The sequence below is a fragment of the Pseudoalteromonas sp. CR1 genome (genome assembly GCF_019392235.1).
Classification (GTDB): Bacteria; Pseudomonadota; Gammaproteobacteria; order Enterobacterales; family Alteromonadaceae; genus Pseudoalteromonas.
This window is the reverse complement of the sequence record NZ_JAHXRM010000007.1, coordinates 115,343-173,013: the sequence shown is the minus strand read 5'-3', so window position 1 is coordinate 173,013 and position 57,671 is coordinate 115,343. Positions and strand designations below refer to the sequence as shown.

Genomic DNA, 57,671 nt, shown 5'->3' with positions numbered 1-57,671 from the left:
CTATTTGCTTTTTTACGCAAAAACATAACAATACCAAAAATAATCAATAAGCCAGGAATAAACATTAATAGCCCAAGAACTATGGGATTAGATAAAAGCGCAAGCAGGTCAAAATCGCTTTCAGGTTCTACCTCTTTTGCTTTTTGCTGAGCAATTATTTCGTTTTGTTTAAGTATTAATTCTTTTAACTGCAGCTGTATTTCACTGTCTTGACCTAATTGTTGGCGAACATTTTCGAGCTCTTTAGAAATTCCAGTTAGTTGTTTTTTTAGGTTATTATTTTCAACTAAAATCTCTTCAACATTTGTTACTGAACTTTTAAATTGCTGCTGTAACTCAACTAACTTATTAGTTTGGTCTGTTTTGATCTCTTTTATTTCTTGTTGTAATTCTTTTTTTGCGTCGTCTACATCAACTTTACGCGCTTGTGTAACTTGTGTTTGAGCCGTCGTTATTTCAGTCTGTGTAAGTGTTCCGTTTTTTTTCTTTTCCCACAACTCGTCGTCTTGCTCAGAACGCTGCCTAGCAAGTTGAGTATTCACACGTCTAATTTCAGATAAAGTAGGTATTTTTAAGTAAGCCCCACTTCGCATATGATTAAGGTTTTGATCTAAAAATGAGTCGGGGTTTTTGTTATACAAGGCCTGCATAACTTGATAAATACTTACTGAATTATCTGGGCGTACTTTTACAGCTATACGCCAAAGTGTATCGGTAGGTTTAATCGGACCAATAGATCGCCCTTGAGCACCATAGTCAACGCCTTTAGGCCCCTTTAATTGGGTACTATCTTGTGTATATACAGGCGTTACTACTAGTGCAGACGCTAATATTAAAAGTATAGCCAAACCGCGCATGCTGATCCTTTAATGTCAAAATGTTACAAAGCACTCTAAACTAAGTGTGTAAACATTGATTACTCTTGCCTTATCAGTCTAATGACTGACTCACATTTGTTATTACAATCTATTTTTGCTGCAAGCTCTATTCCAATTACAAACTATAAACCACTTAAGGCACAATATCCATTGCAACACATTGAAAAGAAATGCCTTAACAACACATTATTAATATTAATTTATTGAGTATTATCAGTAACTTTATTAAATATTACAAAAAGCGGCAAAAAAGTGACGCTCCTCTTAAACAAAAAACGGCAAACACATTGTGCTTACCGCTTTTAAAGAGTATTTAACATTCAAAAATGTTACATGTAGTTTGCTATTAATTCTTCAGCTATTTGAACGCTATTAGTTGCCGCGCCTTTGCGAGTATTATCACTAACAACCCACATATTTAAGCCATGAGGGTGTGAAATATCAGCACGTAAACGCCCTACATATACAGTATCGTTACCACTGGCATCTGATACTGCGGTTGGGTAATCACCTTCGTCATCAATTAGCTCAACACCAGGCGCATCATTTAGCAGCTGTTTAACGTGTTCAAAGTCATATTGCATACGTGTTTCAATATTAATAGATTCAGAATGGCCAAAAAACACTGGAACACGCACACATGTTGGGTTTATGGCAATTGTTGTGTCACCCAATATTTTGTGCGTTTCGTTTACCATTTTCATCTCTTCGCGGGTATAGCCATTATCTTCAAAACTATCTATTTGAGGAATAACATTAAACGCTATTTGCTTTGGAAATATCTCATTATCCATTGGGCGTGCATTCATCAAATTAGCAGTTTGCTTTGCTAACTCATCAACAGCTTCTTTCCCTGCACCTGACACCGCTTGGTAGGTCGATACGTTAATGCGGTCGATACCATACGCATCGTAAATTGGTTTTAATGCCAACATCATTTGAATAGTTGAGCAATTAGGATTTGCAATAATGTTGCGATTTCTAAAATCAGCTAAACTTGAGGCGTTTACTTCCGGTACGACAAGTGGAATTTCAAAGTCATTTCTGAAGTGTGAAGTATTATCGATGACTATACACCCTGCGTCTGCTGCAATTGGGGCATATTTTTCTGAGACGCTGCCACCGGCAGAAAAAAATCCAATATGCGCTTGGCTAAAATCAAAGCCTTCAACGTCTTGTACTTCAATTGTCTCACCACGAAACTTAATATCTTCACCTGCACTGCGGCTGCTCGCAAGCAAAAATAGCTGATCAACCGGAAATTTACGATCTGCTAATGTTTCGATAATTTGACGCCCTACTAAACCAGTAGCACCAAGTACGGCAACGTTATATTTTTGCGACATATTTTTTCCTCTTTAAACGATATTAAAACACCGTTATATTAATAATTAGTTGGTTAGTGTAAAACCAAGTTGGCCTAAGGCAGCTAGTTGCGGGCCATCACCTTTAACGGTTAAGGTGCTAAATTCTCTTCTTACAGGATAGTTTTTACGTAAACTATCAAAGCCATGAGACTCTATATGACGAAGTAAAATCCCATCATCTCTTCGTACATCGTAAATTGTATGCACTAAACGTGCTATGTCTAGCTCTGTGAAACTTGAACTAACAGTGGCCTGCGTAATAGCTGGTACCGGTAAAAAATCGCCTAAAGATTTTGAAGCTTCAACGCCTTTGAGTTCGCATAGCTTTTGATACAGCATTTGTGTACCTCTTGCCTTACCCTCTAAGGTATGGCCTGCAATGTGTACACTGGTATAGCGAACGTGTTCAAATAAATCGGTCAAAATATTGGGCTCATTTTCCCATACATCAAGCACTAAATCTAAATTGGCACCACCTTGCATTACATCAAGTAAAGCACAATTGTCGATAACATCGCCCCGGCTGGCATTAATTATCGTAGTACCGGGTTTTAAAGCACTGAGTCTCACTTTATCCATCATGTGCAAGGTTCTATGCGCACCACTTTTAATAAGTGGCACATGAAAAGTAACAATATCTGACTGTGTGAGTAACTCATCTAACTCTACATGTTCATCAAGTAAGCCTTGCTCATGCTTAAGAGGGTCGCATAGTAGTAATTTTACATTTAATGCTTTTAACTTTTGCGCCAAACAACTACCAATGTTGCCTACCCCAACAATACCTATAGTTTGCCCATTTAGTGGGCGGGCATTCTCTTGGCTTAGCGCAAATAAGCTGCTAATAACATACTCTGCAACAGCAATGGCATTACAACCAGGCGCACTAGTAAACGTGATATTTTTTTCTTTTAGCAGCTGTGTATCTATATGGTCAATTCCAATAGTGGCTGTGCCAACAAAACTTAACTTATTCGCTTTTGCCAATAATTCGCTGGTAACGTTGGTAACTGATCGTGTGAGTAAAACATCTACGTCTATAAGTTGGTCGGGTTTTAGGTTACGTCCATCAAACCGTTCAACCTCACCAAAATCTGAAAAGTACTGCTCAACTAAAGGCATGTTTTGATCGGCAAGAATTTTCATCACAGAATCCATTTGGCAATTAAGAGGCGCCATTGTATCGAACAACCAGACCTTTGCACAAACTAAAAAGGCCGAATCAAAAACTGATCCGGCCTTTTGAGCTAAATAAAATATAATGCTTAAATTACATTCTATTTTTATGCAAACTTAAGTTTATAACTCAAAATCTTTTTTGAATTTTAAACCAAATTCACTACGGTCGTTGCTTCTCATAACTCCAACAAAGCCTGATTGTTGTAAACGACCTACATCGTATACTTCGTTCAGAACGTTTTCGCCATAAAGTGTTACTTCCATATCGCCATATGCGTTAGTGTAAGAAATGTTAAAGCCAACTAACTCACGCGAATCAATTGTTTCACTTTGGCTATATACTGACTGACCTTGCATTTCACTACGGTATGAATAATTAGCATTAAGTGCAACTGTTGCACCGCTGTCTAAATCCATAAAGTATGATGGGGCAACCATTACAGTCCAGCGAGGTGTTAAAGCCGGTGAATCACCTTTACCAATACCTTGAACGCCGGCATCAACCTCTGTAATTTCTGAATCTAGGTAACCTACAGCACTTCTTATTGTAAAGTCGTCAGTGATAGCAACGGTGGTTTCAAGCTCTATACCTTGTGCTTTTGATTGGCCCGCATTTTCAACAATAGTTACAAAACCACCACCCGCTGTTGGATCTGAAAACGGAAGTGCTAAATCAGTGTAATCAGTAACAAATACCGCTAACATCATAGATACGTTTTCGTGTACCTGGCCTTTCAAGCCCATTTCGTAGTTAACCGCTTTAGTTTCGTCGAACGACACAAACTGATCTGGTCCACCAAATGGACGCGGTGGGAAGCCACCAGTTTGATAACCTTTTTGAATTTGACCATACAAATTCATGTTATTGCTGATTTGGTATGATGCATTAATGTCCCATGTCACCGCGTCAAAATCAGCACTTACAAACTTAGGTACAGGGAATGTTGGGAACTGCGCGTTTGCGTCTTTTTCGTCTTTAGAATAACGCAATCCACCGCCAACAGTTAAATCATCAGTTAAATCGTAGCTAGCATTAATATAAGCTGCATATGAGTTAGTTTCTTGATTAATTTCAAAGTCGCCGTAGCCACCAAATGAAGGAGTAACGCCATCATTCAACAAGCCATTTGGTGTATTGAACGGACTAAATACAAATGGACCTGAACGAGTGAAGCCATCTTCGTTAAAGAAGTAAAGACCAGAAACAAAATCCATGTTGTCGAATGTTGCATTTAACTGAAGCTCAAATGAGTACTGATCGGCTCCACCTTCTTCAGGAAATTCTGATAAGTTCAGAGGTGATGCATCATCATCAAGGCCACCTTCATACTCAGATGTACGATAGCTTGAAATAAATTTAGCTGTGTATGTATCGTTAATCGCCCAATCAGCAGTTAAAGACGTACCCCAACCAGAGTATGACGTTGACTCAATACCAGCAACAGTAGTCCCTAAATCATCTGGGTCTGATGGGATCATGTCTTGTGTAAGTAATGGAAAGTCACCATTAAATACATCATTTGGGTCAAGTGGTTCTGTCAGTTCAATTGTGTAAGGAGATTGGCCTGACTCGTTATCAACACCGTCTAAAGAAAACGTAAATGCAAGATCTGAATTGGCTTGCCATTTAAGAGCAACACGACCGCTAAACTCTTCTTCTTCGCCGATTTCTTTTTCTGGGTTCGCTAGGTTTACCGCTTCGCCAACACCGTCACGTGTTTTGTATGACGCGCTTGCAGACATACTTAACTCGTCATTTAATGAGTTATTGAAGTAAATATCGCCAGCAATACGTCCACGACTACCTAATTTTGCAGACGTTGTTAAAATACCTTCATCACCTGGTTGTTTGGTAATAACGTTTACCGCACCACCTAAAGTGTTTCGACCATATAAAGTACCTTGTGGACCGCGCAATACTTCTACACGCTCAACATTTGGCAATGATAGGTTAGACCCCATTTGACGGCCTAAGTAAACACCATCAAGGTATACACCCACACCTGGATCGGTTGTAATAATGTGATCTTGCAAGCCAATGCCACGAATAAATACCGAAGCATGTGCTGCGTTACCTACACCGTAACGTGTGATGTTTAAATTTGGAACGTATTTACCAATATCTTCAAGGTTACTCATATTGGCTTTATCAATTAAGTTAGCACCAATTGATGTGATAGCGGTTGGAGATTCAAACAAGCTCTCTGTACGTTTACGAGCTGTAACTTCGATTTTTTCAAACGCATCTTGTTTTGCAGTTGTTTTGGTTTCTTCAGCACTTACTGAAGTAGTCAGGGCAGCAACTATTGCTAGGCTTAACTGTGAGAGTTTGCGTAGTTTCAAAATATTCTCCAAAGGATACCGTAAATTATTTATTATGCATTTACTGGTGCAACCAGTAAGTTTTGGGCATAAAAAAAGATGCGTGGTAGCATCTTTCCTCTGGAAGGGCATTATATTACACAATTGTGAATTTATGTATTTATTTTTTGGTAAAAATGCAAATGTTCCTTATAGGGGAAAAAATAACACGTTGCAGCGATACTTACTTTTTATGCAATTACGCCATAAAACCTCGCGCAATAAATATACGTTCTTAAATTTAATTGGCTGAAACTTATTTTGATATTTTACTTAAAATCAGCAACCTGCATTAAAAACACCTGGCATGTCCACTTAAAAAATAATGATAAAGCATTAAGTTAATCAGTTTTTATCACTAACTTGCTAAATTGATTAGATATAGCTCTATTTCACTTCTATAATACGCATGAATCAACATCTAATTAACTAATAGGAAATACATATGAAAAAGCTATCTGTAGCAGTAGCATTATGTGCGGCTTTAGCAACAAACTATGCTAGCGCCGAAGTTCGAATTAATGGCTTTGCATCAATTGTTGGTGGAAAGAGCCTTGATAGCGACAGTACCTTATATGGATATGATGATGACATTTCATTTAAAAACGAAAGTGTCTTTGCATTACAGCTATCAGCTGACCTAATGGAGAAACTAACGGCAACAGCTCAAATTGTTGCTCGTGGTGAGAATGATTTCGACGCAGAATTTGAATGGGCCTACGTAACTTATGAACTAAGCGACGAGTTACAAATTAGCGCGGGTAAAATGCGTGTACCTTTTTACCGTTACTCAGATTTTATTGATGTAGGTTACGCTTACCGGTGGGTACGCCCGCCTCAATCTGTTTATAGCATTCCTTTTTCTACCTATGAAGGTTTAAGCTTATTGCACAATACACAACTTGGTGATTGGGATTCAACAGTACAAGTCATGTACGGTAGTTTTGATGGTGAAATAGACGCAATCACTGAAAAAACTCAAGCTGAGCTTAATGATTTTGCTGGCATTAACTGGACGCTTGCATACGACTGGTTCAGTGTTCGTGCTGCATATTTAATTGCTGAATCATCATTTGCACTTGACGGAACAGACCCCAGCGGCGCTGCATTAAATGGATTAGAAGCTGCACTTCGCGCAAACAGCTTAAACACGTTAGCTGACGATATTGCAATAAACGAAGATGACAGCAGCTTTTTCGGCTTTGGCTTCTCGATTGATTATGATAATTTCTTATTTGATGCTGAATATACACAATTTGAAGTAGAAAACAGTATTTTGACTGAGCAAACACAATATTATGCATCTGTAGGTTACCGCTTGGATGACGTTATAGTCCATTTTACGTATGAAGATAATGACGATAAGCATGATGCATCTCGCTTTGACCCTATCGCAGCAGTACCAAGCCTTAATGCAGCTATAAACGGTGCCTTGACAGGTGTTCAAGCGCAAAGCAATGTATACACTATCGGCGCGCGTTACGACTTTCACCCTTCTGCAGCGTTTAAAATCGATTTTAGCCGCTTTGAAGACGATGTAACTGATACAGAAACTGATGTTGTTGCTGTTGGCGTTGACCTTGTATTTTAATTGGAGCAAATAATGAAAAAATTAATTTTAGCTAGTGCACTTTCATTGTGCTCAATTAATGCTTTTGCAGAAGTTGCGGTAATAGTTAACGCTGGAAACGCCAATGCTTTAGACGCAGATACTATTAAGAAGATATACCTTGGTAAAGCCAAATCATTTGGTGATGGTACTAAGGTAAACCCAGTAAACCAAGATGGTACCGCTGCAGCAGATGAGTTTAACGATAAAGTTGTAGGTAAATCTGGCAGCCAGCTTAATGCTTACTGGTCTAAACTTGTGTTTACAGGTAAAGGTACACCACCCGAGAAGTTAGGTTCTGATCAAGCTGTCATAGATTTTGTAGCAGCTAATGCTGATGCTATCGGCTACGTAGATAGCGCAAAAGTGAGTGGCAACGTAAAAGTAGTTGCGACCTTTTAACCGTTTAAAACGGTAAATTAAAAAACCACCAAATGGTGGTTTTTTTGTGCCTGTAAAAAGTTATATCAATTGGCTTAATTAACTAAGCTATTAAAAATATGGGAAACGCGTTAATAAGCAAGGTAAAAGTTTGTTATCCAATTCCTCAATGTAAATAGTACAGTTATCGCCCAGTCTTGCAGTTTAAATTGCTCTGTTATTGCAGGTCGGTAATACCTACTAGCCTACAAAAAAAAGCCTCCACTTGGAGGCTCTATTGGTGTTAATTTTACCTATATATTACTCAATTCTAAATTTGGCTGTCGCATCTAGCAGGTTATCTGATAGGTAATGCAGGTTTTTAGCTACATCCCTTACAGCAAGTAATGAATCCATAGTGTCTTCAAAAGAAACATGCATATTAGAGACATTTTCTACAACCATGGCTGCAACCGATGTTTGCTCTTCTGTCGCAGCTGCAATCTGAGAGTTCATGCCGTTTATTTCTAACATTTGCTCAGCTATTTTCTCTATTGATATACCTGTTTTTTCAGCCGCTGTTGCATTATCTGTAGCCATATCACGCGCTGAGGTCATCGCAGTAACCGAGTCATTAGCGGCGGTTGTTAACGCACCTAGCAATTCGCGTATTTCATTAGTTGAATGTGCGGTTCGTGAAGCAAGCTCTCGTACTTCATCAGCTACTACCGCAAACCCACGACCGTGTTCACCAGCGCGGGCTGCCTCAATAGCCGCATTTAGAGCAAGTAAGTTGGTTTGATCGGCAATTGAAGTAATTACATTCAATATTTGCGATACATTTTTTGTGTCGTCCGCAAGTTTATTAATTGTTGTTGCTGCTTGGTTAATTTCATCACTCAATGTACGAGACGCATTTACTGACATTTGTACTTGTGTACGGCTTTGTTCTACTTCTTTTTCTGCTGTTTCAGCAGCGTGTGAAGCATTTGCTGCAGATTGGGAAATATCACCCACACTTTGCTTCATCTCTTCCATTGATTGCTTAACAATTTCAGCATCTGTTGTTTGTTTCGTTGTTGCACGCTCTGCCTGCTCCATGCCTTGTACTAATCGGGTAGAGTTTTCCATTAGAGGTTCACATACAGCAATTACTTCAAGTACGGTTTCTTTCAATAGCGCAATGAAAGCATTAAAGTTGATAGAAACTTGGCCAATTTCGTCTTTAGAATTTACGGTTAACTGAGTACTCAAAGATCCTTTACCATTCGCTAATAAACTTAAATTATTTGCTGCATCACTTGCTGAAGAGCCAATATTTTTTGCTATCCATATAGCCATAAACAAAAGCAGCAATAAAGACACGATAGACACAGCAAGCATTAAAGTAAGTGCATTATCAGAACGCGTGTTAGTGCTTTCAACTAATTCAAAAAAACGATTATCAGCTTTTTGTTGCGCTGCTTTAAAGCTCTCTAAAACAGAACCATAAAGACTTGTTTTTAACTGGGCTTGCTGTTGGATTTTACTAAAGTCGGCAGTGCCATTTACCATTCCATTAGCAATGGTTGCTGAGATTTTTTCGTAGTCGGCTAATTCTTTAACTACATCATCACTAATGTAACCATTACTTATCTGCTTAATTAGATTTATATTTGATTCAATTGTTTTGTAAGTGTCATCAGCTTTGGTTATTAAGTCTTGTTCACCAAATGTCACTGCTTGTGTGTAAAGCTCATCGAGTTTTTCTAACAGCCCTACATTCGCTGATGTTAACTTTACAACTTTATATGAAGAATTCCCCATTTCATCTAAAGAAGCCCTATTATCATCTATGGCAAGAAAATTAATTAATACCATAATTATAAAAGCAACAACTGCAATACATGTTATTGCATGTATTTTTTTAGTTATGCTTAGGTTTTGAAAAGAGAAGCCTGAAGCCATACTATTTACCTTTTTGAGTTATCTAAATATATTATCGGCTCAATACTGATAAGTGTGAGTTAAATTTGTAAAATTTCTAGTTTTTTTTTCATTTTAATCATTAATTAAGCTAAAAACTAAAATTAACACAAAAAAATAAACATTATTGGGTACACGATGTGTTTTTCGTAGAAAAGACCAACAACAAAATCTAAATTATTGTTGGTACACAAACGTTTGAAGTGCAAAAAACAATCAAAACAAATTTTAGATACAAAAAAACCAGTAACATTACTGCTACTGGTTTTAAATTTGGTGCGGATGGGGGGACTTGAACCCCCACGCCCGAAAGCACTACCCCCTCAAGGTAGCGTGTCTACCAATTCCACCACATCCGCATTTTAAATTTTTGTTCACTTTGTTTATTTGTTTGAGGTTAACAAATAGCTGAACATTAAACTGTATTAGTTTGGTACGTCTGAGTTACTTTCTTCGTTAGAAGTAACAGGAACATCTTCTTCAACAGGTACCACTGTTTCTACAGCAGGGGCTGCTTCTAAGTTTTCCCATTCATCAGTCTGTTTTATCTGACCGGCTGTTAAGTTACCTAGAACAATACTCAGCACAAAAAAGACTGTTGCTAAGCTTGTTGTTGTCTTTGTCATAAAGTTACCAGCACCTGAAGAACCAAATACAGTTCCAGAAGCGCCTGCACCAAACGAAGACCCCATATCAGCACCCTTACCTTGTTGGATTAAAACCATACCAACTAAAGCTAAAGCTACAACTAAATAAACTACTAATAAAATTTCGTACATCTTATACGGTCCCTTTTGCACTGTTACAGATAGCAACAAAAGATGCTGCTTTTAGACTGGCACCTCCAATAAGGCCACCGTCAATATCTGGTTGTGCAAATAATAATTCGCTATTTTTTTCGTTAACGCTTCCACCATATAAGATGGTAAGCCCTTGTGCTAAATCACTGTCTAAAGACGCAATTTTGTCACGGATAAATTTGTGAACAGCTTGTGCCTGTTCTGGCGATGCAGTCTTACCTGTGCCTATGGCCCAAACGGGCTCGTATGCTATCACAGAATCTTTCAGCGCTGCTACACCTAATTTTTTAATTACCGCATCTATTTGAGCAGCAACTACATGTTCTGTTTGTCCACTTTCTTGCTCTGTTTCACTCTCGCCAACACAAAGAACGGGTATTAAACCAGCTGATTGAGCTCTAGCAAATTTATCAGCAATAACATCGCTGCTCTCGTTATAAATACTACGACGCTCTGAATGGCCAACTAGCGCATAATTTACGCCAAGGTCTTTCAATAGTTGTGCATCAACTTCACCAGTAAAAGCGCCTGGCGTGTTTTCAGATACAGTTTGAGCACCTGTATTAACACCGCTTGCAATCATTGCTGAAACAAGTGGGAATGGAGGAAATAAAATAACATCTATTTCTGGTGATTTAATACTATTTATAGCATCCGACATATCTTTGACTAGCTCTATTGAACCATTCATTTTCCAATTGCCAGCGACCATTGCCTTACGTATTGCCATTTTCCACTCCACATTAGAAAGCGGGCGAGATATTAACTTTTCTCGCCCAAAGTTACAAGAGGTTATTGTTATCAATCAGGTTGTTTGCTCATAGATTCGACAATCTCTGCAATCTTACGTGCACTGTCTAATACTATTTTTTCTTGCTCTGCTTCAACCATAACACGAACGACAGGTTCAGTGCCTGATTTACGGAGTAAAACGCGGCCTTTATTGCCTAAGCTTTGTTCCACTTCTTCGACTGCCGCAAGCACTTTTGGCGCCATTGTAGGATCGGTACCCGGTGTATAACGCACGTTAATCATTTTCATTGGGTATTTTGTAAAACCGGCGCCTAAATCTTGAAGCGTTCTATTTTGTGCAACCATAGCAGCCAGCACTTGCAAGCTTGATATGATACCATCACCCGTTGAAATTAAGTCTAGATTAAGTACATGCCCTGAGCTCTCTCCACCAATTTTCCACCCTTTTTGCTGAAGTAATTCCATTACGTAACGATCGCCAACTTTGCTTCGAGCAAACTCAATACCTTTTGCTTTTAATGCATTTTCAAGCCCCATGTTTGACATCACAGTACCAACAACACCGCCACCCAATATATGATCGTTCGCTGCCTGACACGCAATAATATAAACTAAATCGTCGCCATCAAATACGCGGCCATTATGATCAACCATCATTACGCGATCGCCGTCACCATCATAAGCTATACCTACATCAGCTTTATGCTCAAGTACTTTACGTTTTAAGGTGTCTACATGAGTTGCACCACATTCGTGATTTATATTAACGCCATTTGGCTCACAAGCATGTGTAATTACGTCTGCACCAAGCTCTCGCATAACTGATGGTGCAATATGGTATGTTGCGCCGTTAGCGCAATCTATAACTACTTTTAACCCCTCTAAAGAGAGCCCTTGTGGAAATTGACTCTTACAAAACTCAATGTAACGGCCATCAGCACTAGCCAAACGTGTTGCTTTACCTAACTTATCTGAGGCCACACAGGTCATTTGCTCATCAAGCATGGCCTCTATTTCAAGCTCTACAGCGTCATCCAACTTTAAGCCTTGACCATTAAAAAATTTAATGCCGTTGTCGTAATAGGGGTTATGTGAAGCGCTTATTACAATGCCGGCTTCAGCCCTAAATGTTTGTGCTAAATATGCAACGGCTGGCGTTGGCATTGGGCCAAGCAGAACAACATCAATACCGGCGGCTATTAAACCCGCTTCAAGTGCAGTCTCAAGCATGTAACCTGAAATACGCGTGTCTTTACCAATAATAACTTTTTTGGTTCCACCTTTTGATAATACACGTCCTGCAGCCCAACCTAGCTTCATTGCAAACTCAGGGTTTATAGGTGCTGTACCCACTAAACCACGCACGCCATCTGTGCCAAAATACTTTCTTTGTTTCATTCTATTATTCCTTTTATGCACGCTTGGTAAACACCGAGTACATCTGCAGTTTCTTTTACGTCGTGAACACGAATTAATTTTGCGCCATTTTGTGCGGCAATAAGAGCGCCGGCTAAACTACCGGCCATTCGTTCACTCGTGTCTCTGTTTAACAGATTGCCAATCATCGACTTACGAGATAACCCCGCTAATAATGGCAAACCTAATTTATTGAAGTCATTAAACTTGGTTAAAATTTCGTAGTTATGGCTTAAGGTTTTTCCAAATCCAAAGCCAGGATCAAGAATAAGCTGTTGAGCTTTTATCCCCATTGTCTCACAGGCAATAATGCGACTTTTAAAAAACTCATTAATATCGCTCATTAAATCATTATACTGAGGAGACGTTTGCATACTTCGGGGCTGACCCTGCATGTGCATTAAGCAAATTGCGATGTTTTCAAATTGTGCAACAACATTCAGTGCGTCAGGCTCTTGTAATGCGCGAACATCATTTACCATATCTGCACCAGCTAAAATAGCTTGCCTCATCACCTCAGCTTTACTCGTATCGACAGAAATAACACAATCACTCTGAGCACGTATTGCCTTTATAATGGGAATTACTCGTTCAAGCTCATCATCAAGACTTACAGCCTGAGCACCCGGACGCGTTGACTCACCACCAATATCTATTATTTTTGCGCCATCACTTAATAGTTTTATTGCGCGCTGTACAGCGAGATTAGGGTCTATAAACTTCCCACCATCTGAAAATGAATCAGGGGTTACATTTAATATCCCCATAATCACAGGTTCAATTAAATTAAGCGTTCGATCATTTGGCAAATTAATAACGTTATTCATCGTGAGCCTTGTTTGCATTTCAGCATCCAAACACACTCTAACTATAAATTAGAGCGAAATTAAAACCGATACAAAAAAGCCCCGAAGTACGGGGCTTTGTTAGTATTTTAACGATTATTCAGCTTTGTCATCAACATTTGTTTCATCTTTTTTAGATGATTCTGTTGTTGATTGGCTTTCATCACTAACAGGTTCTTTTACAGAATCTGTTTTTGCTGCTTTTGGCTCATGACGGTCATGAGCATCGCGAGGCTCACGCACTGGCTGACGCGCCATTAAATCATCAATTTGCTTAGCATCAATCGTTTCGTATTTCATCAATGCATCTTTCATTGAATGAAGAATATCAATATTGTCTTTCAATATTTTTTCGGCACGCTCGTAGTTTCTATCTGAAAATAAACGAACTTCTGCATCAATTACTTTAGCTGTATCATCCGACATGCTAGATGCGCGACTACCGCCACCACCCATGTACATTTCATTTTGATCTTCAGCGTAAAGTAGTGGTCCTAGTTTTTCGCTTAGACCCCAATGTGTAACCATTTTACGTGCTATGTCTGTTGCACGCTCAATATCGTTACTCGCACCGGTAGTCACTTTATCGGCACCGTAAATAAGGGCTTCAGCAATTCGGCCACCATAGAGGCTAGAGATCATTGACTCTAAAAGCTCTTTAGAATGACTAACACGGTCTTGCTCAGGTAAATACATAGTTACACCTAGCGCACGGCCACGTGGAATGATAGATACCTTATAAACAGGGTCATGTTCTGGCACCATGCGTCCAACAATTGCATGGCCGGCTTCGTGATATGCCGTCATTTCTTTTTCTTGCTCGCTCATCACCATGGTCTTGCGCTCTGCGCCCATCATGATTTTGTCTTTAGCGGCATCAAATTCAGCCATGTTTACAACACGTTTGTTACCACGCGCAGCATAAAGTGCAGCTTCGTTAACTAAGTTAGCTAAATCAGCCCCCGAAAAACCGGGTGTGCCGCGCGCGATTACAGCCGCATCAACGTTATCACCTAGTGGTACTTTACGCATATGTACTTTAATAATTTGTTCACGACCGCGTATATCAGGTAAACCTACTTCTACTTGACGGTCAAAACGACCAGGACGAAGTAATGCAGGGTCTAGTACGTCTGGGCGGTTAGTCGCAGCAATAACAATGATGCCTTCATTACCACCAAAGCCATCCATTTCTACCAGCATTTGGTTTAATGTTTGCTCGCGTTCATCGTTACCGCCGCCCATACCTGCGCCACGTTTACGACCTACTGCATCAATTTCATCAATGAAGATAATACAAGGCGCTGCTTTTTTAGCTTGTTCAAACATGTCACGTACGCGCGATGCACCTACACCTACAAACATTTCTACAAAGTCAGAACCCGAAATTGTGAAAAATGGTACTTTTGCTTCACCCGCAACAGCTTTAGCAAGCAATGTTTTACCAGTACCTGGTGGGCCAACCATTAGTACACCTTTTGGAATACTACCGCCTAATTTTTGGAATTTAGACGGGTCACGCAAAAAATCGACCAATTCGGTAACGTCTTCTTTTGCTTCATCACAACCAGCCACATCAGCGAACGTAGTTTTAATTTGGTCTTCGCTCATTAAACGTGCTTTGCTCTTACCGAATGACATAGCGCCTTTGCCGCCACCGCCTTGCATTTGACGCATGAAGAAAATCCATACACCAATAAGCAGTATCATTGGGAACCAAGAAATAAATATGCTTGCTAAAAATGATTGTTCTTCAGGTTTTACACCTTTCACATTTACATCACTTTTAAGTAAGTCATTTAAAATGTCTTTGTCGTAAATTGGCATAATGGTTTGAAAACGCTCACCATTATTTTTAGTACCTGTGATTGTTCCACTGGTGCTCTCGATTGCCACTTCTTGTATTGAGCCATTTCGGGCATCTTTTACAAACTGACTGTAACTTGTTTGACGGTCGATTTGCTCGCCACCATTAAAGCTCTGGAAGACTGACATAAGCACAACTGCAATGACCAGCCATAGTATTAAATTTTTCGCCATATCGCTCAAGGGGTTAACCTCTTGTATCCAATTAATTTAAATTCAACTAAACGCCAAGCAACTGTACTACAGTTTGTATCCAGTCGCTACTATATATACTTCCCGAGAACGGGCACGTGAGGCATCAGGTTTGCGTATTTTCACTGCTTTAAAACTATTACGTACTTCCTGCAAGTATTGATCAAAGCCTTCTCCTTGGAAAACCTTAACAATAAATGCGCCATTTTTCTTTAAAACTTGATTACACATATCTAGCGCAAGCTCGACTAAGTACATGCTTCCAGCTTGGTCCACTGAGTTATTACCACTCATATTCGGTGCCATATCAGAGAGTACCACATCAACATTTTTTCCATCAATGCGTTTTAGTAAAGCATCTAACACGGCTTCTTCGCGAAAATCACCTTGTAAAAAATCTACACCAGCTAAAGAGTCCATAGGTAAAATATCACAAGCAACAACCTGCCCTTTGTCACCTACTTTTTCGGCTAAATACTGTGACCAACTACCTGGGGCTGCCCCTAAATCCACCACAGTCATACCAGGGCGAAGTAACTTATCTCTATTTTGTACTTCATCTAATTTAAAAACCGCTCTTGAACGCCAGCCTTTTTTTTGCGCTTCCTGAACATATTTGTCATCAAAATGTTCTTTCAACCATCGCTGTGAACTGGCTGACTGTTTTTTATTTGTCATAAATTACACGCAACTAATTAGTAATATTCTCTAGATGGCGTTAGAATACCCTTAATTCAAGCCATATTCAGCAAAATTTGTATAAACATGACATTATCAAATAAACAAAAGCAGTTTTTAAAAGGCGAGGCACATAGCCTCAAGCCTGTAGTTTTACTAGGTTCTAACGGTTTAACCGAAGGCGTAGTGATGGAAATTCAAAGTGCATTAGAAATTCACGAATTAATCAAAGTTAAAGTACCGACTGATGATCGTGAAACTAAAGCGCTTATTTTTGAAGCAATCGTTCGTGAAACAGGTGCAACAAAGCTTCAAACAATTGGCCACACAATTGTGCTTTACCGCCAAAGCCCTGACAAAAAAATTCAACTGCCGCGTAACTAATATACTTTTTGTATAATTTATCGCACTAAATAAAAAAACCAGCTAATAGCTGGTTTTTTTATAATTTATTTAAACCTGAATTTTCAAAAGTAAAATTCATTTCTAAGTCTTCAAGCAAATATTTTATTTCTGAACTGTGTTCTTTTTGGCTTAACAAAAAGTAGCGTGAAAACTGCATTTCATTCATGGGCGCTACTTCTTCATTTGAAAGCAACACGGCAAGGTCAGGCGTTGTATTACTATGACCAATCACAGCAACTACCCCTTCCAACAACACTATTTGGTTTTTTAAATCTACCAAATCTCTAGCATTGTAAATTTGTATTTGTGAATCAAAATGCGCAGCAAGAGGTGCTGCTGTTTGTAAGGTGCGTTTATAGTTACTACTAAATACATGAACCCTATCGTATTGTTTAAATAATGAAACTAAATGCTGAGCCCGCTTATTGCCTTGTTGTGTGAGCTCCGGGTCTTTTCCCGCTAATTTTTCACTATGGCGAAAAAGGTATACTTTTTCTGGAGCCGAAAATACATAGTGGCTTTTAAATAAAATTGCACATAATAAAATAAAAACACCCTGTTTTATTTTCATACCTTCTGCTCACGTTTATACTTTAATAACCGATTAATAAACTCGGTTGTTAATTCATTAATTAACCCAGTTTCAGCGTTTAACACCAAGCTAAAGCCAATATTTAAATGGGGGAATACCACTAAGTCGCTTCTGTATCCTTGCACCCAACCACTGTGGTAATACAAGGTTTCATTGTCGTACTTGTATACTCGCCAACCTAAACCGTAATAAGCTTCGTTAAGTTGTTTTTTCCATACCCTGCGGTACATTTCTTTTTTCGTGCGTGTGTATGGCCGAGTTTGTTTAGACAATGCATCAAGTGATAACACTTCAGGGTAGTGACCTAATTGCGCCTTTAACCAAATAGCCATATCGCTTGCACTGGCGTTAACCCCCGCAGCAGGCCCAACTTTGTAATAGTTTTTCTTAAGCTTTGCGGTGTACCACCGTTTTTTTCCACGTACGTGCGGTAGTGCATAATTGTTATCAGCTACCATGGCTTCAAAACCCAAGCTGGCATCAATCATTTTGAGTGGCTGAAAAATACCTTCATTTAACCATTGTGAATAATCTTTATTGGTACTTTTTAAAATAACATCATCAATTAAGCTAAACATGACATTCTGATAACCGTAACATATCCCAGGCTCGCAAATAGGCTTAACTGTCACCAGCTTTTGAACTATATCGGGATAGTCCATCTGCGATTCAATTAAGTTGTCGTACGCATTTGGCACCAAGCCGCTAGAGTGACTCAATAAGTGATAAACTTTTAAATCCTCTTCGTATACTGTGCCTTTAAAATCAGGTAGGTAATCACTGACGTAGTTATCTAATTTTATAAGCCCATCACTAGATAATTTTGCAGCTAGCGAACCTGCAAATGTTTTGGATACTGACGCCAATCTAAAACGAGTATGAACATTAACCTTTTGACCATTTCGGGCTTTAGTGCGCCCAACTCCATGGATGTAATCACTGTTGCCTAAATTAACTATGGAGAGTGCGGCACCAGGTATGCCCTTACTCGCGAGTTTTTTTTCTGCGTAACGGCCATATTTTTTTACAAAACTATCCCAATTTGGGTCTTGCTGCGCTGCAAAACTAACGGTTGCATACACATAACACACTGCAGCTAAGCAATACTTTAAAAGTGGTAAGCGCTTCATTTTTTAATACTTTGTCTTTTTAACTGCGTCTATATGCATAATATCATGAACTTTTCTTTGGACTAACGTACAATACAAAAATTATTGTACTTTTTGTGGGTGTTAAGTATTTATGCGTTTTTTAGTTGTATTACTTTTTGTTTTATTATCATCAGGTTGTGCCATTACCAAACAACCAGCAGAGCCTTTGGCTATGCCGCTAAAGCCAGCACTAAAAACTCAAACATATCAGCTTAAATACCAAACTGAGCATGCTTCACCAAAAGTAAAGTCGGTGCAATTGCCTGCGCACAAAGTTTTACAAAATCAAACGGTAAAAATAATTACCGATAAAGCAAGCGTAACCGATACACTGCTTTCACAAATAAGCCAAGCACTTAACGATAAACAACTTAAAGTTACGAGTAAAAATAACAGTGATTACACACTTACCATTCAAAAGCTCGACTTAACATTTAAAGAAAACACACAGTACTCACTTGTCACACCAGAAAAACAATTTCCTCTGTTTAACAGTATTGCAAATCAATACCCAACGCAGCAATGTGCATCTATATTTGCAGAGGTTAACATGCGTTTAACGCACAAAGCTTCTGGTGATGTAGTGTGGTTTGCCACGTCGTCTATAGACAGCGCCAGCTTTCACCGAGAGCCGCTAATTTATAGTTTAAGTGAAGAGCAAAGAATTACAAACGAGTTAGAAGTTGTTGCGTTTATCCACCAGCAAAACACCGAAGAAGCGCGTATGGCGAGAGTGGGTAAAGAAGTGAAAATCCCTGAATATCAAATGCTCTCTAAATTATCTAGCCTAAGCAAATTAAGTGGTCCGTGTAACCGCACAGAAGTGAGTGCGCTTACACCTATGATGCAATTTTACTTAAGCAGTATCCTAATAGATAAGATTAAAGTTCAGTAAAATTAACATTTACTACATTTTTTTACAGATTAAGGGTACACCTTAACAATATACTACACACTATAACATCAAATAATCAGGCTCAATGTGGATGAAACATACCTTACTTAACCATACTACTTTTTGTATTGTCTTGTTTATTTTGAGCCTTATATCGACCTCAACCCAAGCAAGTAATCGCTACTATGCAGATAACACCCTTGAGCCAACTCAAGGCTTTGCATGGGATTGGAGTGCAGGTGCAAGCTACTTTGTAGAAGATACTTACCTAATTGGCACCAATGCCTACGACACCGATTTAGAGCTCGATTTAAGCCTTGCTGTCTCCTACGATCGATTTTATCTCGACTTTGACCATAACCAACTCAGCGGTGGGCTTGTTATCGGTTACAGTATTATTGATAAGTATGATTGGGGCTTGGATATACTGGGCACAAATACGCAAGCTGGCTTTGACGAAAAAGGCCTTGGTTTTTATAACAATGGTGTTATAGCAGAACTTGATGGCATAAAGTCTCGTCGCTATGACTTTGGTGTAGGCCTCAGGCTTACACGCCGATTCGAAAATTCTCAAATTTCATTTGAATACCTTCATGATATTTCTGGCGCTCACAACAGCTGGGTTATTAATACCTTTTTTAGCCAAATTTTACCCTGGCGAAACTGGGAATTTAGATCCGGTGTTGGCGTAAGTGCATACTCAGCTGACTTTACAAATTATTATTTTGGCATTGACCAAGAAGAAGTAGCCGAAAACCGACCCTTTTATGATGCACATGCAAGTACCAGCTTAATATTTGAATTTCATGCAGAATACCCAATAAGCCAAGATTGGGTCTTTTTAGCAGGGTTTCTCTCTACCTGGTTCTCAGCTGAAATCGACGACAGCCCAATTATTTCTCAAGGGTATCAACATAAAGCCAAGGTAGGCCTCCGTTATGTTTTTTAGATGGCTCTGTTTACTAATAATTTTTCCTGCATCAACGTTTGCACAATCGGACGGCGGACAAGATAATTTAACCGCTGTTCCTGATACCTGTGTGGCTCTTCGTGAGGGGCGTGACTGTTACGCTGATGTAGTCATTACTTGGCGCCAACCAATTATTGGTAACTACTGCTTACGCGATGCTACATCTAAATACATTATGCAATGCTGGCTAAAACAGCAGCAAGGCACATTAAATTACGCGTTTGACTCTAAGCAAAGTATCGCTTTTGAATTATTTGATAGTAATACATCACAAATAATTGGCACTGCAGAAGTGAAACTTCAGTGGGTTTATCAAAACAGACAAAAAAAACGTCGCTGGCGATTATTTTAACCACTGTATTAAGGATAATTTATGGATAACTACGGCACTATTTTATTAGTAGAAGACGATATATCATTGGCTCAATGGGTAGCCGAATACCTCACTGAACAAGGCTACACTACGCATGTTTGTCACCGAGGCGATGAAGTTGTCAGTAAAGTAAAAACCTTAAACCCAAACATTGTATTGCTCGACATTATGTTACCAGGTCAAGATGGCATTAGTGTATGTAGAGAACTTCGTAGCTTTTACAATGCGCCAATCATTATGCTGACAGCTCGAAACGAGGAAATGGATGAAGTTATAGGTTTAGAGGTCGGTGCAAGCGATTATATAATGAAACCTGTGCGCCCTCGCGCTTTACTCGCTCGTATAAAAGCTGCACTTCGTCAAAGTAATGAACCCAATAAATCGGCAATAGTAGAAAGCACAATTTCGGTCGGTTCGCTTAATATTAATACCGAATCAAGAAACGTAAAATTCAACGATCAAGATGTAAATATTTCCAGTGCGGAATATTTACTCCTGCATTATTTGGCAAGTAATGCAGGGCAAGTTGTATCACGTGACGCTGTTTTTAAAGCAACTAAAGGACGAGAATACGACGGACTTGATAGAAGTGTTGATGTGCTTATCTCTGCACTTAGAAAAAAATTTAACGACGATCCACAAAACCCTGAAAAAATTAAAACAATTTGGGGCCGTGGTTACTTGCTTGTCTCTACCGCATGGTAACTTACAGCTGTATGTTTAAATGAAAAAGTTTTACATATCACTGCTTGGCAGCGCGCTTTTATCTATAGTGGTTTTAGGCTGGCTAATAGACGCCTTTAGCCAGCAAGCACATACCCCACAAGACGAGTTTAGTGTGCAAAGTAAAATGATGATGGGGTTTAGTAAGCAACTGGCAAATGTTCCCACTTCCGAGCGTGGCGCATATGTTAAACAGTTAGCTAAAGAATTTGAGCTATCAATAGATTACAAACCAAACGAATCGCTTGCCTTACCCCCTTCGTTATTGCTTCAAATGCATGCTGTTGGTGGGTTGATTTTAGAAGATCAGCAAGGCTTTTATATGCTGTATAGCAATCAAGCACTAAACCCCTTTCATATTTCTATGCGACTTAAAAAGAGCGCAGAAGCCGACAAACGAAACGATATATTCTTAACTTTGCTTTTTTATGCTGGGTTATGCATTTTAATGGGGTTCATTATTGCGCCACTAGCAAAGCGACTAAGCGTACTAAATGAGGCTGCTAAACAGTTTGCTTCGGGTAATACACAAGCCAGAATTAAAGCATCTCATTTTACTTATATAAGGGACGTAGAGTTAACGTTTAACCGAATGGCGAGTCAAATCGAAAAGCTTGTTGCTGAAAATAAACTAATGGCGTCAAGTTTATCGCATGATATACGCACTCCTATTGCCTGTCTTCGCTTTGGTTTAGATGCCGCCATAGATACCCATGATGAGAAAAAAATAAAAACCTATTTAGAGCGCATGGAAAACGATTTAGATCATATGGAATCTATGCTTAAAAGCTATTTAGCGTTTGCAACACTTGAACAAAACGCAAATAAACTGACGTACTCTTCAACAAATATCAAGCATTACCTAGAAGATATTTTAGTTCAGCTTGCGCCAAAGTTAGAATCACAAATGCTAAGTGTTGATCTTAATTGCTCAAGTGACATCATTGTGGCCGATCTTCATTGGCTAGCTCGTGCAATTACAAATCTGCTTACCAACGCTTGCGATTTTGCCGAGCAATATATTTATTTAAGCGCAAAGGTTCACGAGCACCAACTTATAATAACAGTTGAAGACGACGGCCCAGGAATTGCTCAAGAAAACTTTAGGAACGTATTTAGCCCCTTTTTTAGAGAAGAAGAACACAGAAACCGCGCAGATAAAAGCTATGGCCTTGGCTTAGCTATTGTTGAAAAAGTAGCAGATTGGCATAACGGCACTATTACTGTTAGCAAAAGTAAGCACTTAGGCGGTGCCTGCTTTACCCTTAATATTACCCAACAGTAAAAGTCGTAAAGTATAAATTACGCAGTGTAATTAACATTTTTAAAACAAAATCAAGCTATTAATTTTAATTAGCTAGTAACATTGACTAAAAACAGCGTATTAATCATGCCGCTGGAAAACTAAATTGTGTGGGATCAGCAAATAAGCACTTTTTATTTTTTTACATTTCCAGTAGATTGTCAGCGCCGTTAAAAAACAGAGAAGTATAATAATATGAGCGCAGTTAGAGGCGAGTTTAGTTCTCGCTTTGGATTTATTATGGCCGCCGCCGGTTCTGCCGTAGGTTTGGGCAATATATGGGGCTTTCCCACACAAACAGCCAGTAATGGCGGTGCCGCATTTTTGGTTGCCTATTTAGTGTTAGCTTTCTTTTTGGCTTATCCTGCGCTAATGGCCGAATTAATGATTGGTCGACACGGCCAAGCCAACGCCGTGGTTTCTTTAACTAAAGTGTCCAATAAACCTTGGCAAAAACACTTTGCATTTATTGTCGGCTTTGGGGGTATTTTATGTGCCGGCTTTATACTTAGTTTTTATGCTATTGTTGCCGGCTGGATGCTCAGTGCAACAGCCCAACCTATTGCTACCTTGGCTGGAGCAGACGCTGCATCTTTGTGGCTAAGCGAACAGTCACTCACTCGCAACATTATATTTACCCTTGTTTTTATTGTTTTAACGATAGCAATCATTAGCCGTGGTGTTGAAAACGGTATCGAAAAATGGTCAAAGCGCTTGATGCCGGCTTTATTGGGCATTTTATTTTTATTAATTGCTTATGTAATGACACAAGAGGGTGCAATGGAAGGGTTAAAAGCCTACTTGCTACCTGACTTTTCATCTATTTTTGACACCCAGTTAATTGTTAGCGCCTTAGGCCAAGCCTTTTTCTCATTATCACTTGGTACAAGCGTTATGATTATATACGGCTCGTATATTAGTAAAAAAGAAAACCTAGTGTCTCTAGGTGCATACGTAACATTAATTGATGTGTTTATCGCGTTTGTTGCTGGTTTACTTATTATTCCAGCTATGTATGTAGCTCAAGCTCAGGGCGTTGAGATATTTTCAGCCAGCGGCAAGTTACTCTCAGAAGATACTTTGGTATTTCAGGTACTTCCCGCTTTATTTGATGGCATGGGCAGTGTAGGTTTATTTGTTGGCTTTGCATTTTTTGCCCTGATGAGCATAGCAGCGCTAACGTCCTCTATTTCAATGCTAGAAGCCCCTGTATCTTATACCGTTGAACGCTTTGCGATGAAGCGAATTCAAGCTACATGGTTAATCGGCGTCTTAATAGCCGTCGTTAGTATTACGATTGTATGTAACCTAGGCACCTTATTTGGCTTGGTAATTACTTTAACAACAAAAGTTGCACAGCCTTTGCTTGGCTTAATGTGTTGTATTTTTGTAGGTTGGATTTGGTACAGAAACTCATTATTACAAGCTATTCAAGAAGGTAACCCAGAAGTACACAACAGCTTATTTTGGAAAGTATGGCCTTGGTACACCAAATTTGTTTGCCCTATTGTTATAGGCGCCGTGTTCGTGCATTCAATATTAAGCTAGCAACACACTATAAAAAAGCCCACTTTTTGGGCTTTTTTATAGTGACTCACAACATTACGTTTTGAGCTTTTCAATTGTTAGCAGCATATCCTGGTGAGGTATACCGTCTTTTACGTTTTGAGCTTTTCAATTGTTAGCAGCATATCCTGGTGAGGTATACCGTCTTCTAAGTAGGCCTCCCCTATACACTTAAAACCAAATGAACGATAAAAATCTAACAAGTAGGTTTGCGCACCTATCACTATATCGCGTTCGGGCCAGTGCAATGTACAACACGCTATTGCCTTTTCAACCAGCTTATTCGCAATCCCCTTACCTCGGTGCTGATCGTTAACTAAAACACGCCCAATTGCACTGTACTGGTCATTTTTCTCATAGCAACGGGCATAGCTCATTAACTGCATATTATCCAAGGTATAGATATGCTGAGTTGTTTTAAAAATATCAACATCGTCTAACTCAGGGTAAGGGCAATTTTGTTCTACAACAAATACGTCTACACGACCTCTCATAATTGCAAACAAAGTATGGGGGGTCAGATTTTCAAATGGCTCACAGTTAAAATGCATGGCAATCCTTAAACAAAAACCCAGCTAAAGCTGGGTTTGATATCGCTATAATACTAAAATGAACAATAAAAATTATATTCACCGCTTAACGCTATGCTAAGCGTTAAGCAAATAAACGCTCTAACTGATCACATAACTGAGACAGATTCACATGGTCATGCTCAATGGTTACATCAATATATCCATCGCCTCTAAATGCACGGTCAAGCTCAATTAAAACGTGAGTTTTATGTGCTTCTGGCACAAATGACAACTCGATTTCTTGAATCCCAAACAAGCTTCTGCTGTTAGGTTTATATTCAAGCTCTTGGTAACACCCAGAAACAGACGCAAATGTAGAGGCACGTAAAAAACCTTTTTCAACATCGGCTTTAGATAAACTAAAACCTAATTTATCCATTGCCTGCATGCACGTTTTAACGGCTTCATTTGGGTAAATATGAAGATGATCTTTGTCTGTTGGATCTAATGCTAAATCAATGTCCAGCCCAGTTTCTAACCAAACATGAGACTGATTGTAACCCGCATTAATTTCAGTGATCGGTGTTTCTGAATGCAGACGCGCTTCAAAAGGTATGCTTTTTACGTCACCTGGCTCCAACTTACCTAAATCTGTAATTCGCCATTGATCAATCACATGGTTGGTAAAATAATCACCGTCATCACCAGCTACTTTTACGCGGGTCATTAGCAATAAATCTAAGCCTGCAATTTCTTGGCTAACGTCACCTGCTGTAATAACAATATTAGCGTTAAAAAGCTGTCCTGGTTGTAGATGTTCAGTTTCTAAAATAGTATCCACTTTTGCTGCACCAATACCAACCGATGCTAAAATCTTTTTAAACATATAATTCTCCTTAAGCTGAGCCGCTCTTAAATATGCCCTAACTTAAATGTTTTCGTTATCTCATCTTAACCATAATTAAAAGCCGTTGTCAGTTTAAAAGTAGGATTTAAATGCTTTTAAAGGTTAAATATGCATAATTTGTGCGTTTATTATCCAAACAAAGTCCTAAAAGCGACTAAATAAACAAAGCTCAAGTGGTATATTTAATTTTCATTAATCGTTGTTTTTAGCTACACTGCAATACCAAATGATGTAATTTTAAGTATTATGGAACTAATTTACTTTGCTACCGCATTTGTGTGTGGTTTTGCCGTTTATCAATTAAAACTCCCCCCACTTATTGGCTTTTTGCTGGCTGGCTTTGCGCTAAACCTCGCAGGTTACAAAAGCACAGATCTACTTGATACAATTGCCGCATTGGGCGTTACTTTATTGCTGTTCAGTATTGGCTTAAAACTTAAAGTAAAAAGCTTAATAAAACCCCAAGTGTGGGCACCCGCTACCCTTCATATTATTTTTAGCAGCGCTATTTTTAGCGGTTTTATGTTGTTATTAGGTATTTTTGCTCTGCCTCTTTTTGTTGATTTAAGTTGGCAGAGTGCCTTATTGGTCGGCTTTGCTCTTAGCTTTTCAAGCACAGTATTTGCTGTAAAAGTACTTGAAGAGCGCGGTGAAATGGCAAGCCTACACGGTAAAATCGCTATTGGTATACTTGTAATGCAAGATATTTTTGCGGTTATATTTTTAGCAATTAGTACAGGTAAAGTACCCAACATTTGGGCATTAGCTATCATTATTGCCCTGCCTTTAATACGCCCTATTATGTATTTTATGCTTAACCGCTCTAAACATGGTGAACTACTTCCCTTGTTTGGCTTCTTTTTTGCGCTTGTTGCTGGTTATAACGCATTTGAATTTGCAGGTCTCAAAGGTGATTTGGGTGCGCTAATCATAGGCATGATGTTTGCGCCACATAAAAAAGCGGGCGAGTTATCAAAGTCATTACTCAACTTAAAAGATATTTTACTTGTTGGTTTTTTCTTAAGCATTGGTTTAAATGCTCAGCTAACCCTTGATTCGCTCTTTATTGCCATTGTGCTTATTTTTGTACTCCCTATTAAAGTGATTCTTTATTATGTATTTACCAATGCGTTTAAATTGCGTGCACGTACATCGCTACTTACCGCATTTACCTTATCTAACTACAGTGAATTTGGCTTGATTGTGTGCGCCGTTGCAGCTTCAACAGGTATTATTACACCTGAATGGCTAGCCGTTATGGCTATTGCGGTATCTATTACCTTTGTTATTGCCTCACCACTTAACAAACGCTCTAATGAGCTATATGTAAAAATAGAAAGCTGGTTAGTCAAGTTTGAAAGCAAAACACGCCTAGCCGAAGAATTACCAGTAAACCTTAATGATACAAAAATTGTTATTTTTGGCATGGGCCGTATTGGCACCGGTGCATATGAAACAATTAATATGACTCACCCAAATTTAGTAGCAGGTATTGATATTAAACCCGAAGTTGTCGATAAACATATAAGTAGAGGCCGTAAAGTACTGATTGCAGACGCTACCGACCCTGATTTTTGGCAACGTGTAAACCACTCTCACGTTGAAATGGTTATGTTAGCTATGCCGAAGCACATGCAAAATATTTTTGCATTAGAGCAGCTTCAAGCGTCAGGCTACACAGGGCAAGTTACTGCAATTGCAAACTACCCAGACCAACAAAAAGAACTTGAAAATATGGGAGTTCATTCAACCTATAACTTTTACTTAGAAGCAGGAAGTGGTTTTGCTGAACACGTAAAACAAGAATTGTTTGGTGAAAAGTAGTATTTAATGTGTATAAAGGCAAAAAAACAATTTTTTTTATTAGTAAATAAATAAAAAGCAATTGTATTTACATTCCTTTACAAGTGCATACACCACACCTGCAAAAAACAGGTAAACTGTCTTCGTTGGTTAAATATAACCCATGTTAAATACAATCTAGTTAGACTCCAGCTAACAAAAATTGTGTCGGGCGGTTACACCAACAAAAATTCTTAAATCAGAGGGCCTACTCCCTCACTCAATAGGCTGTTTCTTGCCCGTCACAGCCTATTTTATCTCTCTAAAATACCTTACACTCAAATCATTATTACACCACTAAGTAAACCTATGGATCCGGAACAATTAAAAATTGCCATAAACACTAAAATGCCATTTGGAAAATACTCAGGCCGCCCATTATTATTACTTCCAGAGCCCTACTTAGTCTGGTTTAAGCAGCAAGGCTTTCCAGATTCAAAACTTGGCAGCCAATTAGCTATGATGTATGAGGTCAAATTAAATGGCTTGGAGCAAATGTTAATGCCGCTGCTAGAAAAAAAATAAAATTATCCGAAACTATTTTATATATTCACGGTCTATTTAATTGCTACTTGTTGATTTTGGTTTTAACCACAAAAAAGCGCCTTTTGGCGCTTTTTTCATATCTTTTAGTTTTGCTCCAGGGGTAAGCTAATGATGAACTTTGCCCCACCTAAAGACGAGTACTCAATACGATAACTTCCCTGATGCCAAGCAATAATTTTAGCGACTATGGCTAACCCTAGGCCAAATCCACCTGTTTTTTTGTCTCTACTTTTATCGAGCCGTGTAAAAGGCTTAAATACGTTTTCTCGCTCTATTTCAGCAATGCCTCGGCCATCATCTTCAATTACAAACTGTATTTCGTTATGCTGCGTAATGAGTGATATTTTAACCTGGCTGCTGGCGTATTTAATTGCATTACCAATTAAGTTTTGAAAAGCACGCGCCATAAAATGCGGGTCACATTGGTAAATTAAGCTACTTGGCAATACTTCATACAAATTAATTTTCTTGTCAAAATTAAGCTTTTCAACGCTTACTCTTACTAACTCAACCAAATCACTAGGGAGAGGCTGCAAGCTAGGTTGCTGAGAGTCTAGTTTTGCGTAATCGAGCATTTCTGAAACTAGGCTTTCAAGTTCACTAATGTCGCTGTTCATTTTTGCAATGTAGACTTCACTTTTTTCATCTAACAAACGCTCTTTGAGTATTGCCGTTGCAAACTTTAGGCGAGCTAAGGGGGTTCTAAATTCATGAGAAACCGACGAAGTCAGCTCTTGTTGAGCGGTTAATAAAAAGCCAATGCGTTGCTGCATTAAATTGAGTGTTTCAGTAATTGGTAAAAAAAATGATTTAGAGGAGTCAGAAAGTTGAAAGTCTTGAGCACCTTCAACCGCTTCGCATGCATTGCGTAATTTCGAAAAGTCACGCCAAAGTAAAAAGCTCCATAAGCCTACGGGAATACCCACAATAGTTAGCAATAATAAGTATGGCCATACCGAAGTCGATACAGGGGTATCTAGCCCTATAGGCCCTACTTGCAAAAGCTCACTGTCATTAAGCGTTATGTAACAAATAATACGCTGCTGTTTATCATATAAATATAAGTAGTGATGACTATTTAACTGAACCTGCTGTTCTTGAGGTAGCACTAAATCAGCACGACTAATAACAAGGCTTTTGTAGTGTTCCTTTAATTTTGCTAATCCGTCAGGTGTTTGCGAAAGCAGCCAAAGCGACTGCCCAAACTCGTCATCGAGAAAGACGTGCTGCTGCGATTCATCATATGGCCATAATTGTTCTATAACGCCGCTAACAACGAACAATGAAACCACAATATAAATATATAAACTTGCAAACAGCTTTCCCATTAATGCCTATTAACCTTGTGTTTAAAGATCCCACGCATCAGAAACAAATAAGTAGCCTTGCCCCCATACTGTTTTTATTCTAAATGGTTTGTCGCTGTTGTCACCTAGCTTTTTGCGAATACGCGACACACGAACGTCTACGGTGCGGTCAAGCCCATCATATTGGCGACCGATCATATGTTGGTGCACATGCTCTCTACTAAGCACTTGACCTGCATTTGAGGCTAATAACCAAAGTAATTCAAACTCATGCGACGTTAGCACTATTTCTTTGTCAGAAAGTTGCACTATACGGCTAGTCTTATCAATAATTAAATCACCAAACTGTAACTCTTCACTCGCTTTTGTCACTGTTTGACCACGGCGTAGTAGTGCATTGACTCTTGCGAGTAAAACACGAGGTTCAGCGGGTTTAATAACATAATCATCTGCGCCCAGTTCTAAACCCAATACTTGGTCAAAATCTTCGCTTTTAGCTGTTAACATTAAAATTGGTAGAGAAAACTTATCGCGCACTTGACGACACACGCTAAATCCATCTTTTCCCGGTAACATAACATCTAGTATCATTAAATCGACGTGATTATTTTCTAAATAACTAAATACTTCATCACCACGTTCTAAAGCTGCGACTTCTAATCCATTATGTTCAAGGTAATCTTTTGTGAGTTGTTGTAAACCAAGATCATCTTCAACAAGTAGAATTTTTGGCATTGATTGCTCCTAAATTAAAAAAAGCTCCATGGTGAACGAAGCCGACGCCTACTTTTTTTTACATGAGTACTTTGTACTTCAACCTGTGTTTTAGCTAATAACACACCAGATTTTGAATTAATTAAGGAGTATATGGTTTCGACCTGAACACGCGCTTTATAATTAAACTCTCCTGCGCGCTGTTGTTGCCAACAATGTATCTTTTTACTCTGTTCATATATACACACATCACCTACCACATCGCCCTGCCATTCAAACGTTAAATCAAGATCGCAAAAGTCCTGAACGTGAGAAATAACACATACTTTAGGTGACACAGTAAAAGACGCAGCATGCACACGGCTATAAGGCATAAGCAGTGGTGCTAAAAATAAAATGACCATTAAATATTTCATATTAAAAAGTGCGTTCTAATCCTAAAAATGCAGTCATTGAATAATCACGCTCTAAAAGTGGGCTGTCATCTATAGCTGAATAGTCATAATAAGCTAAATGAAAACGAACAGAATAGTCATCGCTTAAGGGGAATTTGGCATCAATTTTTGCATAGGGTTGCCAACTGCTACCAACCTCTACCTCGCCCAATAAAGTTTCGCCGTCTTTAAGGCCATAGTAATAGGTATTTAGTTCCGCAGATTTATAATTTAAACCAAACGATGGCTTAATATTTATAGGCCCTAGTTGAGTATGGTATTGCCACTGAAATGCACCGCGAACACCGTTATACACATTTGTTACATCATGCAGTACCTGTACAGAAAATACATGGTGATCATTCACGTAATGATATGCAAGTCCTGCATCTAAGGCTACATGACGTTTATGCAGGTCATTTAAATTAATATTTTTTACTGAAGAGGCCTCTGCTGCCTGCAAATAAAACGGGCTATCTGAACTACTACCCTGCAGCGTAAACACATTATTAGGATGCCAATCTATAAAAAAGCGAGACTCAGTATTGAGCTCGCTAATAATGTTTAAATGGTGCTTAGAAGTTTGCAAAAAAGAATAGCCTAAGCGGCCATTGTCAAAAAACCACTCTTCAGCATAAAACGCTATTTGAGGAATAACGACTAAAGGAACATTGTCGCCACCACGCAAAGGATTAGTGATAACACCCACACCAGCGTTAATACTAAACATTAGCTGGTGAGATTGAACATGCTGCTCTGAGTATTCTTGTTCCGCGTACGTATTTTGCTTGGCATTTAACGTAAAACAAGTGAACAATAAATTTAAACTAAGAATGGTGAGTAGAAAAAAATTAAACCGCATCAGCGTAAATCAGAGCACAAGGTTATTTATTTACGCATGGTAACAAGGTTACCTAAAACTATCTGCAGCTAATTACAATCATTCACACTTTTTATACACAAAGTAAAAGTCTAACCCCCTTGTAATGATTATATATCAGGGGCTATTTCAACTCGGTTGCGTCCATGTGTTTTAGCAATATAAAGCGCTCTATCGGCACGCTCAACCAACACAGAGCTTTTTGTAAATGGGCGTAACATAGCTAATCCAAAGCTGGCCGATATAGCACGCTTGTTATTTACATCTTGTTTTTTACGGATAGCCAGTTTCGCAATTTCTAGTCGAATACACTCTGCAAAAGCAACTAAGTCATTTATGGTGTCAAAATAGGCGGTAATACAAAACTCTTCTCCGCCGTAGCGATAAACTTTCGCTTTTTCAGTTAAATTTTCTTTTACTTTTTTTGCCACTAGCTTAATGACTTCATCGCCTTTTTGGTGGCCAAAATCGTCGTTAAATCGCTTAAAGTGATCAATATCAAACATAATAAGTGCAGCAAGTGAACTTTCAGTTGTTTGCTCTGAATATTCACGACAAAAATCAGATATATCAGAGTCAAATTTACCTCTGTTATAAAAACCGGTTAATGGATCTGTGTCGGCAGCTTCTTTAGAAAGGTTAAGCGCTTCTTTTAAATCTTTAATTTCGTTATATGCAACCGATAGCTTTGTTTGAAACTCGCGGGCTGAGTCTTGCATAGCAATAGACTCATCGGTCAAGCGCTCTACACAACCAAGAATATCGTTAAAAGAGTTAGTATCTATCAGGCTGTTAATTTCGTTTTGTGAGTCAATAAGTGAAGTGCTAAAGCTTTTAGAGTGACCCAGTGTAATACTTATATCTTGCTGAATGTTTTCAACCGTATTATGAAACTTATCCGACATTTCTTGAAAAAGAGCTAAATCTTCATCACTTAAATGCTTATCGAATATTTCTTTTGCTTTACTTTGAGTACATGTTTGGTGCTCTGAAATAACTTGATCTAATTCAATGTTTAAAGACGGTTTATTACCCTGAAAATAGCAATACCAAATAGCATAATTAATAGGTGTTACCGGCATACGGTACTTCACCATCATAGGTACTGCTTTTTTTAAATACTGAGCGGAATGAGAAAGTGATACAGCATTATTCATAAAGAACTCTCAAGCGTCATTTTTATTATTAGCATTCAATGTTAAGTAATAGTAAACCTTTACGCAAGCCATAATAATACTATTTTATGAACTTATTTAACGGTAGATAAATCTAAATCGCTTTTGCGTCTAAAGTTTGTGCAATATTCCATAAAGCACTAATAGCGGGGTCGTTGAGCTCTTTTCTTAAAACCGCCAAGCCAATATCAAAGCCTTCTGGGGCCTGAATTTTTGGTGTAAGTATCTGTACTTTATCTATAAGAGGGCTGTTATCTAATACTATTTTAGGAACCATTGCGACCCCAAATCCCAGACTAACCATAGACACCATTGCCTCATGCCCCGCCACTTGTGCATAAATTTTCCCGTGAATATTGTTTTTTCGCCACCACATCTCTAAGCGTTGGCGAGAAAACCCCTGCTCAGGCACAATAAACTCCAGATCTGAGTAATCAGGCTCCTCACTACAGGATGTTAACTTTTCGGTGATCGTACACTGAACCTTTGGCCCAATAAGCACCAAGGGTGAATGGCCTATATCTACAAAAGCAATTTGGGCGGGTAATTTAGCGGGTTTAGCTGCTATCGCCATAGATTCATGACCATCTAATACACGATTTATAGCAAGCGCAGGGTCGCCCGTATTTAAGGTAATTTCTATATACTGATGCTGCGCTCTGAGTTGCTCCAAAATTTGATGCAAAAAGCTATAAGATGCCGTAACAGAACAATAAATACTGACTTTTCCATAAATATGCTGCTGTGGCTCTTTCACATTAGCTTTGAAGCGTTGCCAATTAGCAAGAGTGGCAGTGGCGTAATCAATAAAAGACTCTCCCTCTTTTGTTAACTTAACACTACGGTTATCCCGCATAAATAGCGCAACACCCACCTCTTCTTCTAGGTGCTTAATATTACGACTTAATGTAGGCGCACTCACATGACAAAGCTCACTTGCCCTAGCAAAGTGCAATGTTTTAGCCAGAGCTAAAAAATATTTTAAATGCTTATGCTCCATAGCAACACCAGTATTTCATATTTTGAAATACTTTAATTCAAATATATCATTTTACGCAAGTGACATTTTTAAATATGGTGTTTACAAGCGCAAAATACAGCGCATCTAACAAACATATTTATAGGACACTAACAATGGCGAATTACTTTAATACTTTACCTTTACGCGAACAATTAGCGCAATTAGCGCAATGTGAATTTATGGACGCAAGCGAATTTACAGACGGTGTTAACGCACTTAAAGGTAAAAAACTAGTTATTGTAGGCTGTGGCGCACAAGGCTTAAACCAAGGCCTTAACTTGCGTGATTCAGGTTTAGATGTGTCTTACACGTTACGTGATTCAGCTATTGCTGAACGCCGCCAATCATTTTTAAATGCATCTGAAAACGGCTTTACTGTAGGTACTTACCAAGAGCTAATTCCAACAGCTGACGTAGTACTAAATTTAACGCCAGATAAACAACACACAGCAGTTGTTAACGCCATCATGCCGTTAATGAAGCAAGGCTCTACACTTGCTTACTCACATGGCTTTAATATTGTTGAAGAAGGCATGCAAGTTCGCGAAGATATTACAGTCATCATGGTTGCACCTAAATGCCCGGGTTCTGAAGTACGTGAAGAATACAAACGTGGTTTTGGTGTACCAACACTTATTGCCGTTCACCCAGAAAACGACCCACAAGGTCATGGCCTAGCTCAAGCCAAAGCCTACGCTGCTGGGACCGGTGGTGACCGCGCAGGCGTGCTTAAATCGTCATTCATTGCTGAGGTTAAATCTGACCTTATGGGTGAACAAACTATTTTATGTGGCATGTTACAAACGGGTTCTATTTTATGTTTTGATAAAATGATTGAAAAGGGTATCGATGCAGGTTACGCATCTAAACTAATTCAATTTGGTTGGGAAGTGATCACAGAAGCCCTTAAATACGGCGGTGTTACAAACATGCTTGACCGTTTATCTAACCCAGCAAAAGTAAAAGCATTTGAACTTAGTGAAGAACTAAAAGTAATTATGCGCCCACTATACAATAAGCATCAAGACGACATTATCGATGGTACATTTTCACGTGTAATGATGGAAGATTGGGCAAACGATGATGCTAACCTTCTAAAATGGCGCGCAGAAACAGCTGAAACTAATTTTGAAAAAACACCCGCTGGTGATGTAGAAATCTCAGAACAAGAATTCTTCGACAACGGTATTTTGATGGTTGCGATGGTTAAAGCAGGTGTTGAACTTGCGTTTGAAACTATGACAGCGGCAGGCATTATTGAAGAGTCAGCATATTACGAGTCACTTCACGAAACACCGCTAATTGCGAATACCATTGCGCGTAAAAAGTTATTTGAAATGAATCGTACTATTTCAGATACCGCTGAATATGGATGCTACCTATACAATCATGCGTGTTTACCATTACTTGCCGACTTTATGAAAAACATCGACACCGATGTAATTGGTAAAGGCCTAAGTGAGCAAAGTAACCAAGTAGACAATAAAGCGTTAATTGAAATTAATACAGCGCTTCGTGAGCACCCGGTTGAAAAAGTAGGTGCTAAATTACGTGGCTATATGTCAGCTATGAAAAAAATTGTTTAACGTTACCCTTTAAGTTTCGCTTGTTAGAAACCAAGCTCACATGCTTTGCGTGTGGGCTTTTTTATGGCCTATAGCTTAGTAACAAAAAGCTCTAATTTATGTCCGATAGCATTATTTAACTCTAAATAAATTGTGTGCTAACATCGTATTCTACTTCGTTGTAAAAAATTATTATAAAATGATACAAAACCTTTCTATTACTCAAAAAATCACAGCACTTGGCAGTGGCATCGCTATTTTTGTTGCAGCACTCATTGGCATTACATCGTTATATAGTTCTGAAGATATAATAGAACAACGTATGATTGAGTCAGAGCTACCAGGTAAACTGCAAACAATTAGTAACCACATTGGTGGTGAAATAAATATGCTAATTGGTGCTGCAGAGCAACTTTCATCAAACGAGTTTATTTTACAATGGGCACAAACTAATAATAACGATGCGCTGCTTTTAAAAGAGCTAAACCGCTTGGTAGAACAATACGACTTAGCCACAGCATCGTGGGCTAACCGAAACACCGCACAATACTGGAATCAAGAAGGCTTTTTACGCGTACTAAAAAACGATGAAGCCGATGGGTGGTTTTTTGCATTCAAAGAATCAAGAAAACCCTACTCTATCAGTATTTATCAAGAGTCAGTGAATGATGTAAAAATGTTTATTAACCACCAGCAGGTGAATGGTAAAGGTTTAGCAGGGCTAGCTAAAAGCATTACTGATATGCAAAAACTACTGCAACAATTTAAAATTGAGCAAACAGGGTTTGTATATATTGCTGACAAAAGCGGCCTTATTCAATTACACAAAGACTCAAATAAAGTAGCCAAAGCAAATATTGATTCGGTTTATGAAGCGAATATTAGTAATGAAATACTAAGCTCAAACGGCTTTAAGCTAAAAGAAATCACACTATATGGTCAAGCCATCCTTGTAGCAGCAACCCCGATAGAAAATACCGACTTATTTATTGTGGCCCAAGTTCCAAAAAGTGAAGTGTTTGCAAGCGTAAGTACACTTCAGTGGCAAATATTTACGTTTACCCTAATCATTGCCTTAATTGCCAGCTTAATTAGTTACTTGTTAGCGCGCTCGTTGTCTTCACCATTATTTAAAATGGGCGAATTATTCTCTCGTTTAGGTTCTGGCGACGCAAACCTAGCGTATAGATTACCCGAATCGAGCCAAGCAGAGCTTAATAACTTAAGTGCAGGGTTTAATCAGTTTATTAGTAAAATTGAAGTGGCTATTGGCCAAGTTGCCACAGAAAGCCACGATATAAAGCGCAGCTCTGACCATGTATTTGAGCAAGCCAAACGCAATTCTCAAGCAATCGATAGCCAAAAAGAGCAAACTATTTCTGTCGCGGCAGCCATTAACGAAATGGGTGCAACAGTACAAGAAATTGCTCAAAGCGCTGCCAATGCGGCCAAACTTACCGATAGCAGCCGCGAAAACACAATGCAAAGCCATAACCAAGTAATGCAAAGCCAGGCAACTATCTCTGCGCTTGCAAGCGACATTGACGGCATAACAGAGCAAGTGTCACTGCTCTCTAAAAAGACAGTGGATATTGCCAGTATTATTGATGCAATTCGTAGCATTTCAGAGCAAACAAATTTATTAGCTTTAAATGCGGCAATCGAATCTGCTCGTGCTGGTGAGCATGGCAGAGGGTTTGCTGTTGTTGCTGATGAAGTAAGAGCGCTTGCAAACCGGACCTCTCAATCTACCAACGAAATTCAGTCGATGATTGAGGAGCTTACCCAAATATCAGATGACGTAGTAAAAGACATTAGTCAGTCAAAAGATAAAGCACAGCAAAGTGTGGGGGCTATGCAAAGCTCAGTTGAATTACTCGATGTAATAAGCGAAACATCTAATCAAATAAATGACATGGCAACGCTTATTGCAACAGCTACCGAACAGCAAAGTAATGTAGTTGCCGATGTTGGCCGTAATATTGAGCAAATTAGCGAAATTAGCGACAACGCAATGAGTGAACAAATTAACACTGAACAAGCTATACGTGACCTAGCAAATAGCGCTCAAACATTAGATGCCTTAGTGGCAACGTTTGAAAAGCACCGTTAAAACTTCCTGCATTACACCAATTCGCTTGATTAATGATCCCGAGGGATTTGATATTAAAGCGAATTGGTATTAAGTACCCCCTCTTGGCAAAATTACGACTACACTTATTAAGACGTTTTTGTTTGGAGGTGGTTATGCAATCCCATCGATTTCAATCTTTGGTCATATTGGTGGGGCTATTTACGCTAAGCGCATGCAGTTCAACACCGCCTACCCCGCCACCAGTTAAATTGACCCAAATAAATTCGTTTGAGTCATATACTCTAGAATCTCCAGAAGAGATTTTTACTCTCAGCGACAATCTCAAGCAGCAGCTACAAAACCATTTAAAAAGTCAGCAATCTGCCCAAGCGCTGGCACACAGTATATTGAGCTTTTTACTTAAAAATGGTGATGATTCGCTTTTATATCAATCAGGGGCAACCCTCACCGCGTCACAAACCTTTAAAAACTTAAATGCAAATTGCTTATCGCTCTCTATTTTAGCGTATAGCCTTGCTGACTATTTAGGTATAAAAGCACGGTTTAATAAAGTACATATCCCAGAATACTGGGCTCTTAACAATGGGTTTAATTTACTGACGGGTCATATTAACTTAAGTATTGATATCGCAATTGAACCTTCTAACCAATCAGTATTTGTTTACCAAGGCAAACAACGCTTAACAATAGACTTTGACCCTAATAGCCGCCAAGCTCGCTTTAAAACAACACCTATTAGCAGACAGACTATTACAGCCATGTTTTATAACAATAAAGGCGCAATTGCACTCGTTAATAAGCAGTACGATTTGGCTTATAACTACTTTAGCCACGCAGTTAAAGCCGACCCTAATTTTAGTGCTGGGTGGGGAAATTTAGGCGTATTGTTTAGACAATTAAACTACTTAACTGAAGCTGAAAAAGCCTACACCCACGCAATATTGCTTAATCAAAACAACAATACCGCACAAGGTAACTTGGCTGTTTTGTATCAGCTAACAGGCCGTTCGCAGTTAGGCACTGACATCTTAAACAAATTACATATCAAGCGTCAAAACAACCCTTATTACTATATATCGCTTGGTAATACAGAGTTTGAGCAATCTAATTTTACACTTGCATTAGCACATTATAAAAAAGCCTATAGCCTTTCACCCTCATTGCACGAAAGCCACTTTGGCCAAGCTCGCGTGTATTTTAAATGGGGAAATACCCAAAAAGCGACATATCATCTTAAGCAAGCGGGCAAAAAAGCTGACTTTTTACATGACAAAAAACGCTATGAGAGTAAATTAGATACATTACGTTCACTAACAGCAAAGCTATGACCATTAAATACTTTTTATGCTTTATTTTAATAAGTGTGTGCGCTAATAGTTATGGAAATGCCTTACACACCCAACTTATTGATGATTTAACTTATTTAGCCAGTAATGACCTAATGGGTCGAAAAACAGCAACAGAGGGCGCCGTAAACACTCGAATATACTTACAGAATAGACTTTCTGAAATTAACCTAAATGTGAGTGAGCAAACATTTACTTATAAGTCAGGCGTTTTTGAACAAATACAAGGTATTAATATTGTTGCTAAGCCAGCTCAATCAACACCCCATCCAAAAATTATTATTACTGCCCATTACGATCATTTGGGAAAACGCGGTGGAAAATATTATTTAGGGGCAAATGATAATGCAACAGGCGTCGCTGCCCTGCTTTATCTGGCATCTTCGTTACAGAATACAGAATTCCCTTACGAGTTTATATTTGTATTAACCGACGCAGAAGAGAATGGTTTACATGGCAGTAAACATTTTGCGCAAACACTTAATCCTAATAACGTTTTAATGAATATAAATTTAGATATGCTGGGGGTAAAAAAACATAAAGCCCGTGTGTATGCATTAGCATCGTACTCACTAAAACAAAAACTAAAACCTGTGTTCTGGGCTTTAAAAAACACTAAAATAACAATCAAACCGGCCTATTCGTCAAAACAAATGAATCGGCTAATTAAATCACAAAATATTGATTGGCATAGGGCAAGCGATCATTACTCATTTGCGCGTAACAACATACCTTACGTGTACTTTGGAATGGGTCACGACCCCCATCACCACACAACTAAAGACACCGCAGAGCACATCGACCTACCTAAGTACATAAACACGGTGCTCACGATAGAGCAATTTATTAAGCAGCTTGCTCAGGCCCCTGCTGATGATTTAAACGCTGAAACATAAGCCTCTTTTTTCGCTCTGGGTAGTTTTTTTATTTTGCATTCAAGCTTACTCGCCTCGCTTTTAGTTCCTACCTCTTGTTGATGAATAAGTAAAAGTGGCCCTTTACCTTTTAAATTTTTCGCCCCTTTACCTGCTTGATGCGTTGCAAAGCGCTTATCTACATTTGTAGTAATTCCGGTATACCAATGTCCAAACCGGGTTTGCACTATATACAAATGCCATAAAGTGTCTAGTCTGTGTGTTTTTGGCTCTGTGGTTAGTAAACTTTTTTCATTATTGGTGGTCAAAATATTACCTTAATACCCTTAACTCAAAACAATTGCTTAAAAGGGTTTTACCTTCAGTGACTAATCGGTATCATGCAGATTATAAAAAATAAGGATCACAACAAACAATGCAGTCGTTAAAAACTTTTTCTCTTTGGCTTATCGTCGCTTTAACACTTAGCTCTGCAGCAGGTTGCTCTAGCTGGGTATACAGAATAAACATCCCTCAAGGTAACTTTTTAGAGCAATCGGATGTTGAAAAGCTTCGTGTAAACATGACTCGAGACCAAGTTATTTATGTATTAGGCCGTCCTATTGCTACAGATGCTTTTGATAACAACACATGGCGTTATGTTTACAGCTTTAACAAAGGCCGTGAAAACGAACAACATAAAGAGCTTGTTATTAACTTTGAAAATGAAAAACTTGTTTCGCTTTCAGGTGACTACGACCAGCCAGAAAATTTCAACACCCCTTTAGAACAATAATATTGTCGCTAAAGTAAAAAGGTAAGCATTGCTTACCTTTTTTTATACCTAAATTAACGCTCGAGTGGGCGACCGCCTGTTATTTTATTTGCTCGACCTTCTTCTTTTGCCTTTTCAGCGCGTTTTCTTCGTGCATCTTTAGGGTCTGCAATTAATGGGCGGTATATTTCAATACGGTCACCATCTTTTAATTCGTAGTTTGCCTTAACCGTTCTATTCCACACACCTAATGTCAGTGCATTTGCGTCTATTTCAGGGCACTTTTCAATAATACCCGACTGAATAACCGCTTGTTCTGCTGTGCAGCCTGGTTGCACCTCAAGCGATAAACAGGTAGCTGTAGTGGGTAAAGCAAATACAACTTCAATATTGATCATACTCGCGCTCCGTATACTTCTTTAGCTCGCGAAGTAAAAGCACTGACCATATTTTTTGCAACATCATTAAAAATTTTGCCAAACGCGAGTTCAATAATTTTGCTCGAAAACTCAAATTCAAGTTCTAAATAAACTTTACATGCATAGGCATCTAATGCTTGAAAATGCCAACGCCCTTTAAGTGTTTTAAATGGACCATCAACCAGTTTTAACAACACGGTTTGTTCGTCTATAAAGGTGTTTTCGGTGGTAAACCACTTTTTTATACCCGCCTTGGATATTTCTATACTCGCGGTCATGTTATTATGCTGTTGCGAAACAATTTTTGAATCAGAACAATTTGGTAAAAACTGAGAATAAGCTTCTACATCATTAACTAGATCAAACATTTCTTTAGTGCTGTACATAACCAGCGCACTTTTTTCTATTTGTGGCATACTCACTCCCAAATGTGTGGGCGAATTTTAGCAAGCTTTGTTCGTTTCCCCAAACTTTCATGACGCATAAATTAGATCTAATTTTTTAAAATCATTACTAAAAATCGATGTAAAACATCTCACATTACGTATATTATAGGGCACTATGGCTAAGAAAAATTCATCAAAATCGACAAGTAATACCATCGCGCTAAACAAAAAAGCGCGACATGAGTATTTTTTACACGATAAGTTTGAAGCAGGTGTCGAACTACAAGGCTGGGAAGTAAAAAGTATCCGAGCTGGTAAAGTAAATATCTCTGAAACTTATATACATCTTAAAAACGGCGAAGCATTTTTACTTGGTAGTCAAATTCAACCATTAAATAGTGCCTCTACTCACGTTATTTGCGACCCTATGCGTTACCGAAAGCTTTTACTAAGTAGACGAGAACTTGACCGCTTAGTGGGGGCAACTGAACGTGACGGCTATTCATTAGTCGCAACAGCCATGTATTGGAAAAAATGCTGGGTGAAACTTGAGTTTCATTTAGCAAAAGGTAAAAAAATGCATGACAAACGCGAAGATGGTAAAAATAAAGACTGGTCACGCGAAAAAGAACGCTTAATGAAGCACAAAGTATAAGTAAAGCGCCTAACTCAGTTAGGCGTTTTTTTTATAAAAAACTAATCGCCATTTGTTTTATTAATATACAACACGATTATTATTCACCCTAAATATGGAAATAAATAATTTATTACAATTTTATCATCAATCAATTAATTTAATTATTACTCTTATTTAGGCTGTATTTTTTATCTCTTGAATAAAGCATATGCGCCTATTTCAACCTCCTTCAGCGCATAAAACCTGTTTTAAAATCATCCAAAACCACACTAAAAGTCATACTAAAATCACATTTCGGTCTAATTGCTAACACTTAAGTTACATGATATTAATGTCGTCGCTTGTTATATCAATCCGATAAAATGTGGGATTTATTTAACAATTTAAAAGGATTGGTATTGAGCAACTAAACTTATTACATATCAACAAGGATTTAAGGATGAAGCAATCAATTGCATTTACACCAAGTATTATTATTGGTGCAACACTTTCACTATCAGCGGGCTTTACAACAACAACCTACGCTGCTGAAGAAGCAAAAAAAGTAGAACGCATTGAAGTTACAGGCTCGCGTATTAAACGCTCTGACATTGAAGGCCCTTCACCGGTGCAGTCAATCAGCAAAGCCGATATTGAAAACATGGGTTATGACAACCTCCAACAACTCCTCGAAAGAATGCCTGTAGCAGGCAGTGGTACTTTTTCTACACGTGGTAATAACCAAGATTCAACGGCAAATGGAGCTGCCGCTGTAAGTTTGCGTGGCCTAGGTGCCGACGCAACGCTTGTGCTTATTAACGGGCGAAGAGTCTCAATTAGTGCATTTGCCGAAGGTATAACAAATTCGTTTGTCGATATAAACAGCATTCCAGTATCGGCTATTGAGCGTATCGATATTTTAAAAGACGGTGCATCTGCAATTTACGGCTCTGATGCCGTAGCCGGTGTTGTTAATGTTATTTTGAAAAAAGATATCGATGGCGTAGAAGTAAACTTAGGTTACGGCGGCACTGACGGTCCTAACTATGAAGAGACAACTGCAAGTGTTGTATGGGGCACTACTAGCGAAAAAAGCAGTGCGTCGGTAATCATTGATTACTTTAAAAACACATCGCTTTCATCAGATGAAATGGGCCGCTTAGGCACCGCTAACCAATCACCTTATGGCGGTGAAGATTTCCGTTCTTCTCGTGGCTTTCCTGGCTACTTTTACGTTGATGGCGTAAAAACAATTGACCCAGATTGCCCAGCTGAAAACGCAACAGCAAGCGGAAGCTGTTTATTTGATTATGGTCCATTTGGCTACATTGCCCCTGCCGCTGAGCGTATTGGCGCTATATCGCAATTTGAATATCGTTTTGACAACGGCATTACGGGCTTTTTAGAAATGGCCGTTCAGCACAATACCTCAGTTGCAGCCGGTGCACCAACGCCACTTGACGAGGATGCCGGCCTAACGGTACCAGCAAATCATCCAAATAATCCTTTTGGACAAGACATCGAAATTGGCCGCTACCGTACTGTCGATGCAGGTGCACGCCAATGGGATATTGAATCAGACACAATGCGTATTGTGGCAGGCTTAAAAGGCGAAATTAACGACTGGAGCTGGGAAACAGCAGTACAAAAAGGGCGGAGTAAATCAATTCAAACCGGCGACCGTTCGCAAGGTTGGGTTCGTACAGATTTCTTACAACAAGAAATTGACGCAGGTAACTACAACCCATTCGGTGGCACTTACAACGATCCGGCTGTTGTAGACAGAATTACCACCAGCCTTGTTCGTCGTGGCGAATCGCATATGACTTCATTTGACGCAAACATCACTGGTGAAGCATTTAGCTTTGGTGATGATGTTGTGATGATGGCTGCAGGTATTGAATACCGCGAAGAAGACGTTAGTGATATTCCAGATGACCAATTCCAACGTGGTTTAATATTTGGTACTGAATCTGTATCGGCATCAGCAAACAGAGACCAGTACGCCGCGTATGTTGAGTTTTCAATTCCACTTGCAGAAACCCTAGAACTGCAACTGGCAGGTCGTTACGATGACTACAGTGACTTTGGTACGACTACCAATCCAAAAGTGGCACTTCGTTGGGCACCAACCGATGAAATTACGGTTCGTGGTTCATGGGCTCAAGGCTTTAGAGCTCCGTCTCTTGCACAAGTTGGTTTAGGTCCATCTCAAGAAAGTCAGTTTTTTGTAGACACCTACCGCTGTCAGGCAACGGGTAAAGACTGTAGCGCTCTTGATTACAACATTGAGTTTGCAGGTAACCCAGATCTACAACCAGAAGAGTCTGAATCATGGAACGTTGGCTTTATTTGGGCACCAACAGCAGAGTTTGGTTTAAGCGTAGACGTGTGGAGCATCACACAAGATAACAAAATTGACGAGCAAGAATTTGGGCCTATTTACGCCTCTGAGTGTAATAACCAAAACAGCACCGTGTGTGTTCGTTTAGCACCCAATGGTGGTGATGCACTCGGCACAATTCAAAAAATATTCAGTACCTTTGAAAACGTATCATCGCAAGAAGTATCGGGCGTAGATATTTCAACAAACTACAATCACTCGCTTGACGATTTAGGCTTATTAAAATTCAATTTAGAATGGGCATACCAAGATAAATTTGAAAAAGATGGTCGTGATTACACCGGCGAATATGGGTACCCAGAGCACCGCTTTATCTTCTCAACTAACTGGGAAATGGGCGCGTTTAACACTAACTTAAACATTAGCTATGTTGGTGAGTTTGAAGATACGCCAGATATCGATTTCGATGGTAACTTAGATTTTGACACCAATACGTCGCGTATGGTTGATTCGCAAACACTGGTTGACTTACAAACGTCTTACCGTGTTTCTGATGCAGCAAAAGTATCGTTAGGTATTAATAACTTATTTGATGAAGAGCCACCATTTGCAATTGGTGACGGTGATTCTGATTTATACGGCTATGCGTCAGGTGTTCATAACCCTCGCGGTCGTTATATTTATACTAAAGTGAGCTTTTCTTTCTAAACGCTACATAATTAAAAAAACCGCCAACTGGCGGTTTTTTTATTTAAAAAAAAGGGCTAAATTATAGCTCGCCTTCGTTTTCAGATAGGAACTTAGCAACACCTTCAGGGCTTGCATCCATACCTTTTTTACCTTCAGTCCAACCAGCAGGACATACTTCACCGTTTTCGCTGTGGAATGCAAGTGCGTCAACCATACGGATCATTTCGTCGATGTTACGACCTAGTGGTAAATCGTTCACTACTTGGTGACGTACGTTACCTTCTTCGTCGATTAAGAACGAACCTCGAAATGCAACACCCGCTTCTGGATGTTCAACGTCGTATGCTTTACAAATTTCGTGTTTAACGTCTGCAACAAGTGCGTATTGTACTTTACCAATACCGCCGTCAGCTACAGGCGTGTTACGCCATGCATTGTGAGAGAATTGTGAATCGATAGAAACACCAATTACTTCAACGCCGCGCTTTTTAAACTCTTCAAAACGCTTATCAAATGCAATAAGTTCAGAAGGACATACAAACGTGAAATCTAATGGGTAAAAGAAGATTACAGCTTTTTTACCTTTAATTGTTTCGTGTAGATTGTAGCTATCTACAATTTCACCATTACCTAAAACTGCTGCAGCGGTAAAGTCTGGTGCCTGGCGGCCTACTAATACACCCATTTTATTCTCCAAATATTTTGAGTTTGTTTTCAATTGCTTTCGCAATGCTGGTACATATATGGGCGCTAAAATTTAAAAACCAATAGCACCAACATATAATTGTTTTGTATATTAAATATAAATATTTGAAAAAGACAATCGTATTTACCGATGTAAGCAATCGAAAATACCGAATAGAAAGAATCAAATAGAAAATACCGAATAAAAATTAAAACACCGCAAATACAAAAAAACCTGCAAATGCAGGTTTTTTTAAATGTTTAGTCCATTATATCCGACGGCATATCACCACGAATTTTTTGCCAAATTTCACCCGTTTGATGACCATATTTACGCATCATAGAAATTGCACCATCGTGCTCATTATTTTGCGCTAATACAGTTAAATCTTTATAAAACTGGCGGGCAAGCTCGCGGGTACCCGGATCTGAAAAGTAATGGCAACCAATTTTAGAATAAAACCCTCTAAAACCATTTAAAATTAAAACGTAAATTCGGTTATTCCCTGCAACGGCTAATTCGTGGTGCACTTTATAGTCGTAATCAGCAAAGGCTTGTGCAGTATCTTCAAGTTCGTGGCTTAATGATAAAATTTCAATGACACGTTCAGGATTAAGCTTAATTGCAGCACGGGTGTAAATAGCACTTATATTAGTACGAGCAGACAACAACTGATCTGTCAGCTCAGGCATTTTATCTTCGTCTAAACGTGCTAACGTTTCTAATATATTCAAGCCCGACGTTTCCCAAAAGTTATTCACCTTTGTTGGTTTACCGTGCTGAATAGTTAGCCAACCGTCTCGCGCTAAACGCTGTAACACTTCGCGTAATGTAGTTCTTGTTACGCCAATTAACTCCGAGAGCTCTCTCTCAGCTGGTAGAATTGAACCTGGAGGGAAATCGCCATTCCAAATAGACTCAACTATGTATTCTTCAGCAAATCCTGCTGGGCTTTTTGCTTTAAAAATTCTCATCCAATTCCCACTCGAATTAATCTACAACGTTTCGCTTACACGAATAACTGACTGATTGTACCAGACGAAACTCAACTAACAAGTAAAGTAAGATATATTGTTAAATTGATCATACACATCAAGGTAAAGTTACTGAGGAACGTGAATTTCCGACCTTTTTAAAGGAACAAACATAGCTTTCAATAAAACAAATTCATTGAAAATACCACATTACAGTTAGGCTAAACATGGGGGAAATGTTGCAAGTAGCGAAACTCAACTTAGTGGCTGAACAAACAGCCAATTGTACACATTGAAGATTTTTAATGTCCGAAGTCAAGATCTGGCCCCAACCACTCTATGATGAGAGATGGTGTCATGTGGGATCCTAAAATGGTTTAAAATTAGGAATTGACACCATAGTCACTTGTTATGTTTACTGTTTTACCCAAACCTGATTGTCTATTTCAATTGACACCAAACTAAATCGCTTATAACCAGCAGATTGATATGAAACATTAGCAATAGAACCTATTTTTACTTTTTTATTGAACTGCTCGCAATCTGATTTTTGTAATTGAGTTCGAAAAGAATACTCACCTGATTTTAAATTGAAACCAATATCTAACATATTACTTGTGCGCCAAACATCTTCGCACTTAAATGATATGACTGGCTGAGTTTCTACGATCAAATTCTGAGATTTAGGTGACTCTGTTTGCTTGAGCAAGAATACAACAGTGGCGAATATTAATACCGAAACTATCCATTTCATGCTGAATCCTTAGTAAACATAACATGTTTATAGCGAGCTAATCGCGCGTATTTCTACCAAAGCGTAGCTCGTTTTCTTATTGGTTTATTTTTAACAAACTTGTCAACTAATTGCCAGTGTTATTAAAATTCATCAGTGCTCGTTTTTCCTCTCAGTATAAAACGAGCGACTGGGTCGTTTTCTTGACTATGCGAGCGACTGAGCTATAACTGTATATGCATACAGTTAAAATTCGACGGATTGAAAATGAAAACTCGCTCTGCGTATTTAAATTACATTGCGGACTATATGCTCACTCGACAATATTCATTAAGAACTATTAATGCTTATTTGAGTTGGATCGCAAATTTTATTCACTTTCACAACAAACGCCACCCAAGCTCAATGGGAGATTCAGAAGTCGAAGCGTTTTTAGACCATATTGTATTAAAACGTAACATGTCAGCTAAAACACAATGTGCAGCTTTAAATGCGTTAGCTTTTTTATATAAACATATTGTCAAAAATGAACTTTCGTTAAACTTGAACTTTGCACGAAGTAAGCGACAGCCCAAATTGCCTGTTGTGATGACCCCTGATGAGGTCAAACAATTGATGGTTCATCTATCTAAGCGATATTACTTAATCGTGGGGTTAATGTATGGTAGTGGCTTGCGAGTGATGGAGGCTGTGCAGCTGCGAGTAAAAGACATTGATTTTGATTATAAATGCATTCAAATTTGGAACGGGAAAGGCAATAAGCATCGTATCGTTACACTTGCAACTGAGTTGCTCCCGTTACTTAGAAATCAAATTATGCAAGTTGAAGAATATTTGCGATTAGATTTACAAAACGAACAATACGCAGGCGTATGGATGCCAAACGCTTTAGCTCGTAAATATCCGTCAGCTAACAAATCACTCGCGTGGCAGTACTTATTTCCTTCCTACAAATTAAGTAGTGATCTAGAAACCGGCGAGATACGGCGTCATCACTTCCATCCAACATGTGTTAGAAAAGCGGTTAAAAAGGCATTAAAGCAAACCAATATTACAAAGATTGTTACGCCTCATACCTTTCGTCATTCTTTTGCAACACACTTGTTACAAAGTGGAGCAGATATAAGAACGGTGCAAGCTCAGTTAGGTCATACAGATGTTAAAACCACGCAGATTTACACTCATGTTTTACAGCAAGGAGCAAACGGTGTTGTTAGCCCGTTAAGCAAAATTTTCTAGAGTAAGGCCTACTATGAGGCAAACAAATGGGCAAAGCACATATTTTCCAGTAGTAAAAGTGTAGAAATACTAATGGTAATTTAATAATATGGAGTAAGATTATAAAGCCTTAGTTTCTGTTAGCTTAAATTATTGAGCCGACCTTAACTCCTACCTCTGCGATTTAATATGATATTTAAATTCACCAAAAACTGGCTCTCTCCAAATTTTGTTATAGTTGTTTTGTTTTCAATAATATCCATGATCTCTACCTATTACTTAAATGACTCTGACTCTGTGAAGATAAAGGCTGCTTTGTTTGTTTCTCCTCTTTTCTATTTAACAGCGCTCTATTATTTTTTGCACTTATTAACAACCCCCAATGAAATTACTTTAGGAAACAACAGTATCGAAATTGATGGTAAAGTTTATTTGTTAGGTTTAAATAATAGATGTAGTGTTTCATTTAATAAAGCATCACAGGCTGAATTCGAAATAACCATAAACAATAAAAAGACCGTCACAACATCTTTTTTTTACAAGTATGATTTTAATAAGGAAGAACTTATCAGCTATTACACTGATAATGAATATGTGTTTGCACGCTCAATGGCATTAAATTAATGGGTAGAAACACCCGACTTTAATTAAAAACACATTTAATTTTTTTTCATTGATCGTATAACTAACCTAGACTTTCAATTGACGAAATAAACCGATCGCTTCTTGCCCATAGTAGCTCTTACCTATTTGCTTTAACTATTATAAGTTGGATAAAACTATCCTCATATTAATAAGTAAAGCCCAATTGCAACTCAATATGCATAGAAAATATAACAAAGCATTTCAATATAGCTTTTTATATAACTGAGATATTGTTTTTTCAGCGGGATAACAATAAAACTTTTAATATACCTCTTTTTGTTGCCGCTTACTTTTTCGTGCGTCATAATCTAGCGCCTTATTTATTATCGGACTTTTTATGAACTGGCTTGCGCAATTACCGACTCAACGAACACCTTGGCTTTTATTTTCTGCGATTGTTTTTTTGCTAGAAGTAACTGCATTGTTTTTTCAATACAATATGGGGTTAGCGCCTTGCATTATGTGCATTTATCAACGAACCGCGGTATTAGGATTGCTTGGCGCGGGTATTGTTGGGTCAATTAATCCACAAAGCAAAATAATGCGTATAGTTGCTTATATTGCTTGGGGAGTATCGAGCATTTGGGGGTATTTAATTGCCCGTGAGCACATAGATATGCAAACAACCACCGATCCATTTGCGTTTAGCTGTGAATTTGAGCCTAATTTTCCATCGTTTATGCCGTTGCATGAATGGATACCAAGCTTTTTTGAAGCCACTGGCGATTGCGGTAACATAGATTGGGAGTTTTTATCGCTTAGCATGCCTGCTTGGATGGAAGTTATTTTTGCACTTTTTGCACTGGCATTTTGTATTGTATTGGGTAGTCGATTAATACTAAAAAGAACGGTTTAATAATTATGTTTACATTTTTTTCTAGCCAACTTAAACAGTTGCAGCATTTAAAAATACGCGAGAGGCAGCTTGTTATAGCACGGTCTTTATCAATGTTGTCGCCAACAGACCGTGTATTACTCCGTATTATCAAAATATTGCTATTAAGCCCATTATTTTTAATATTTACCCTTTTTGAAGGTTGGTTAATTATTCCCTTTTTACTATTAGGTGGACTTTTTTATCCGTTATTAACCGCCCCTGTTGATATTAATTTTGCACGAAGAAACCTAGACGAGGCACTACAACAACATGAAAAGGGCGCTTAGCGCCCTTTTTTTAAAGTTTAACTTTACCTTCTAACTTGCTCATTACTTTTTTACCTATCCCCTTCACCTTGGCTAAATCCTCAAGGCTTGTAAATACACCATTTTCATCTCGGTAATTTACTATTGCTTGTGCTTTTTTCTTACCAATTCCAGGCAGTTTGGCTAACATTTTAGCATCTGCACTATTAATGCTTACCGCCTCGATTTGAGCCATAGAGTTGCTTACTTCAGGTAATTGCGCGTAAGAGGTCGTAACGGGTAGGATACTTAATAAGCTTGCTATAAGTAAAATTTTAAAGGTTTTCATTTTATCGTCCTTATTGTCCATTTTAGAACATATTTATTTTAATTATTAGGAACCCAAAAATAACAAACGCGAGGCTAGCCACTTTGGAGGTACCTAAATGCATTATCACTTTTCTCCGAAATCCTTAAAATGCAGCTGGTACAACCAAGTGATATATTAAATAAAGTTAAGTTACCGTTTTTTGTCAAATTTAAGACACTTAAAAATTACAACTCTGCGCTTGCATATTTACTTGCAAACCTTTACTGTATATAAAAACAGTAATCTTATGGTTTTTATAAACCACAGTGCCAAGCAAGTTTGCAGGAGAAATCATGGCTGTTGTTGTTAAATATGTTGTAGAACGAAACGGAGTCGAACGCATGACGTTTACTACTAAAAAAGAAGCTGATGCCTATGACAAAATGCTAGACATAGCAGAATCACTTGAGCTGATGCTAGAAAAAGTAGACGTGCCATTAAGTGAGCAACAAATAGAATCGCTTGCGTTAGAAATAGCAAAAAGCAAAGACGACTTTATGTCGGTGCTTAAAGGTGCCAAAGAACCTGCTACTGCTAAAGCGGTAAGTAAAAATAAAAAGTCAGATAACGTTGCATCGATAGACGATAACAACGCCAAACAAGCAAGCTAAATATTTTGCAAAAAGAAAGGGAGCAACTTAGTTGCTCCCTTTTTTATAGCTTTTATAAAAACAAATATTAATTAAAGCTCTTTCTCTACTTCATCAAATAACGTTGTTATATCTGAATTAGGCTCATTGGTTGCTAAACTTACAACTACAATAGCAATACTCGCGAGTATAAAGCCTGGGACAATTTCGTACATTACGCTACTTAAACTTTCACCATTGATTGTGAACGGGCCGTAAATCCATAGTAAAACGGTAACCGCACCCACAACCATCCCCGAAAGCGCACCCGCAAAGTTCATACGTTTCCAGTAAAGGCTAAACAATACAAGCGGCCCAAATGCAGCACCAAAGCCTGCCCACGCATTACTTACTAAATCTAAAATAGAGCTGTCTCTATCGTACGCTAGGTAAATAGCGAGTATTGCAACAATAGACACGCTAATGCGCCCTACCAGTACAAGCTCTGCGTCGCTGGCTTCTTTACGTAAAAATGTTTTGTAAAAATCTTCAGTTAGTGAGCTTGAACTTACTAATAGCTGAGATGAAATTGTGCTCATAATTGCAGCTAATATTGCAGCAAGTAAAAAGCCAGCAATAAGTGGGTGAAACAAGAGCTCTGAAAGGATCAGGAATATAGTTTCAGGATCATCCACTACTATATTATTCTCGTACGTATAAGCCGCACCAAAAATACCTGTACCTACAGCGCCTATTGCAGCAACAATCATCCAAGACATACCAATACGACGCGCTGTTGGCATATCTTTAACACTGCGCACCGACATAAAACGCACAATTATATGTGGTTGCCCAAAGTAACCCAGGCCCCACGCCATTGCTGAAATAATACCTAGCGCAGACCCTGCACCTATCCAACTAAGCATGTCTGGGTTAACGCTGTTTAAGGTTGACTGCAATGGTTGATCTAATAATGAATAAGCAACAGCGGGCACTAAAATAAGTGCAATAAACATAATACAGCCTTGTACGAAGTCAGTTAAGCTAACCGCTAAAAAGCCGCCAAAGAGTGTATACAAAACAACAACACCCGTTGTGATATAAAGCCCCATTTCGTAGCTTAAGCCAAATGAGCTTTCAAATAGTTTACCACCGGCAACAACGCCTGATGAGGTATACAGTGTGAAGAACACAATAATTACAACAGCCGATACAACACGAAGTAAATTTGATTTATCGTTAAATCGGTTAGAAAAGTAATCAGGGATGGTAATAGAGTCATTCGCTTTTTCAGTGTAAACCCTTAAACGCGGTGCAACTAAAAAGTAGTTTAACCATGCACCGGCAATTAAGCCAAATGCAATCCATGTGCTACTTAAGCCAGTAACAAACATGGCGCCAGGTAAACCCATTAAAATCCAGCCACTCATATCTGAAGCACCCGCTGAAAGTGCTGCAACACTTGGTGACAAGTTTCTACCACCCAGCATATAACCAGAAACATCACTTGTTGACTGCTTATAGGCATATAAACCAATACCTAGCATAACAACAAAATATAGTGACAATGAAATGATCATTCCTGTTTCCAAATTCGCCTCCATAAAACAATTAAAAGTAGCAGGCTTTTGATCCGAATATTGACTCTTAAAATTTTATAATAAAGTCACTATTAGGATAAAAGCATTCTTTTGGACTATATCATGCCTGCCATAAAAATCTCTATTTGTTGTATTTTCTTAGTTTAAAAATACTCATGTTGAAAACGATTGCTAAAAAAAGCGTTTTAACATGTACAAAATAGCTAAGCGCATTTATTTAATAATGCTATTTCATTATTTAGCAAAATATACAGCATGCTATTTTGTATGTTTTCTAATATATTATTACAATAGCGACTGACTTGACTGACACGGATTTTTTTATGTATTTTTATGCTGCGCGCCAACCTATTTTAAATCGTGATAAAGAGCTTATTGGCTACGAGCTTTTGTTTCGTGATGGCGTGGATAATGTATTCCCCAATATAGATGGTGACGAAGCAACTACGCGCTTAATTGAAGGCAGTCAGTTTAACTTTGGTTTAGAAGACTTAACCGATAACAAGCCTGCTTATATTAACTTTACACTAGAAACCTTACTTAAGGGTTACCCTACCCTATTGGGTAAAGACACCATTGTTGTAGAAATACTTGAAACAATTCAACCCGGTAAACGCTTACTTGCTATTGTTAAAGACCTAAAAGACAAGGGCTATACCATCGCGCTCGATGATTACATTCACCAGCCGGTATGGCGCCACTTTTATCCGTTTATCGATATTATTAAAATCGACTTTTTAACGTGTGATTTAGCAACAATAAAAACCATTATAAAAGAGCTAAAGGCACAACCGCATATAAAGCTTTTAGCAGAAAAAGTAGAAACATATGAAGCATACAGCTTAGCGTTAGAGCTTGGCTTTGATTACTTTCAAGGATTTTTCTTTTCTAAACCAGAAATGGTTAAAAGCAAAGCGCTACCGCCATCAGAAATGGCCCTTGCAGAATTACTCTACCAAACGTCAAGTGTAGAGATGGATCTTAAAAAAATCACCGATGTATTTGAACGTGATGTAAACCTGTCTTACAAACTACTTAGATACTCAAACTCAGCAGCTTTTACACGACGAGCGGAAATAAGCACAATAAAACAAGCGCTTATTGTTTTAGGTGCTCAAGAAATTAAAAAACTGCTCTCTTTGTTATTTGCTGCACAAGTATCGGCTGATAAACCGGTAGAGTTAATTAGATTATCTCTCACGCGCGCTCGCTTTTGTGAACTATTAGCTATTTCACATGGGCAAATGAAAGATACAGGCATGGCGTTTTTAACCGGTATGATGTCGCTAATGGATGCCATTTTAGATGAAAGTATGCAAAGTGTGATGCAAAAGCTTCCTTTATCTAACGACATTAAAGCGGCATTGTTAGATAACGAAGGATTATTAGCGCAATATTTAAACCTTGTTAAGCATTACGAAAAAGCAGATTGGTCACAAGCAAACGACATTTCTAAGGCACTCAATATTGCCGACCAAGTTCCTGATGCTTATCATGAAGCATTAAGCTGGGTTAACGAGCAAATGAGTTTGATGGTTAATACCTAAATATAACGTAGGGTACTTAGTAAACCTTATTTCATAATAAAAACGCCAGCATTTAGCTGGCGTTTTTACGTTTGATTCACTTATAAACTTTCTAGAAAGTCTTCATCAAAGTCGGCTGGCTCTTCTTTAATTGGCGGATTGCCATCGTAAAGCTCGAATAATTGACGTTGAAAATAAATATCTTTTACAAATAAGTAGGGGTCAAGTGAGTCATTTAAAAGCCCTTCTTGCGCCATTAAAGACGCGCGTGCTTCTACTGCTTTTAAAGCAAAAACTAACACAGTTTGTGGCGTAGTTAGGGCTATTTCTGGTAATACAAAATTATCTACTACGTCACCGGTTAAGTTTCTTGCTGTTGTTGGCCCCATTGCAGGTAGCATTAAGTATGCACCATCACCAATGCCCCACACGCCCATTGTTTGACCAAAATCTTCATCTACTCGATTTAAACCAAGAGAACTAGCGACATCAAAAATACCAAAAATGCCCACGGTAGAATTCACTAAAAATCGCGCAAGGCTAACACTGGCGTTACCCGGTTTGCCCTGTAGGCCCGCGTTTACCATATCAACCGGTGCCGTAAGGTTATCGGTAAAGTGAACAATACTTTGACGCACTGGCACAGGAGTCACAGCAACATAACCCACTGCTGCTGGGCGAAGTATGTAAGCGTCTAAAACATCCATATTAAAGTCATACAGCGGACGGTTAATACTTTGCAATGGATCTCTTTCATCGACTTTACTTTCTGGTACTTGCGCACAACCGGCAAGTATCAAAAAGCTTAAAAAAGCTAAACTTTGTCTTAACATGTGTCGTCCTTAAGGTATTAATGTATCAATTTGGAGTTGGTATTCACTTACGCTTTCACGCTTTAGTGAAGAAGAATGCCCTTCTAATTCACCTGAACTTGGCATAACAGAGTCATCTAACGAAACACGCGCCGATATAATAATATCTTCTGCGCTAGATAAGTTCATACCTTCAACCATGGCAGTGCTGTCGTTTAATTCAACTGTAATAGGAAATGAATACGAAGTGAGTTTTACAGCAGCAAGTGGCATTGGCGAACCGCTCGCGGCTTTTGCAAATACAAACAAAGTCCCTTCTTGCGGCAATTTACTAATAAGCTCACTGGCAACATTAACGGTAACAGCAATGCTATTGGCCTGAGTAACTGGCATTACAGAACCTTCGCTTTGCATTTGCAGTTCAATATTTGCAATACGCTGAGATATTAAGCCATAACGAGAATCATTTTTTTCCATACTGGCTAGCAATACTTCAAATGCAGCTTTGGCTTGAGGCCAGTCCTTTCGCTCGTAAGCAATCAGCGCTAATAACGAAATAGCATCTAAATTAGTGGGCTCTGCATTTAATACTTTTGACAACATACCCGCAGCACGTGTCATGTTGGCTTCGCTGCCTTCAAGGAGTAAAATTTGGCTGTAACTTATTAATACCTGTTTGTTATCAGGGTTCATGCGCAGTGCTTTATCAAATGATTGCTGAGCCATATCAAACTCATTCAGTGACATCGCAACACGACCGAGTAACATCCACGCCATTTCGTCATCGCCTGATCGACTCAACTTAGTGCGCAGTGCCAGTGCAAATGCTTGTAGCTCATTTTGAGTAAGCTGCTCGCCTTTTTGCATCACTGCGCGCTCACCGTATTCAGTCAGATTATCCATGGCATCGTGCCATGCTGATATTTGTTGTTGGCTACCCGTTAAACTATAAAAAATACCGCTTAGTGCAATAACAAATGCCCCCCCTGTCAGGGCAAAAATACGGTTGTTACCTTTACTAATCAATGATTTTTCTGGTGACAGCTCATTAAGTAAGCGGCGTTTTAGTTCAACAATCGATTCAGAATAGTTAGCATCATCTATACGTTGGTTATCTAAATCAGTCTTTAAATCGACTAAACGCTGTTCATAAATACTTATAAGCTCTGCATTTGCGTTATGAGTAATTGTTTTAACACGCTCTTTTTGCAAAAAAGGCAGCATAACAAACGCCAGTGCAATCAGTGTGAGTAAAGCAAAACACGCCCACATTAAAATCATTTAACTTTGCTCCTGACGTTTATTTTGTTCAATTAGCTTATTTAAAAGTACTTCATCTTGGTTGCTCCAGGTCTGCTTTACAGACGCTTTACGCTGACGAATTACAATAAAACCAAATCCAACAATAACAATGAGTACCGGCAATACCCAAAGTACCAGTGTTGCAGGTGTCACAGGTGGGTCGTAATGAACAAAATAACCATAGCGGTCAATCATGTAGTCAATTACTTCGTCTTTTGTGTTGCCTTCTTTAACTAGCTCTACCACTCTTTCACGAAGGTCTTTGGCAACAATAGCGTCTGAATCTGCAATATTTTGGTTTTGACACTTAGGACAACGAAGTTCTTTTGTAAGCTCTTCAAAACGAACCGCTTGCTCGTCGGTATCAAATACGTAGCGATCAGCTTGTGCTAATGCGCTTGTCGTTAGTAAAAGGCTGAGTGAAAACAATAGCCACTTCATTATTTCAGCTCCTGCATCATAGGTGCAAATTTAGAACGCCATACTCGTGGATTAATATCACCGGTATGGTGTAGCAAAATGGTGCCGTTTTTATCGATTAAAAATGTTTCTGGCGCACCCGATACGCCCAAATCTAACGACAGCGTGCGGTGTAAATCCAAAATATTAAACTGATAAGGATTACCCGCACGCTCAAGCATGTCTTGTACTTCAGTACGTAGTGCTTGCATGTCAAAAGGACCATCAAAGTCTGCGTCGTAACCTTGCACATAATACAAGCCAATAATTTTAACGCCTTGCTCTCGCAACTTTGTTAAGTAACCCAGCTCTGCTAAACAGGTTGGGCACCACGTGCCCCACACATTCAATAAATAAACCTCGCCTTTTAACGCTTCGTTGGTCCATTGCTTGTTGTCTTGCATTAAATCAGGAAGGGTAAAAGCCGGCATTTCATGGCCAATTCGCCCTGTTTGTATTTCACGTGGGTTTGCAAACAGCCCTTGGTACAAAAATATACAAATAAAAGCAAAGGCTAAAAGAGGCGCTATGGCTAACAATTTACGGTTCATAGCACGCTCTCCGCCGCAGCTTTTCGAGCTGTTTTTGCAGATGTACGGTAACGTTTATCAAACAAAATCATAAACCCTGCAAGTGAAATTAATACACCACCAATCCATAACCAACGCACAAACGGCTTATGGTATATGCGAAGCGACCAAGCTCCTTGGCTTAATTGCTCGCCTAGAGCAAGGTATAAATCACGTGTAAAACCAGCATCAATGGCAGCTTCTGTCATGAATTGCATGCCAATGTCGTATTTACGTTTTTCAGCGTACAAACGAGTCACTACGTCATCGTTTTTTAGCACCGTAACAACACCAGCATGGCCACTGTAATTAGGTCCACGAATTGTTTTAACGCCTTCAAAACGGTAGTTATATTGGTTTAGCTGCACTGTATCACCCTGCTTCATTGATACGTCGCGCTCAACCGAGTAC

58 protein-coding genes and 1 tRNA gene (2 of these 59 running past the window's edge) are annotated in these 57,671 nt (G+C 38.7%); 24 read left to right on the top strand and 35 right to left on the bottom strand.

Translation table 11 applies throughout. The features are described 5' to 3' along the window. The 4 genes from KZZ04_RS08785 to KZZ04_RS08770 form a co-directional block, all read right to left on the bottom strand. Positions 1-857: part of a FimV/HubP family polar landmark protein coding region (locus KZZ04_RS08785; RefSeq protein ID WP_306430556.1), annotated on the bottom strand (this coding region is incomplete at its 3' end). 1,753 nt of the annotated region lie to the left of the window's left edge; the window shows 857 of its 2,610 annotated nt. A 350-nt stretch (positions 858-1,207) separates the two neighbouring features. Then, complete coding sequence (locus KZZ04_RS08780; RefSeq protein ID WP_219422458.1) at positions 1,208-2,224, bottom strand: aspartate-semialdehyde dehydrogenase; 1,017 nt, start codon at positions 2,222-2,224, stop codon at positions 1,208-1,210. A 45-nt stretch (positions 2,225-2,269) separates the two neighbouring features. Continuing rightward, positions 2,270-3,391, bottom strand: coding sequence for a 4-phosphoerythronate dehydrogenase (locus KZZ04_RS08775; RefSeq protein WP_219422456.1), 1,122 nt, complete (start codon positions 3,389-3,391; stop codon positions 2,270-2,272). A 153-nt stretch (positions 3,392-3,544) separates the two neighbouring features. Then, complete coding sequence (locus KZZ04_RS08770; protein WP_219422454.1) at positions 3,545-5,767, bottom strand: TonB-dependent receptor; 2,223 nt, start codon at positions 5,765-5,767, stop codon at positions 3,545-3,547. A 463-nt stretch (positions 5,768-6,230) separates the two neighbouring features. Between KZZ04_RS08770 and KZZ04_RS08765 the strand changes: the two genes are divergently transcribed. Next, positions 6,231-7,376, top strand: coding sequence for a porin (locus KZZ04_RS08765; RefSeq protein WP_058404777.1), 1,146 nt, complete (start codon positions 6,231-6,233; stop codon positions 7,374-7,376). A 12-nt stretch (positions 7,377-7,388) separates the two neighbouring features. After that, positions 7,389-7,796: a hypothetical protein gene (locus tag KZZ04_RS08760; protein ID WP_058404778.1), complete on the top strand. Its 408-nt coding sequence runs from the start codon at positions 7,389-7,391 to the stop codon at positions 7,794-7,796. Positions 7,797-8,075: 279 nt separating this feature from the next. Here the strand turns inward: KZZ04_RS08760 and KZZ04_RS08755 are convergent, their stop codons facing one another. The 8 genes from KZZ04_RS08755 to rlmE form a co-directional block, all read right to left on the bottom strand. Then, positions 8,076-9,701, bottom strand: coding sequence for a methyl-accepting chemotaxis protein (locus KZZ04_RS08755; protein WP_219422452.1), 1,626 nt, complete (start codon positions 9,699-9,701; stop codon positions 8,076-8,078). 292 nt (positions 9,702-9,993) lie between these two features. Next, positions 9,994-10,078 (bottom strand) — tRNA-Leu (locus KZZ04_RS08750). A 66-nt stretch (positions 10,079-10,144) separates the two neighbouring features. After that, complete coding sequence (secG, locus tag KZZ04_RS08745) at positions 10,145-10,498, bottom strand: preprotein translocase subunit SecG (RefSeq protein ID WP_058552908.1); 354 nt, start codon at positions 10,496-10,498, stop codon at positions 10,145-10,147. A gap of 1 nt (position 10,499) precedes the next feature. After that, positions 10,500-11,249, bottom strand: a complete 750-nt coding sequence (tpiA, locus tag KZZ04_RS08740) for a triose-phosphate isomerase (protein ID WP_219422450.1) — start codon at positions 11,247-11,249, stop codon at positions 10,500-10,502. Positions 11,250-11,320: 71 nt separating this feature from the next. After that, positions 11,321-12,670, bottom strand: coding sequence for a phosphoglucosamine mutase (gene glmM, locus KZZ04_RS08735; protein ID WP_058404782.1), 1,350 nt, complete (start codon positions 12,668-12,670; stop codon positions 11,321-11,323). After that, positions 12,667-13,515, bottom strand: a complete 849-nt coding sequence (gene folP, locus KZZ04_RS08730) for a dihydropteroate synthase (RefSeq protein WP_219422448.1) — start codon at positions 13,513-13,515, stop codon at positions 12,667-12,669. The genes glmM and folP overlap by 4 nt, the downstream gene beginning before the upstream one ends. Positions 13,516-13,629: 114 nt before the next feature. Continuing rightward, on the bottom strand, positions 13,630-15,573 hold the full coding sequence (gene ftsH / locus KZZ04_RS08725) for an ATP-dependent zinc metalloprotease FtsH (protein ID WP_138527421.1): 1,944 nt from the start codon (positions 15,571-15,573) through the stop codon (positions 13,630-13,632). Positions 15,574-15,639: 66 nt separating this feature from the next. Beyond that, on the bottom strand, positions 15,640-16,269 hold the full coding sequence (rlmE, locus tag KZZ04_RS08720; RefSeq protein ID WP_006793907.1) for a 23S rRNA (uridine(2552)-2'-O)-methyltransferase RlmE: 630 nt from the start codon (positions 16,267-16,269) through the stop codon (positions 15,640-15,642). An 87-nt stretch (positions 16,270-16,356) separates the two neighbouring features. Here rlmE and yhbY point away from each other — a divergent pair, with 87 nt between their 5' ends. Further along, positions 16,357-16,653, top strand: a complete 297-nt coding sequence (yhbY, locus tag KZZ04_RS08715; RefSeq protein WP_219422447.1) for a ribosome assembly RNA-binding protein YhbY — start codon at positions 16,357-16,359, stop codon at positions 16,651-16,653. Positions 16,654-16,711: 58 nt separating this feature from the next. Here yhbY and KZZ04_RS08710 read toward each other — a convergent pair whose 3' ends face one another. Further along, on the bottom strand, positions 16,712-17,245 hold the full coding sequence (locus KZZ04_RS08710; RefSeq protein WP_219422445.1) for a histidine phosphatase family protein: 534 nt from the start codon (positions 17,243-17,245) through the stop codon (positions 16,712-16,714). Beyond that, positions 17,242-18,396, bottom strand: coding sequence for a serine hydrolase (locus KZZ04_RS08705; RefSeq protein ID WP_219422444.1), 1,155 nt, complete (start codon positions 18,394-18,396; stop codon positions 17,242-17,244). The genes KZZ04_RS08710 and KZZ04_RS08705 overlap by 4 nt, the downstream gene beginning before the upstream one ends. A gap of 112 nt (positions 18,397-18,508) precedes the next feature. On the opposite strand from KZZ04_RS08705, the gene KZZ04_RS08700 reads away from it, so the two are divergent. The 6 genes from KZZ04_RS08700 (at position 18,509) to KZZ04_RS08675 (ending at position 24,229) form a co-directional block, all read left to right on the top strand. After that, complete coding sequence (locus tag KZZ04_RS08700) at positions 18,509-19,312, top strand: hypothetical protein (RefSeq protein WP_219422442.1); 804 nt, start codon at positions 18,509-18,511, stop codon at positions 19,310-19,312. Positions 19,313-19,403: 91 nt separating this feature from the next. Continuing rightward, complete coding sequence (locus tag KZZ04_RS08695; protein WP_058404787.1) at positions 19,404-20,261, top strand: MipA/OmpV family protein; 858 nt, start codon at positions 19,404-19,406, stop codon at positions 20,259-20,261. Then, on the top strand, positions 20,251-20,634 hold the full coding sequence (locus KZZ04_RS08690) for a DUF3019 domain-containing protein (RefSeq protein ID WP_058404788.1): 384 nt from the start codon (positions 20,251-20,253) through the stop codon (positions 20,632-20,634). The genes KZZ04_RS08695 and KZZ04_RS08690 overlap by 11 nt, the downstream gene beginning before the upstream one ends. 21 nt (positions 20,635-20,655) lie before the next feature. Continuing rightward, positions 20,656-21,360 carry a response regulator transcription factor gene (locus KZZ04_RS08685; RefSeq protein ID WP_058404789.1) on the top strand — a complete coding sequence of 235 codons (705 nt, stop codon included), beginning with the start codon at positions 20,656-20,658 and terminating at the stop codon, positions 21,358-21,360. A gap of 19 nt (positions 21,361-21,379) precedes the next feature. Continuing rightward, complete coding sequence (locus KZZ04_RS08680; RefSeq protein WP_138527424.1) at positions 21,380-22,663, top strand: ATP-binding protein; 1,284 nt, start codon at positions 21,380-21,382, stop codon at positions 22,661-22,663. 213 nt (positions 22,664-22,876) lie between these two features. Next, positions 22,877-24,229, top strand: coding sequence for a sodium-dependent transporter (locus tag KZZ04_RS08675; protein WP_219422440.1), 1,353 nt, complete (start codon positions 22,877-22,879; stop codon positions 24,227-24,229). 110 nt (positions 24,230-24,339) lie between these two features. On the opposite strand, the gene KZZ04_RS08670 is transcribed toward KZZ04_RS08675, so the two are convergent. Next, a complete protein-coding gene (locus KZZ04_RS08670; RefSeq protein WP_138527426.1) occupies positions 24,340-24,798 on the bottom strand; it encodes a GNAT family N-acetyltransferase in 459 nt (152 codons plus the stop codon). Between the two features lie 103 nt (positions 24,799-24,901). After that, positions 24,902-25,645, bottom strand: coding sequence for a sporulation protein (locus tag KZZ04_RS08665; RefSeq protein ID WP_138527427.1), 744 nt, complete (start codon positions 25,643-25,645; stop codon positions 24,902-24,904). Positions 25,646-25,912: 267 nt separating this feature from the next. Between KZZ04_RS08665 and KZZ04_RS08660 the strand changes: the two genes are divergently transcribed. After that, positions 25,913-27,490: a cation:proton antiporter family protein gene (locus KZZ04_RS08660; RefSeq protein WP_058404794.1), complete on the top strand. Its 1,578-nt coding sequence runs from the start codon at positions 25,913-25,915 to the stop codon at positions 27,488-27,490. 327 nt (positions 27,491-27,817) lie between these two features. Then, on the top strand, positions 27,818-28,033 hold the full coding sequence (locus KZZ04_RS08655) for a DUF3820 family protein (RefSeq protein ID WP_006793920.1): 216 nt from the start codon (positions 27,818-27,820) through the stop codon (positions 28,031-28,033). Between the two features lie 104 nt (positions 28,034-28,137). Here KZZ04_RS08655 and KZZ04_RS08650 read toward each other — a convergent pair whose 3' ends face one another. The 6 genes from KZZ04_RS08650 to ilvY form a co-directional block, all read right to left on the bottom strand. Further along, complete coding sequence (locus tag KZZ04_RS08650) at positions 28,138-29,382, bottom strand: ATP-binding protein (protein ID WP_219422438.1); 1,245 nt, start codon at positions 29,380-29,382, stop codon at positions 28,138-28,140. 21 nt (positions 29,383-29,403) lie between these two features. Continuing rightward, positions 29,404-30,096 carry a response regulator gene (locus tag KZZ04_RS08645; protein ID WP_058404796.1) on the bottom strand — a complete coding sequence of 231 codons (693 nt, stop codon included), beginning with the start codon at positions 30,094-30,096 and terminating at the stop codon, positions 29,404-29,406. 14 nt (positions 30,097-30,110) lie between these two features. Further along, complete coding sequence (locus KZZ04_RS08640) at positions 30,111-30,479, bottom strand: DUF3019 domain-containing protein (RefSeq protein ID WP_058404811.1); 369 nt, start codon at positions 30,477-30,479, stop codon at positions 30,111-30,113. Between the two features lie 13 nt (positions 30,480-30,492). Further along, the gene (locus tag KZZ04_RS08635) at positions 30,493-31,239 is read right to left on the bottom strand and encodes a MipA/OmpV family protein (RefSeq protein WP_257903591.1); all 747 of its coding nucleotides are present in this window, start codon (positions 31,237-31,239) and stop codon (positions 30,493-30,495) included. 260 nt (positions 31,240-31,499) lie between these two features. Next, on the bottom strand, positions 31,500-32,546 hold the full coding sequence (locus KZZ04_RS08630; protein WP_219422435.1) for a GGDEF domain-containing protein: 1,047 nt from the start codon (positions 32,544-32,546) through the stop codon (positions 31,500-31,502). Between the two features lie 112 nt (positions 32,547-32,658). Beyond that, positions 32,659-33,564 (bottom strand): HTH-type transcriptional activator IlvY, encoded by a 906-nt coding sequence (ilvY, locus tag KZZ04_RS08625; protein WP_219422433.1) that lies wholly within the window; start codon positions 33,562-33,564, stop codon positions 32,659-32,661. 134 nt (positions 33,565-33,698) lie between these two features. On the opposite strand from ilvY, the gene ilvC reads away from it, so the two are divergent. The 4 genes from ilvC to KZZ04_RS08605 all read left to right on the top strand — a co-directional run bounded on the left by ilvC (position 33,699) and on the right by KZZ04_RS08605 (position 39,487). Then, a complete protein-coding gene (ilvC, locus tag KZZ04_RS08620; protein WP_219422431.1) occupies positions 33,699-35,171 on the top strand; it encodes a ketol-acid reductoisomerase in 1,473 nt (490 codons plus the stop codon). A 178-nt stretch (positions 35,172-35,349) separates the two neighbouring features. Continuing rightward, positions 35,350-37,263, top strand: a complete 1,914-nt coding sequence (locus tag KZZ04_RS08615) for a methyl-accepting chemotaxis protein (protein ID WP_219422430.1) — start codon at positions 35,350-35,352, stop codon at positions 37,261-37,263. Positions 37,264-37,397: 134 nt separating this feature from the next. After that, entirely contained in the window at positions 37,398-38,573 is a 1,176-nt protein-coding gene (locus KZZ04_RS08610) for a tetratricopeptide repeat protein (RefSeq protein ID WP_219422429.1), read from the top strand. Further along, positions 38,570-39,487 (top strand): M20/M25/M40 family metallo-hydrolase, encoded by a 918-nt coding sequence (locus KZZ04_RS08605; protein ID WP_219422427.1) that lies wholly within the window; start codon positions 38,570-38,572, stop codon positions 39,485-39,487. The genes KZZ04_RS08610 and KZZ04_RS08605 overlap by 4 nt, the downstream gene beginning before the upstream one ends. Here the strand turns inward: KZZ04_RS08605 and KZZ04_RS08600 are convergent. Further along, entirely contained in the window at positions 39,451-39,774 is a 324-nt protein-coding gene (locus KZZ04_RS08600) for a GIY-YIG nuclease family protein (protein ID WP_219422424.1), read from the bottom strand. The two genes, KZZ04_RS08605 and KZZ04_RS08600, sit on opposite strands and share 37 nt — an antisense overlap. Before the next feature lie 107 nt (positions 39,775-39,881). Here KZZ04_RS08600 and KZZ04_RS08595 point away from each other — a divergent pair, with 107 nt between their 5' ends. Beyond that, the gene (locus tag KZZ04_RS08595) at positions 39,882-40,241 is read left to right on the top strand and encodes an outer membrane protein assembly factor BamE (protein WP_006793933.1); all 360 of its coding nucleotides are present in this window, start codon (positions 39,882-39,884) and stop codon (positions 40,239-40,241) included. 53 nt (positions 40,242-40,294) lie between these two features. Here KZZ04_RS08595 and KZZ04_RS08590 read toward each other — a convergent pair whose 3' ends face one another. Together KZZ04_RS08590 and KZZ04_RS08585 are read right to left on the bottom strand one after the other, a co-directional pair. After that, complete coding sequence (locus KZZ04_RS08590) at positions 40,295-40,618, bottom strand: RnfH family protein (RefSeq protein WP_138527437.1); 324 nt, start codon at positions 40,616-40,618, stop codon at positions 40,295-40,297. After that, positions 40,615-41,055: an SRPBCC family protein gene (locus tag KZZ04_RS08585; protein WP_058404802.1), complete on the bottom strand. Its 441-nt coding sequence runs from the start codon at positions 41,053-41,055 to the stop codon at positions 40,615-40,617. Before KZZ04_RS08585 ends, KZZ04_RS08590 begins: the two co-directional genes overlap by 4 nt. A gap of 145 nt (positions 41,056-41,200) precedes the next feature. On the opposite strand from KZZ04_RS08585, the gene smpB reads away from it, so the two are divergent. Beyond that, positions 41,201-41,680 carry an SsrA-binding protein SmpB gene (gene smpB / locus KZZ04_RS08580; protein WP_006793936.1) on the top strand — a complete coding sequence of 160 codons (480 nt, stop codon included), beginning with the start codon at positions 41,201-41,203 and terminating at the stop codon, positions 41,678-41,680. 421 nt (positions 41,681-42,101) lie between these two features. Then, entirely contained in the window at positions 42,102-44,693 is a 2,592-nt protein-coding gene (locus KZZ04_RS08575; RefSeq protein WP_138527438.1) for a TonB-dependent receptor, read from the top strand. A 61-nt stretch (positions 44,694-44,754) separates the two neighbouring features. Here the strand turns inward: KZZ04_RS08575 and KZZ04_RS08570 are convergent, their stop codons facing one another. The 3 genes from KZZ04_RS08570 to KZZ04_RS08560 form a co-directional block, all read right to left on the bottom strand. Continuing rightward, entirely contained in the window at positions 44,755-45,360 is a 606-nt protein-coding gene (locus tag KZZ04_RS08570) for a peroxiredoxin (RefSeq protein WP_006793938.1), read from the bottom strand. Between the two features lie 260 nt (positions 45,361-45,620). After that, positions 45,621-46,334, bottom strand: coding sequence for a fatty acid metabolism transcriptional regulator FadR (gene fadR, locus KZZ04_RS08565; protein ID WP_006793939.1), 714 nt, complete (start codon positions 46,332-46,334; stop codon positions 45,621-45,623). Positions 46,335-46,749: 415 nt separating this feature from the next. Next, positions 46,750-47,088 carry a hypothetical protein gene (locus KZZ04_RS08560; protein WP_219422421.1) on the bottom strand — a complete coding sequence of 113 codons (339 nt, stop codon included), beginning with the start codon at positions 47,086-47,088 and terminating at the stop codon, positions 46,750-46,752. Between the two features lie 246 nt (positions 47,089-47,334). Between KZZ04_RS08560 and KZZ04_RS08555 the strand changes: the two genes are divergently transcribed. The 4 genes from KZZ04_RS08555 (at position 47,335) to KZZ04_RS08540 (ending at position 50,094) form a co-directional block, all read left to right on the top strand. After that, positions 47,335-48,306, top strand: a complete 972-nt coding sequence (locus KZZ04_RS08555) for an integron integrase (RefSeq protein WP_219422419.1) — start codon at positions 47,335-47,337, stop codon at positions 48,304-48,306. A gap of 240 nt (positions 48,307-48,546) precedes the next feature. Continuing rightward, entirely contained in the window at positions 48,547-48,909 is a 363-nt protein-coding gene (locus KZZ04_RS08550) for a hypothetical protein (RefSeq protein ID WP_219422418.1), read from the top strand. Positions 48,910-49,267: 358 nt separating this feature from the next. Beyond that, the gene (dsbB, locus tag KZZ04_RS08545; RefSeq protein WP_219422417.1) at positions 49,268-49,786 is read left to right on the top strand and encodes a disulfide bond formation protein DsbB; all 519 of its coding nucleotides are present in this window, start codon (positions 49,268-49,270) and stop codon (positions 49,784-49,786) included. A 5-nt stretch (positions 49,787-49,791) separates the two neighbouring features. Then, positions 49,792-50,094 carry a hypothetical protein gene (locus KZZ04_RS08540; RefSeq protein WP_058405089.1) on the top strand — a complete coding sequence of 101 codons (303 nt, stop codon included), beginning with the start codon at positions 49,792-49,794 and terminating at the stop codon, positions 50,092-50,094. A 10-nt stretch (positions 50,095-50,104) separates the two neighbouring features. On the opposite strand, the gene KZZ04_RS08535 is transcribed toward KZZ04_RS08540, so the two are convergent. Further along, on the bottom strand, positions 50,105-50,401 hold the full coding sequence (locus KZZ04_RS08535; RefSeq protein WP_219422415.1) for a helix-hairpin-helix domain-containing protein: 297 nt from the start codon (positions 50,399-50,401) through the stop codon (positions 50,105-50,107). Between the two features lie 314 nt (positions 50,402-50,715). On the opposite strand from KZZ04_RS08535, the gene KZZ04_RS08530 reads away from it, so the two are divergent. Next, positions 50,716-51,033 (top strand): YebG family protein, encoded by a 318-nt coding sequence (locus tag KZZ04_RS08530; RefSeq protein ID WP_058405087.1) that lies wholly within the window; start codon positions 50,716-50,718, stop codon positions 51,031-51,033. A 71-nt stretch (positions 51,034-51,104) separates the two neighbouring features. Here the strand turns inward: KZZ04_RS08530 and putP are convergent, their stop codons facing one another. After that, complete coding sequence (putP, locus tag KZZ04_RS08525) at positions 51,105-52,583, bottom strand: sodium/proline symporter PutP (RefSeq protein ID WP_058552264.1); 1,479 nt, start codon at positions 52,581-52,583, stop codon at positions 51,105-51,107. A 332-nt stretch (positions 52,584-52,915) separates the two neighbouring features. On the opposite strand from putP, the gene KZZ04_RS08520 reads away from it, so the two are divergent. After that, positions 52,916-54,139 (top strand): EAL and HDOD domain-containing protein, encoded by a 1,224-nt coding sequence (locus KZZ04_RS08520; protein WP_058405085.1) that lies wholly within the window; start codon positions 52,916-52,918, stop codon positions 54,137-54,139. A gap of 80 nt (positions 54,140-54,219) precedes the next feature. On the opposite strand, the gene KZZ04_RS08515 is transcribed toward KZZ04_RS08520, so the two are convergent. The 5 genes in view from KZZ04_RS08515 to KZZ04_RS08495 are tightly spaced (at most 9 nt apart) and all read right to left on the bottom strand, a layout consistent with a single transcriptional unit that may run on beyond the window. Then, a complete protein-coding gene (locus tag KZZ04_RS08515; RefSeq protein WP_008127611.1) occupies positions 54,220-54,951 on the bottom strand; it encodes a VacJ family lipoprotein in 732 nt (243 codons plus the stop codon). A gap of 9 nt (positions 54,952-54,960) precedes the next feature. Beyond that, on the bottom strand, positions 54,961-56,211 hold the full coding sequence (gene ccmI, locus KZZ04_RS08510; RefSeq protein WP_219422413.1) for a c-type cytochrome biogenesis protein CcmI: 1,251 nt from the start codon (positions 56,209-56,211) through the stop codon (positions 54,961-54,963). Next, a complete protein-coding gene (locus KZZ04_RS08505) occupies positions 56,212-56,673 on the bottom strand; it encodes a cytochrome c-type biogenesis protein (protein WP_058405083.1) in 462 nt (153 codons plus the stop codon). Beyond that, the gene (locus tag KZZ04_RS08500; RefSeq protein ID WP_058405082.1) at positions 56,673-57,242 is read right to left on the bottom strand and encodes a DsbE family thiol:disulfide interchange protein; all 570 of its coding nucleotides are present in this window, start codon (positions 57,240-57,242) and stop codon (positions 56,673-56,675) included. The genes KZZ04_RS08505 and KZZ04_RS08500 overlap by 1 nt, the downstream gene beginning before the upstream one ends. Then, positions 57,239-57,671, bottom strand: partial view of a heme lyase CcmF/NrfE family subunit gene (locus tag KZZ04_RS08495; RefSeq protein ID WP_219422406.1) — the end only. 1,538 nt of this gene lie beyond the right edge of the window; only the last 433 of its 1,971 coding nucleotides appear in the window; the start codon falls outside the window, past its right edge; its stop codon occupies positions 57,239-57,241. Before KZZ04_RS08495 ends, KZZ04_RS08500 begins: the two co-directional genes overlap by 4 nt.

Bases quoted from the DNA above. Each gene is read 5' to 3' on its own strand.
- dsbB (WP_219422417.1), top strand. From the start codon at position 49,268: ATGAACTGGCTTGCGCAATTACCGACTCAACGAACACCTTGGCTTTTA.
- KZZ04_RS08680 (WP_138527424.1), top strand. From the start codon at position 21,380: ATGAAAAAGTTTTACATATCACTGCTTGGCAGCGCGCTTTTATCTATA.
- tpiA (WP_219422450.1), bottom strand. From the start codon at position 11,249: ATGGCAATACGTAAGGCAATGGTCGCTGGCAATTGGAAAATGAATGGT.
- KZZ04_RS08595 (WP_006793933.1), top strand. From the start codon at position 39,882: ATGCAGTCGTTAAAAACTTTTTCTCTTTGGCTTATCGTCGCTTTAACA.
- KZZ04_RS08780 (WP_219422458.1), bottom strand. From the start codon at position 2,224: ATGTCGCAAAAATATAACGTTGCCGTACTTGGTGCTACTGGTTTAGTA.
- KZZ04_RS08530 (WP_058405087.1), top strand. From the start codon at position 50,716: ATGGCTGTTGTTGTTAAATATGTTGTAGAACGAAACGGAGTCGAACGC.
- KZZ04_RS08515 (WP_008127611.1), bottom strand. From the start codon at position 54,951: ATGTTAAGACAAAGTTTAGCTTTTTTAAGCTTTTTGATACTTGCCGGT.
- ilvC (WP_219422431.1), top strand. From the start codon at position 33,699: ATGGCGAATTACTTTAATACTTTACCTTTACGCGAACAATTAGCGCAA.
- KZZ04_RS08710 (WP_219422445.1), bottom strand. From the start codon at position 17,245: ATGAAAATAAAACAGGGTGTTTTTATTTTATTATGTGCAATTTTATTT.
- KZZ04_RS08535 (WP_219422415.1), bottom strand. From the start codon at position 50,401: ATGAAAACCTTTAAAATTTTACTTATAGCAAGCTTATTAAGTATCCTA.
- KZZ04_RS08655 (WP_006793920.1), top strand. From the start codon at position 27,818: ATGGATCCGGAACAATTAAAAATTGCCATAAACACTAAAATGCCATTT.
- KZZ04_RS08585 (WP_058404802.1), bottom strand. From the start codon at position 41,055: ATGCCACAAATAGAAAAAAGTGCGCTGGTTATGTACAGCACTAAAGAA.
- ftsH (WP_138527421.1), bottom strand. From the start codon at position 15,573: ATGGCGAAAAATTTAATACTATGGCTGGTCATTGCAGTTGTGCTTATG.
- KZZ04_RS08640 (WP_058404811.1), bottom strand. From the start codon at position 30,479: ATGGTCATTTTATTTTTAGCACCACTGCTTATGCCTTATAGCCGTGTG.
- ccmI (WP_219422413.1), bottom strand. From the start codon at position 56,211: ATGATTTTAATGTGGGCGTGTTTTGCTTTACTCACACTGATTGCACTG.
- KZZ04_RS08605 (WP_219422427.1), top strand. From the start codon at position 38,570: ATGACCATTAAATACTTTTTATGCTTTATTTTAATAAGTGTGTGCGCT.
- KZZ04_RS08610 (WP_219422429.1), top strand. From the start codon at position 37,398: ATGCAATCCCATCGATTTCAATCTTTGGTCATATTGGTGGGGCTATTT.
- KZZ04_RS08575 (WP_138527438.1), top strand. From the start codon at position 42,102: ATGAAGCAATCAATTGCATTTACACCAAGTATTATTATTGGTGCAACA.
- KZZ04_RS08685 (WP_058404789.1), top strand. From the start codon at position 20,656: ATGGATAACTACGGCACTATTTTATTAGTAGAAGACGATATATCATTG.
- KZZ04_RS08560 (WP_219422421.1), bottom strand. From the start codon at position 47,088: ATGAAATGGATAGTTTCGGTATTAATATTCGCCACTGTTGTATTCTTG.
- fadR (WP_006793939.1), bottom strand. From the start codon at position 46,334: ATGAGAATTTTTAAAGCAAAAAGCCCAGCAGGATTTGCTGAAGAATAC.
- KZZ04_RS08775 (WP_219422456.1), bottom strand. From the start codon at position 3,391: ATGAAAATTCTTGCCGATCAAAACATGCCTTTAGTTGAGCAGTACTTT.
- KZZ04_RS08505 (WP_058405083.1), bottom strand. From the start codon at position 56,673: ATGAAGTGGCTATTGTTTTCACTCAGCCTTTTACTAACGACAAGCGCA.
- KZZ04_RS08755 (WP_219422452.1), bottom strand. From the start codon at position 9,701: ATGGCTTCAGGCTTCTCTTTTCAAAACCTAAGCATAACTAAAAAAATA.
- KZZ04_RS08645 (WP_058404796.1), bottom strand. From the start codon at position 30,096: ATGCCAAAAATTCTACTTGTTGAAGATGATCTTGGTTTACAACAACTC.
- rlmE (WP_006793907.1), bottom strand. From the start codon at position 16,269: ATGACAAATAAAAAACAGTCAGCCAGTTCACAGCGATGGTTGAAAGAA.
- KZZ04_RS08765 (WP_058404777.1), top strand. From the start codon at position 6,231: ATGAAAAAGCTATCTGTAGCAGTAGCATTATGTGCGGCTTTAGCAACA.
- KZZ04_RS08690 (WP_058404788.1), top strand. From the start codon at position 20,251: ATGTTTTTTAGATGGCTCTGTTTACTAATAATTTTTCCTGCATCAACG.
- KZZ04_RS08550 (WP_219422418.1), top strand. From the start codon at position 48,547: ATGATCTCTACCTATTACTTAAATGACTCTGACTCTGTGAAGATAAAG.
- KZZ04_RS08700 (WP_219422442.1), top strand. From the start codon at position 18,509: ATGCGTTTTTTAGTTGTATTACTTTTTGTTTTATTATCATCAGGTTGT.
- KZZ04_RS08760 (WP_058404778.1), top strand. From the start codon at position 7,389: ATGAAAAAATTAATTTTAGCTAGTGCACTTTCATTGTGCTCAATTAAT.
- KZZ04_RS08675 (WP_219422440.1), top strand. From the start codon at position 22,877: ATGAGCGCAGTTAGAGGCGAGTTTAGTTCTCGCTTTGGATTTATTATG.
- KZZ04_RS08705 (WP_219422444.1), bottom strand. From the start codon at position 18,396: ATGAAGCGCTTACCACTTTTAAAGTATTGCTTAGCTGCAGTGTGTTAT.
- KZZ04_RS08695 (WP_058404787.1), top strand. From the start codon at position 19,404: ATGAAACATACCTTACTTAACCATACTACTTTTTGTATTGTCTTGTTT.
- KZZ04_RS08665 (WP_138527427.1), bottom strand. From the start codon at position 25,645: ATGTTTAAAAAGATTTTAGCATCGGTTGGTATTGGTGCAGCAAAAGTG.
- folP (WP_219422448.1), bottom strand. From the start codon at position 13,515: ATGAATAACGTTATTAATTTGCCAAATGATCGAACGCTTAATTTAATT.
- KZZ04_RS08590 (WP_138527437.1), bottom strand. From the start codon at position 40,618: ATGATCAATATTGAAGTTGTATTTGCTTTACCCACTACAGCTACCTGT.
- KZZ04_RS08500 (WP_058405082.1), bottom strand. From the start codon at position 57,242: ATGAACCGTAAATTGTTAGCCATAGCGCCTCTTTTAGCCTTTGCTTTT.
- KZZ04_RS08555 (WP_219422419.1), top strand. From the start codon at position 47,335: ATGAAAACTCGCTCTGCGTATTTAAATTACATTGCGGACTATATGCTC.
- glmM (WP_058404782.1), bottom strand. From the start codon at position 12,670: ATGAAACAAAGAAAGTATTTTGGCACAGATGGCGTGCGTGGTTTAGTG.
- secG (WP_058552908.1), bottom strand. From the start codon at position 10,498: ATGTACGAAATTTTATTAGTAGTTTATTTAGTTGTAGCTTTAGCTTTA.
- KZZ04_RS08660 (WP_058404794.1), top strand. From the start codon at position 25,913: ATGGAACTAATTTACTTTGCTACCGCATTTGTGTGTGGTTTTGCCGTT.
- ilvY (WP_219422433.1), bottom strand. From the start codon at position 33,564: ATGGAGCATAAGCATTTAAAATATTTTTTAGCTCTGGCTAAAACATTG.
- KZZ04_RS08540 (WP_058405089.1), top strand. From the start codon at position 49,792: ATGTTTACATTTTTTTCTAGCCAACTTAAACAGTTGCAGCATTTAAAA.
- KZZ04_RS08520 (WP_058405085.1), top strand. From the start codon at position 52,916: ATGTATTTTTATGCTGCGCGCCAACCTATTTTAAATCGTGATAAAGAG.
- KZZ04_RS08615 (WP_219422430.1), top strand. From the start codon at position 35,350: ATGATACAAAACCTTTCTATTACTCAAAAAATCACAGCACTTGGCAGT.
- KZZ04_RS08630 (WP_219422435.1), bottom strand. From the start codon at position 32,546: ATGAATAATGCTGTATCACTTTCTCATTCCGCTCAGTATTTAAAAAAA.
- KZZ04_RS08670 (WP_138527426.1), bottom strand. From the start codon at position 24,798: ATGCATTTTAACTGTGAGCCATTTGAAAATCTGACCCCCCATACTTTG.
- yhbY (WP_219422447.1), top strand. From the start codon at position 16,357: ATGACATTATCAAATAAACAAAAGCAGTTTTTAAAAGGCGAGGCACAT.
- KZZ04_RS08650 (WP_219422438.1), bottom strand. From the start codon at position 29,382: ATGGGAAAGCTGTTTGCAAGTTTATATATTTATATTGTGGTTTCATTG.
- KZZ04_RS08635 (WP_257903591.1), bottom strand. From the start codon at position 31,239: ATGTTTAGTATTAACGCTGGTGTGGGTGTTATCACTAATCCTTTGCGT.
- smpB (WP_006793936.1), top strand. From the start codon at position 41,201: ATGGCTAAGAAAAATTCATCAAAATCGACAAGTAATACCATCGCGCTA.
- KZZ04_RS08570 (WP_006793938.1), bottom strand. From the start codon at position 45,360: ATGGGTGTATTAGTAGGCCGCCAGGCACCAGACTTTACCGCTGCAGCA.